The sequence below is a fragment of the Paraburkholderia sp. SECH4 genome (genome assembly GCF_030511745.1).
Lineage (GTDB): Bacteria > Pseudomonadota > Gammaproteobacteria > Burkholderiales > Burkholderiaceae > Paraburkholderia > Paraburkholderia madseniana.
Map to the genome: position 1 here is coordinate 1 of NZ_JALOCP010000047.1, position 57,671 is coordinate 57,671.

Consider the following 57,671-nt stretch of genomic DNA (forward strand, 5'->3'; position numbering starts at 1 on the left):
CGCCGCCGTCAACCTGGCGCCGCCAGATTTGAGCGGATCCCCAGCGCCATCGACAGGTGTTCGCCGAGCATGCGGTTGACGCGCGCAACCGTCCGGGTGCACACCCGAACGTCGACCATCTGCTCGCGATTGTGGCCGGTGGGGAAGCGTTGCGCATCGATGTTGTCGCAGCGGGCTGAGCGCGCCGTCGTTGCACGGCGCGGCGTGGATCGCGTGATATCGGTCCGCGCCGTAACCCATACCGGTTGACCGTGGCGTCCCTGCCTACGGATGACTACCTGAGTCTTCAGCGGCAAGAATAAAGTCGACGAACGCCCTGAGCGGAGCCGGCATATGCGTCCGGCTCGGGTAGTACAGAAACGGTCCAGTGAAGGTTTGACACCACTCGCCGAGCACAGGTACGAGCGCGCCTTGCTCTATTGCCGGCCGCAGAAATTCATCGAACGAGTAGACGATTCCCAGTCCCGCGGTGGCCGCGCCTCGTTCCAGTTCGATCACGGAGGCGATCATCGGTCCGTTTGGCTCGATCCGCACGACGTCGTCGCCTCGCTTGAATTCCCATGTCGCAAGCACGCCGCTGTCGAAGCGGTGTCCGATACACGCGTGGTTCAATAGTTCGCCCGGATGTTGCGGTATGCCGCGGGCCGCGAGGTAGGACGGCGCGGCCGCCGCGACGAAATGTTGAACGCGCGGGCCGATCGGCACGGCGATCATGTCGCGCTCGAGGCGTTCGTCGTAGCGGATACCGGCATCGAAGCCCGCCGCGAGGATATCGATGAACGTGTCGTTGGTGCCGACGTCCACGGTGATACCCGGATGAGCGGCGAGGAAGCGGGAGAGGAGGGCAGGCAGAATTTCTCTTGCCGCGATCGACGGAACGTTTAATCTCAGTGTTCCAGTCGGACTCTCGCGAAAGAGGTTCACCGCATCCAGCGCGATGGTGATTTCCCCGAAGGCCGGCGCGAGCCGTTCGAAAAGGCGCTGCCCGGCTTCCGTTGGCGTGACGCTGCGCGTCGTGCGGTTGAGCAGCCTGACGCCGAGCTGCTGTTCGAGCCTTCGAACCGCTTCGCTAAGCGATGAGGCTGACACGCCGCCCGTCAGTGCGGCATGGCGGAACCCGCGTGCCCGTGTGACGGCGACGAATGCTTTCAAATCGGACAGGTCGGGTTCCTGCATTGTTCGCTTTCCCGCACGGGTCATCCGGATTGAGATGGATTATCGCACGCTGGAAATCGACCGATACTTCAGCGCAAGCACCTAACGAGGAACATCATGAAGCAACTTCAACTGGGTAAGACGGGTCCGCAAAGCTCCGCCATCGGTCTTGGCTGCATGGGGATGTCGGGCATGTACGGTCCGTCCGACCGCGCTGAAAGCATCGCAACGATCCACGCCGCGCTCGAAGCCGGCATCACTTTGCTCGATACCGGCGATTTTTACGGCTCCGGCCACAACGAAATCCTGATCGGCGAGGCCCTGAAAAGCGCGCCGCCGTCACGCCGAGACGCGGCGATCATCAGCGTGAAATTCGGCGCCATGCGCGACCCCGCAGGTGGCTGGTCGCTCTACGATGCGCGTCCCGCGGCGGTCAAAAACTTTCTTGCCTACTCGCTGCAGCGGCTGGGCGTCGATCATATCGACATCTACCGCCCTGCGCGGCTCGATCCCAACGTGCCTATCGAAGACACGGTCGGGGCGATTGCCGACATGATCAAAGCCGGCTATGTGCGGCACGTCGGCTTGTCCGAAGTGGGCGCGACGACCATTCGCCGTGCGGCGGCGGTGCACCCGGTGAGTGACCTGCAGATCGAGTACTCGCTGATTTCACGTGGCATTGAAGACGAGATCCTGCCGACGTGCCGCGAACTCGGGATCGGCGTGACGGCGTACGGCGTGTTATCCCGCGGTTTGATCAGCGGCCACTGGAGCAAGGATGCCGCGGGGAAAGGCGATTTTCGCGCCATGAGTCCGCGCTTTCAGGGGGACAACGTCGATCACAATCTCGCGCTGGTGGATGCGTTGCGCGAGGTGGCCGATGCCAAAGGCGTTTCGGTTGCGCAGATCGCGATTGCATGGGTTGCGGCCCAGGGCAGCGATATCGTGCCGCTCGTTGGCGCGCGCCGGCGCGATCGCCTTGCCGAAGCGCTCGGTGCGGTTGATGTGAAGCTCAGCGCTGAGGATCTGGCAGCGATCGCGCAGGCAGTACCGCACGGGGCCGCCGCAGGTGAACGTTACGCAGCGGCGCAAATGGCGCATCTCGACAGCGAACAGGGGAGTAAGGGCCACGCTGCCTGATGCGTTGACAGGTCGTGCAAACCGGGTGAGCCGGTAAGCCACGCACGGTTGAATGCGCCGCGGCGTGGCTTCACCCTGTTGTCAGTGCGTCAGAAACGGTGGTCCTGATCAGTACCCGGCGTGAACGAGACACCGCGCAATACCTCACCAAAGCCCGCGCTTCGCAACGTGACGAATTTCTCGCGGGCGGCACCCGTCGCACTCGTATTTGCGAGCAGGTCGCGAATTGCAACCAGCTGGTTCGGATCCGCGCCAACATCACTGTTGCCGCTGACGGTCGAGGTCATTGCCCAGAGCGTGACTGTGCCGTCATGTTCGACGCGGCCGGTCAGGTTGCGCAGCCCATCCGTCGCCGGTGCCCACGGGAGGCCAGTTGCCGTATTGGAGCCGGTCGGGTATCCGGACACCGTGTATTGCTGGCCCAGGTTCAGACCCGCCTGCAGGGTGTAGGCGAGCGTCCACTTTTTCGCACCGGCGTTATACACCCACTTCTGCAGACCCGCACCAGTCTGCGCAGCCGCATGCGTGTAAAGATTGGGGCCGCCCGTGTAGCCATCGCCCTCGTCCGCGACATAGAGCGTCGTCGCGTTGGCGAACCAGAGGCCAAACGGATAGGAGAGCGTAGTCGCGGTCTTGTTGGGCGTCGACGGGAAGCCGGCCAGTACGCACATATTGCTTGGCAGTCCGTTGGTTTGGACCGTCGCGGCGTCGTAAGCAAGCGCCTTGCTGGGCAATGCCGCATTGGCGGCCGGCACACCCGTGCCAGACGGGCAGGCGTTTCCAGTGGTATCCACAAAGTACACCGTGTTTACGCCGTTGCTGCCGCTGCCCTTCGTGAAGTAGAGGACATTGTTGAATACGGTCATGCCCCGGAAGTTGTCGTCCTTGCCGATCTTGTCCGCCGGCTTGCCAAGCTCAGTGACCGAAAAGCTGGCGACCGGCGTCGGTGCGCCCGGGTCCTGCTGCGCCTCATGCTTTTTCGTGGCGTCGATGAATTGTGCGCCGGCGCCGAGGATCACCCCGGCCGGTTGCGGATTGGCACCGTTACCCGCGTTGCCGGCCGTGTAGAAAAAATCTTCGCCATCGCGGTTATTCAGAATCGCCGAACGGCCGTTGTTGCCGCTATATGCATTCGTCTCGGTGATGCGGAAGTGCCCATCACGGTCGACGCGTGCGACTGCCCGATAGAAATTCTGCCCCACCGGATTAGTGGGATCGACGACGCCAGGCGTGTTCGAATTGGAGACGTCCAGCGTATTCACCGGCGCGACATAGCCCATAAAGGTCAGGTACTGGCCGTCGAGCGAAAGGTGCAGGCCGAGTTCAGATTTGGAGCTGAAGCTGGTGACGAGTTGGTCACGTCGCGGCGTTTTCTGCAAACTGTTGGGCACTTCGAGCGAGCTGACCCACTCGCCTGACGGCGTGAGCTGATCGAGAAAGATCCGCGACGTGATGCCGAAGCTGCCGTCATAGCCGTCGTTATTCCACACGTACGGATAGGTGCCGTCGCTCGGCGCGCCAGTGGCCGCGCTACAGCCGCCCTGAGTGGCTCCGCAATTCGGCGGTAGGACCGCGCCAACCTGAACGTTGCTTGACTGGTTGTCGTACACGCTTCGACTTACAACCAGTAAGTCTGGCTCAAAGCGACTTTCACCGCGGAAATCTGACTGTTCGGCATGTGCGTTGAGGGCGGCGGCGCAGAGCACCAGCGCTACCGTGGAAGCCGGTCGGGGAAATGACAGGCGGCGTGTCGCGTTGCAGACGGGAGTCGTTTTCATCTGTAGGTTCCGGGTGGGGAGGTGGAAGTTCTTTTCAGACGGACTAGCACGGACAACCCGGTTACCGTAACAACGCATGATGAAGGATTAGTGGCGGCGGCTTCGGTGCAAACCCCCATTGCGTATCGGCCTATCCGCTTCCCATTCCCCAACGCAAATGGGAAGCGGATAGTGTCAGCATTTATTCAGAAAAGTCAGTCGATGCCGACAACGCCTTCCAGGTTTCGGTTTCCTGCGTGACATAGGCATTCTTCTCAGCGATCGCCTTCAGCGTGTCGGTGCCAAGCGGCAGCCGAAGCGGAGGCGTTGGTGCGTCGACCAGATCGACCATGGCGGCCGCGAGTTTCTCCGGGTTGCCCGGCTGGTTGTGGTTCATGCCGGTAGCGAGCCGGCGAACAGCTCCTGACGTCTCGTCATAGTCGGCAATCACGTTCCCGGCAACAACAAGCGATGACGCGTCGAGAAAGTCCGTACGGAAGTATCCAGGCTCCACGACCGTTGCGTGAATGCCGAGCGGCTTCAGTTCGGCGTGCAATGCCTCGGTCAAGCCTTCAACTGCGAACTTGGTCGAACAATAGGCGCCGAACCCGGCGACTGACCGATAGCCGCCGATCGACGACATATTGATGATGTGACCGGCCCGCTGCGTGCGCATCACCGGCAGAACGGCGCGTGTGATATTCAGCAAGCCGAATACGTTCGTGTCGTACATGCGGCGCACGTCGGCGTCGCTCGACTCCTCGATGGCACCAAGCAAACCGAAGCCCGCGTTGTTGACCAGAACGTCGATCCGGCCGAATCGATCAACTGCGGCTTGAACCGCGGCCTTCGCCTGAGCTTCGTCGGTCACGTCAAGCGCGACGGGAAGGAGTGCCGGCGAGTGACCGAAGCGCTCGGCGATCGCTGCGACATTGCGGCCAGTGGCAACGACCGCGTTGCCGTCAGCCAGGGCCGCCCGGGCGATCAGCGCGCCGAGGCCGCGTGTCGCGCCGGTGATGAACCAGACGCGCTTGAAGCCGTTGTTTGTGTTGTTAGTCATGATGTTTCTCCTACGGTTCGGGTGAAAGTGAACGAATAATAGGAGTGTCGATTGGCACAAACTAGACGCTGATTGGTAGACTGATAATCAACTTTTATTTGCTAATTCGGGCGGCCATGAACGAAGTACGCGCGATCACGATATTCGTCCGGGCCGCGGCGCTGGGAAGCCTGCGCAAGGCCGCCGTGGATCAGGGCATCTCGCCGCAGGCCGCGAGCCACGCGGTCATGCAACTGGAAAAGGAGCTGGGGGTTCGGCTTTTCCACCGAACCACACGCAAGTTGAGTTTGACCGAGGAGGGGCAGGGGCTCCTCGACAGTGTGAGACCTGCGTTGGCGATACTGTCGTCGGCACTCGACGACGCGCGGCGATCGAAAGAGGCGATTGCGGGCCCGTTGCGGGTGAGTGCGCCAAGCGCGTTCTGGCGCACGGTGCTATGGCCATATTTCCTGGAATTCGCCGAATTGCATCCGAATGTACAACTGGATGTGCAGTTCGACGATCACTTCACCGACCTCGTCAGCGATCGCGCCGACGTGGGCTTTCGCGGTGGTTCTCCGCCGTCGGGCGGCACAATCGCGAGACGGCTGTTGCCGATCCAGTTGATTGTCTGCGCCTCGCCTGCCTATATCGAGCGTTATGGCGCGCCGCGGACCATCGACGAGCTCGACGGACACCGTTGCACCGGCTATCGACGGGCGAATACCGGCAAGCAGGCTCCGTGGGAGTTTCTAATAGGTGACGAGATCGTCTATCGCGACGTCGCAGCTAGCTTATGCGTCAATGACACGGACGCGGAAACCCAAGCCGTGCTCGCTGGACTCGCAATCGGTCAACTCGGCAGCTTTTCGGCGGCCTTGCCTATCAGGCGTGGCGAACTTGTTCCACTGCTCGTCAGGCATGTCACGCAGCGTGAGGCCGTCTACGTCTACTATCGCCATCGAACCGAGCAACCGCTGCGCGTGAGGACGTTCATCGACTTTATGGTCGAGCGCCTCGCGGGGAACAGGGATTTCTATCTCGAGCCGTCTGAGCTTCGTGCTGCGCGTTGAGCGTGCCGGGTTCGATGAGTCGATAAGCATCTGAACGCAGGTAACGTGCTGCAGCGTTGGCGTTCGGACGTCACGTGATGAGGCGGCCGGCAGCGATACCTTATGTCTTCGGCAACGTGGATTTGCCGCTCCGTTTGCGCGGCTTCGGTTCGACACCTACGCGCGGGTCGCGTGCGAGCACGAGCGCCGTCATGGTTTCGACGGTGGTTTCAAAAGCCGGATCGTCTTGCGGCACATAAAGCCATTTTCCAAGCACCGGATGCGGCCGCAAAGCGGGTACTTCTTCAATGAGCGCGGCGTGGCGTTCGTGCGAGGTGCACACCAGCAAGCCATTCCACGGCTTGTCGCGATCGGCGGCAATCAGACATAGCAGGCCGTCGATATAGGCGGCATCGCTGCCGAACATCCGTTTGCGAATATAGGTGGCGTCGCGCTCGAATGCGTCGAAGATCCAGACGAGCGAGTTGCGGATGGAAGAGGGCATCGGTGTGAAATCCCAGGGACAATGAGCGATGTTAACCAATGTCTGCTTTTGCTGCCTATAACTGATCGTCGAGAGTCGACCTCGGCGCATCTCAGCGCCGTCTCCTCCGGCAATTGCGTTTCATAAGCGTTTCCTATCGTGCAAGAACGAACCCGTCTTGGCGTGATTTGCGAGGGCGATATACCGTTATATCCGTGTTGCAGCGGTGTCGTGCCTACTCGTTCCTGATCTGCATGAGCCGCTCCCCTTATATCCGGAAGCGAAGATCGACCATGTACAAAGCCATCAGGAAGAACCCGTCGGCGGCTCAGGCTGCCGATACGATCCTTAGCGCGTTGCGCGACATCCCCGTCTCTGCGCTCAGCGACAACATGCATCGCAACATCGGCAGCGTGGGCCTGCACCCGTATCAGCGGCCTGGCAAGAAGACGATGGCCGGCACTGCGGTCACCGTGCGCTCGCGTGGCGGGGATAACCTGACTTACCTGCGTGCCCTGGAGTTTTGCCGCCCAGGGGACGTACTGGTCGTGGACGCTGGTGGCGATCTCAACAACGCCGTGGTCGGCGGCATTCTGTCGTTCTACGCGGCCCACATCGGCGTTGTTGGTTTGGTGGTAGACGGCGCGATCCGCGATGTCGCGGAGATCCGCGATCGGGATTTTCCGGTTTACGCCCGTGGGGTCACGCACCGTGGACCGTATAAAGACGGTCCGGGTGAAATCAATGTGCCGGTGTCGGTCGGCGGAATGGTGGTCAATCCGGGGGATATCGTTGTCGGCGATCAGGATGGCTTGCTGGCCATTCCGCAAGACGATGCCGAGCATCTCATTGAAAAGGCGCGAGCCGTTCTCGAAGCGGAAGCCGAGACGATGCGAGCGATGAAGGAAGGCCGCTGGAACCGCGCGTTTATCGATGCGCTCGAAGCACGATGCAATAACTGAGCACCGTGTGGGGAGAAGGAAAAAGCCGACGTCTACATCGCGACGTCGGCTTTTTTTATCGCCCTTTCATTGCCCATTCGCGTGATGGGTGGACGCATGACGACGAGAATGCGGCTTGCCGCGTCATCGTCGCCACACGTGCGGGATCAATTAATCGAAGCTCACCAACACCTTCATCGATTTTGAACGGTCGCCCGCTGTCTGGAACGCCTTGACCGAATCCTGATACGGGAAAATGCCCGAGATCAGGGGCTTCACGTCGATCAATCCCTTGTTCAGCAGTTCGACGGCAATGGCGAATTCTTCGTGAAAGCGGAACGCGCCGCGCAGATCGAATTCCTTGGCGACGATCACATTGATCGGCAACGAGATGTCGCCGCCGAGGCCGACCTGGACGATCACGCCGCGCGGTTTGAGCACGTCGAATGCCCCGCGCAATGCTGCTGCGTTGCCGCTCGCCTCGAACAGAACGTCGAAGCTGCCCTTGTCGACGGCGAACGGCTGGAGCGCGTCCGGCGTCTCCGCGATATTGAGCGCGAGGTCGGCGCCGACCTTTTTCGCGCTGTCGAGCGGAAGCGCATTCACGTCGGTTGTCACGATCATCGCTGCACCGGCCCTGCGCGCGGCCGCCACGATCAACGCGCCGATCGGCCCACATCCTGTGACGAGCACCCGTTTACCGAGCAACGGACCCGCGCGCCGAACGGCGTGAAGGGCGACAGAAAGCGGTTCGGCCATCGCGGCTTCCGCATCGCTCAACGAGTCCGCCACGACGTGCGCCTGTGAACGGTCGATCACGATCTCCTGCCGGAATGCGCCCTGCACGTGCGGCGTGCGCATCGCGCTTCCGTAGTAACGCATATCCAGGCAGTGGTTCTGCAGCCCTTGCTGACAGTATTGGCACAGGCCACACGGCCGGCTCGGGCTGATGGAGATCCGCGTACCGACCGGCATATCCGTCACACCAGGTCCCACACGCGAGACGGCGCCCGAGACTTCATGGCCGAGCACCATGGGCTCCTTGATGCGAATCGTGCCGAAACCGCCATGGTTGAAGTAGTGAAGATCCGAACCGCAGATACCGCCGGCCCGAACCCGTACGAGCAACTGGTTGGCTTCCGGTTCAGGCGTGGGAACGTCCTCGATGCGCAGATCGAGTGGGGCGTGAATGACAAGTGCATGCATGGTGAGGGCCTATAACGGTGAATGCGGGATCAGCACGCTATACGGTAGCGCCTCAAGGCGCAGTCGACAAAGATCAAAGTTGTCTGGGCCGATAGTCGACGCTTATGGATGCTCATTCGAGCGCCCTGGTCATGTTCTCGATGACATTGTTGACGATCGGGACAAGACTTCGCGTCCCGATGCCGTTCGGCCGTAGGAGAGGTCTGCCGGCGTCAGGCGACACCGAACAGACGTGCCACACTGCAAACCTTAGAACTTGTGACGCAAACCGATTGTCGCTTCGAACAGCGAGTTGAAGCCATAGAACGGCTGGTTCGAGCCGGAGGCGGCGGCGAGGGTCGTCCATGCGCCGGTCAGATGGTTGTAGTCCACGCCGACATAGACGTCGGTGCGCTTGCTGAGGAAATAGTCGAACGTCGGACCGGTCGTGATGCGCGTGCCGCTCTGACCTGCGTGATGGACGAAGTCGATGTAGAACGGCAGATCGAGCACGAGTCCCGGCGTGATGAAGTACTGGACCGCGGTGGAGAAGGAGTCGTTGCGATAGTCGGCCGGATAGACGTGGCTGTAGATATACGAGCCGAACACCTTCGCCGCGCCGAACTTATACGTTGCGCCCGCGGTGAAGATCTTTTGCGAGCTGTCCGGGATCGTCACGCCGAAGTACGTGCTGCCATAGGTGCTGGTCGCAGGCGTCAGGCCGCCGATGTCGTTGACGATCTGATAGGCCGCGCCAACGCTCAAGGGGCCGTGGTCGTAAGAAAGGCTGACGGCCGGCGACGAGTTCTGGTGAGTATTTCCCGCTACACCGCCAAACGTATACGAGCCCTTGAGGGTAAAACCTGCAAGCGTCGGCGAGGTATATCGCACGGAATTGTCCAGACGGCCGCCGCCAGTCAGACCGGCACCTTGAAAGCCGACCGTGCCGGTGTAATTGGCGAACGCATAGATATCGTGCGTCCAGCCCATTTCATGCACCAGCGTGTATTGCCGGCCCATCGTCAACGTGCCGTAGTCGGTACTGCGCAGCCCCACCATCGCGGTGCGGCCGAACAGGCGGGCCGCGCCGGACGGCGTGGATTGCTGCGTCACACCGGTATTCGGTGTAAAGCCGCCTTCGAGCTGGAAAATGGCGGCTAATCCGCCGCCGAGATCCTCGGTTCCCTGCAGACCCCAGCGGCTACCCTGAATCTCGCCGCCGCTACCCATCGTGAAAAGCTTCCCGCCGGATTTGTTCTGGTGGGTGTCGTAGCGCACCGCTTCGTCGATGATGCCGTACAGGGTGACGCTCGACTGCGCGTGCGCGATCCCAGAAACTGCTGCCAGTCCTAATCCAGTTAGTATGCCTAATGTATGCTTTTTCACGAGTAGATCCCCTTGCAGATTGACGAAAAATGGAAAATTCCAAACCGACTGCCACGTCCTCGCGGCGCGGCATGTCTTTTTTTCAAAGCGACGACGCGACGTATTCACGTCGTCGCCGTACTCTCAGTTCAGTGCGGCGACCGCGGCGGCAATCTTCCTGCAGCCTTCATCGATGATGTCGATGCTTGTCGCGATCGACATCCGGAAGAAGGGTGAAACGCCATAGGCCGATCCGGCAACCAGCGCGACGCCGGCGTGTTCTAGCAGATACAGAACGACATCCGCGTCGCCCTCGAGGAGCTTGCCTTGCGGCGTGGTGCGGCCGATCATGCCGCCGCAATTGACATACAGATAGAAAGCGCCGCCCGGCGTTTTGCAACTGATGCCGGGAATCGCGTTAAGGGCTTCGAGTGCGTGGTCGCGGCGTTCCTTGTAGGTCCGCACCGATTGCTGCACGAATGTCTGGTCGCCCGTCAGCGCTGCGAGCGCCGCGGCCTGGCTGATCGAACTGGCGTTACTGGTGGATTGGGACTGGAGCGTGTCCATGGCCGCGATCAGGTCGGCGGGACCGGCGGCGTAGCCGATGCGCCAGCCGGTCATCGCGTAGGTCTTGGACACACCGTTGACGACCAGGGTGCGTGAGCTGAGTTCGGGTTCAATCGACAAGAGGTGCTGTGATGCTTCGCCTTCGAACCGGATGTGTTCGTAGATGTCGTCCATCATCACCAGCACCTGCGGGTGACGCAACAGCACATCCGCCAATGCGCGCAGTTCGCCGGCGCTATACGTCGCGCCCGTGGGATTGGTCGGCGAATTGATGATCAGCCAGCGCGTACGGGGCGTAATCGCCGCTTCGAGGGCGGCGGGCGTGAGCTTGAAACTGTCTTCCTCGGTGCAGGGCACGACGACCGGCACGCCGTCGCAGGCAAGCACCATGTCCGGGTAGGACACCCAGTAGGGGGCGGGAATCAGGACTTCATCGTCTGCTTCAACGGTGATGGCGAGCGCGTTGAAAATTGCGTGTTTGGCGCCGCACGTCACGATGATGTGTTTGGGATCGTACGAAAGACCGTTCTCACGTTGCAGTTTCGCCGCGATGGCGGCGCGCAGCGCCGGCGTGCCCGCGGTTTGCGTATAGCGCGTTTCGCCGCGCTCCATCGCGTCGAAAGCGGCCTGGCGAATGTGCGCGGGCGTGTCGAAATCGGGTTCGCCGACCACGAGGTTGACGATGGTTTTCCCCTGCCGCCGCAGTTCCGCGGCCCGGTCGGCCGCTGCGCTGCTCGGCGAAGGTTTGATTCGCTGGACGCGCGCGGCAATTCGCGATGCACTCACACTTGCCTCCTCAACGGCATTTGATGAGGCTTCACCTTAAGCGCGCGAAAAAGTTCAAGCCAAGACGTCTTTCCGCTGGCGCAATAACATCCACTTATGACAGGACGGTACGCGTGCGCGTCCGGCATTTACCCATCGGGGTCCGTGCGGGAATACGCTGACAGGCCACGCTTTTAGCGCTGCAGGGGCGGGAGCGAGGTTTTTTAAGCACTGTGCGCGGGGCGGCGCTTGCCCTATCATTGTTGCCATCACTTAACGTTGAGACGCGACTACCGTGAACCTGCGGCGTTTGAAGTACTTCGTGAAGATCGTCGATATCGGCAGCCTGACGCAGGCCGCCGAAGTGCTTCATATCGCCCAGCCGGCGCTGAGCCAGCAGTTGATCACGCTCGAAGACGAGTTCCAGCAACAACTGCTTGTGCGCACCAAGCGGGGCGTCACGGCCACTGAGGCGGGCGCCACGCTGTATCGCCACGCCCAGTTGATCCTGCGCCAGTACGAACAGGCTCAGGCCGACGTGAAGAGCGCCGGTCAGACGCTGTCAGGCCAGGTTTCGGTCGGGCTCGCGCCCGGCACCGGCGCGTCGGCGCTGTCGCTGCCGCTGCTGCGGACCGTGCGCGCCCGCCATCCGGACATCCTGCTCTATATCAACGAGAATTTCGGCACGACGCTCAGCGAACTGATCATGAACGGGCGTATGGACATGGCCGTGCTGTATGGCGACAAGCCCGTCCACGGCCTGTCGTTCCAGCTTCTGATGAACGAGGAACTGTTCCTCGTGGCGCCGCGCAGCATGGGGATCACGCAGGAGCAGATCGCCGTGACGGAGTTGCGCGACGTGCCTTTGCTGCTGCCGCGTCCGTACAACTATCTGCGCAAGTACGTCGACGAGGGTTTCGCGCGCGTGCAGATGATCCCCAAGGTCGTGGCTGAAATCGAATCCGCGTCGACGTTGTCGGCCGCGGTGAGCGCGGGGATCGGTGCGACCATCCTGCCCGATTCCACCGCACGAGTCGTAGCCGCGGCGGGCGACGTCGTGCAATGCCGGATCGTTTCACCCGTCATCAAGATTCCGCTTTCGGTCTGTCTGTCCGACCATTTGCCGCTTTCCGAGCCCGCCGCGGCCGTCAAGGACATCCTGCTGGAACTGGCCGGCGACCTTGCGCTCGACGTGCGCTTCGAGTCCGGCGCCGATAGCGCCGATACATAAGCGCGCCTTATCGCTACAAAGCCAAACCGTCTTGGCGCATTTTTTATGCGCCGGATACATTGAGTCCATCGTCGATCGCCCCGGTTCGCAGTGAGCCGGCGCGACGAGGCTAGCCGTCACGCGGGCGAGGCAACCGGAGATTGAATCGGGTTGCCGTACTGCCCCAGCGGTGCTTCGCGCACGCCAATCGACCGGCGCGCGTCCAACCGGCTACGGACTCAAAGATGGATCTCCAGAAGATTAAGGCGCTTATCGACCTGTTGGCGGACTCTCCGCTGGCCAAGCTCGAAGTCATCGAGGGCGATGAACGGGTCAAGCTTGTGAAGGCGAAACGGCGCGGCAAGCGGGCTGAGGCGCCTTCGGGCGATGAACGTGCAGCTGTCACGTCCACCTCGGGCACCCAGGGGAGCCAAGGGGCTCAATCACCGCACGCCGAGCCTGCGCAATCCGTCGACACCCCCCAGGCAGCTCCTGCAACCGCCAGTGAGCCGCAACTCGTTCGTGCGCCCATGTTCGGCGTCGTTCATCTGACACCGGCGCCCGGCGAGGCGCCCTTCGTGAATACCGGCGACACGATCAAGGAAGGGCAGGTGCTCTGCACGATCGAGGCAATGAAGATGTTCAACGCGATCGAGTCCGAACTCAGCGGCGCCGTTCTGGAGATTCTTGTAGCTCCGGGCAGCGAAGTGGAATCCGGGCAGCCGCTGTTCCGGATCGGCTGATCGACCATGTTCAACAAAGTACTGATTGCCAACCGCGGCGAGATCGCGCTTCGAATCCAGCGCGCCTGCCGTGAATTAGGTCTGAAAACCGTCGCCGTCCATTCCGAGGCCGACGCCGATGCGCGGTATGTCCGGCTCGCCGATGAAGCGCTGTGCATCGGTCCTGCCGCACCGGGGCAGAGTTATCTCAACCGGGCCGCGATCCTGTTCGCGGCGCACGTGAGCGGCGCACAGGCGATTCATCCCGGCTACGGCTTCCTGTCGGAAAACGCGGATTTTGCGGCGCAGGTCGAGGCCGCCGGCATGGCCTTCATCGGCCCCGAGCCCGACTCCATCCGAACGATGGGTGACAAGGTCGCCGCCAAACGGGCCATGCGTGCGGCCGGCGTGCCTTGTGTGCCTGGCCCGGACGGCGGTCTGCCGGACGACCCCACCGAGATCCTGCGGGTCGCGCAGGAGATCGGCTATCCGGTGATCGTCAAGGCGGCGGGCGGTGGCGGCGGGCGAGGCATGCGCGTCGTGCCGGGCCCCGAGCAGTTGCTCGAGGCGGTGTCGGTGACGCGCGAAGAAGCACGCCGCGCCTTCGGCAAGCCCGAGCTCTATGTCGAAAAGTTTCTCGAGCATCCGCGTCACGTCGAAATTCAAGTCCTGTGCGATACGCACGGCAATGCCCTGTGGCTCGGTTCGCGCGACTGTTCGCTGCAACGGCGTCATCAGAAGGTACTGGAAGAGGCGCCCGCACCCGGCATCGACCCGGAATTGATCCGGCAAGTGGGCGAGCGCTGCGTCGAGGCCTGCCGGCAGACGAATTACCGTGGCGCCGGCACTTTCGAATTCCTGTTCGAGAACGGCCAGTTCTACTTCATCGAAATGAATACGCGGCTGCAGGTCGAGCATCCCGTGACGGAAATGACGTCGGGTGTCGACATCGTGCGGGAACAGATAAGGATCGCCCAGGGACACGCGTTGACGATTCGTCAGTCGGACATTCGCACGCTTGGCCATTCGCTGGAATGCCGGATCAACGCCGAGGACCCGTTCACCTTCGCCCCCTGTCCGGGGAAGATTTCCGTTTGGGAACTGCCGGGTGGCAACGGCGTGCGGGTGGACTCGCATATGAGTGGCGGCGCAGTCGTGCCGCCGTATTACGACTCGCTGATCGCCAAGGTGATCACCCACGGAGCAACCCGTGAAGAGGCGCTGGCGCGCATGCGCATCGCGCTCTCGGAGATGCGCATCGAAGGCATTCGCACCAACGTGCCATTGCATCAGGCCATGCTCGAGGACGAAGGGTTCGATGAGGGTGGCGTCGATATTCATCATCTGGAGCGTTGGCTCGCAAAGAGGAAACAGACATGACGCTGACTGTTGAGCATGCGTCGATTGCGCACGGGGATGTAGTCGAACGGCTGCGTCCGGATTCACAGAGGACTGTCCTTGCAATGAAACAGGATGAATCGGAGCAGGCGCTTTGCATCAGCATGCTGGGTACGACGGCCATGCTGTTCGAAGCGCCCGGCGCGCTCGATCTGCATGCGCAGCGCCGCATCTGGACACTCGCCCGCGAGGTCGAATCATGGCCGGGCGTGCGTGAAGCGGTGCCCGGCGTGACCAATCTGATGTTGACGTTTTCCACGCCGCCCGCAGACCCGGACTCGCTCGGCGCCGCGTTGCGCGACGCGTGGGCCGCGGCGGGCGAATTGCAGATCGAAGGGAGGGTGGTGGACTTGCCGGTGGAATACGGCGGCGAGTTCGGGCCGCATCTGCAGGACGTGGTGAATCACACCGGCTTGTCTATCGACGAGGTCGTGCAATTGCACTGCGCGCCGCTCTACACGGTCTATGCGCTCGGCAGCCATCCCGGGTACTGCTATCTGGGCGGCATGGACCCGCGTATCGCCACGCCACGGCGCAAGGTGCCGGTGCTGGGTTTGCCCGGCGGCGCGGTGTCGATCGGCGGGGTGCAGACCGGAGTCTCGGCATCGACGGGACCGAGCGGCTGGAACACGATCGGTCATACATCGATGTCGTTCTTCGACCCCACGCGCGATAACCCGGCCACACTCGCACCCGGCGACATGATCCGTTTTCGCGTCGAGAGGATTGTTCCATGATCGAGATCTTGTCTTCGTCCGCGCTCGCGACGGTGCAGGACCAGGGGCGTGAAGGCTATCTGCGTTACGGCGTCGGCACGGCCGGCGCGATGGACCGGTTGGCGCTCGCGGTCGGCAATCTGTTGCTCGGCAATCCGGACGACGCGGCCGGCATCGAAATTCCGATGTTTCCCTTCCGTATCCGCTTCCTTGAAGACCTTTCGTTCGCCATCACCGGTGCCGATTGTTCGGCGCGCTTAGGCGACCGGCCGGTGCTGCCGTGGTGGACCGTGCATGCGAAACAGGGCGACGTGCTGACGATCGGCGTGCCGACCAGCGGCACGCGCTGCTACCTGTCGCTTGCGGGTGGCGTGGACGTACCGGTAGTGCTCGGTTCGCGCAGCACGCAGTTGCGCGGCCAGTTCGGCGGCTTCAATGGTCGTCAGTTGCAGAAGGGTGATGTGGTGAAGGCAGTGGGTCTCGCCAAGCGCGTCGTGCCGCAAGATGCTGTGCTCGCCGCGGGTTTCGGCACAGTGCCGCCGGAGTACTCATTGCCGGCGCCGTTATCCCTGCCCGCAGCCGAAGCAGGCGAAACCGTGGTGCGCGTGCTGTCCACCGCGGAATACGACTGCTACGAGCCAGAGTCGCTCGAAGCGTTCTGGCGCGATGGGTGGAAAGTGACGCCGCAGAGCGATCGCTATGGATACCGCCTCGCTGGTCCGACTTTGGTCGCGACGCATTCGATCGAAAAGCGTTCGCACGGCATCGTGCCGGGCGTGATCCAGGTGCCGCATAGCGGCCAACCGATCATTCAGCTTCGGGATGCGCAGCCCTCGGGTGGCTATCCGAAGATCGGCACCGTGATCGAAGCGGATTTGTGGCGGCTCGCGCAGGCGCGTATTGGTACGAAGATTCGCTTTGTTCAGACGACGTACGCGCAAGCCGTTACGGCGCTGGAAGAACTGGACAGTTATCTCGTCAGGGTGCGCAATCTCGTTGCACTGTTTTGCCCTTCCCGACACTGACACATGACACAAAAAATCGAAGTGAATATCGGCGAGCTTCGGCAGATCACGTCGTGGCTGGCAGAAGTCGATATCGAGTTCATCGAAATCAGCAAGCCCGGGGCGACGGTTCGATTGACGATGGAGCAGGCGGCTAGCTCTGCCGGTGCGGATGCGTCGGCACAGGCTCAGTCGGTTTCGACGGTGGTTCCTGGCGGACTCGCGCGCGCAGCGGACACTGCGCAGACGCAGGCCGTCAGCATCACCGCGAAGTCGGCCGGCATCTTTCTGTCGACGCATCCGGCGCGCTCAACGCCTTTGGTCAGCGCGGGCGATCACGTCAAACCGGGCGACATTGTCGGCTTGCTGCAGATCGCGCAATTGTGCGTGCCTGTGGTCGCGTCGGCGGATGGCATGGTCATGCGCTTGTGCGTCTCGCATGGCACAACGGTCGGTTACGGAACGCCCTTGCTCGAACTCTCGCCGTCGGCGTAGACGCATATCGATAGATAGACACTGAGCCGGCGTGGTCCGCTGCGGATAGCCCGGCACAGACCGCTTAAAGAATGGAGAGTGGATAGTGGAAATCGACCTGAACGCGGACCTGGGCGAAGGCTTTGGACCCTATCGAATGGGCGAAGACGAAGCGATGCTCGATATCGTTTCGTCCGCCAACGTCGCATGCGGCTATCACGCGGGCGACCCCGTCATCATGGACAAGACGGTGCGGATGGCTCTCGCGCGCCAGATCGACGTCGGCGCGCATGTCGGCTTTCCCGACCTGATGGGCTTCGGCCGGCGGCAGATTCAGGCGGACCCGCTTGAACTGGCGAATTACGTGGTGTATCAGATGGGCGCGCTTGCGGGCATCGCGAAGCGGGCCGGGCATCGCGTCACGCACATGAGCTTTCACGGCGCGCTGGGCAACATGGCTGCGGCATCGTATGAACTGGCCGAGCCGCTGGTGCGGGCGCTCGCCGAGTTTGATCGCGATCTGATCATCAGCGTTTCGACGAACACCGAAATCGAACGGGCCGCCGATCACATCGGGATACGCACGGCCAACACGTTTCTCGCCGACCGTGCCTACGACGATCAGGGCGCGCTCGTGTCGCGCAAGCTGGAAGGCGCGGTCATCAAGGACCGCGCGGCTGTCCTCGCACGCGTCAAGGAGTTGCTCGAAGATGGCACGATCACGACGATCACGGGCAACAAGCTCAAGATCGCGGTCCAATCGATCCTGCTGCACGGCGATACGCCTGGTGCCGTCGAACTCGCGCGCACGGTGCGCGGCGTGATCGAATCGGCGGGTGGCCGGGTCGTGCCGGTGTCGAAGCTCGTACGCTAGGCGCGCGCCGGCCGACCTGCATCGATCAATCTGCATTGATCAACCATAAGCCAGTCTTATCGCCACAAAGCCAATCCGTCTTTGCCCCACGTTTTCACGGCGTATACATTGGTAACAGGCTTATCGCACGCCTCAAAGGGCGACAGTTCAGAACTACAGATAGAGGTCATTCATGCCGTTTTCAGACTATAAGACCGCGCTGGTGACGGGCGCTTCGACCGGAATGGGCGCTGCGATCGTCGAGCGCTTCTGCCGTGAAGGACTCGAAGTGCATGCGCTCGCACGCAACGCGGATCGTCTGAATGAGCTGGCGGAGCGAACCGGTTGCATCCCGCACGCGATCGACGTGTGCGATCTGGCAGCCGTCACGAAGCTGACGCAGGACGTGCAGTTCGATATCGTCGTTAATAACGCCGGCGTATCGACCAAAGGCTCGATTCTGGATGCCGCTGCGGCAGACATCGACCTTCAGGTGGAAGTCAACCTGCAAGCCGTTCTGCATATCGTGCGGCTCACCATGCCGGGTATGGTTGCCCGCGATCGCGGTCATATCGTCAACATCAGCTCGATCGCAGGGATTTACAACTTCAACGGCAACTCCATTTACGCCGCAACGAAGGCCGGCATCCATGCGTTGTCGCGCCAGTTGCGAGTGGACGCGACCGGCAGACGCGTACGCGTGACGGAGATCTGTCCGGGCCGTGTCGCCACCGATATTTTTGGCCATGTGCATGGCGACATCGAGGCGGCACGCAAGCAGTTCATCGACGGCTTCGAGCTGCCGCTGCCGTCCGACATCGCCGACGCCATCGCCTTTGCGATCGCCGCGCCGCTCGCGGTCAACATCAGCAATATGGAAATTCTGCCCACGCTGCAGGTGCCGGGCGGGCTGACGACGATCAAGCGCGATCCCGCCGACCACAACGAGTAAGTGCAATCCAGAGTCCAACAAGGAGGTTTTCCATGCGTGCATCGGTACTGGTTACCCGTGCGTCATTTCCGGACATCGTCGACCGCCTGCGCGCGAACTTCGACGTGACCGACAATCCGGACGATACGATCTGGACGCAACCAGAGCTGATTACCAGGCTGCAAGGCAAGGTGGGGGCCATGACGGCCGGCAGCGATCGCATCGACGCAACCTTGCTCGACGCTTGCCCGCAACTGAAGGCGGTATGCAACATCGGTGTGGGCTACAACAACGTCGACGTGGAAGCCTGTACCGCGCGTGGCGTGCTGGTTACGAATACGCCGGATGTCCTAACGGATACCACCGCCGACTTCGGCTTCGCGCTGATGATGGCAACGGCGCGGCGCATCACCGAGTCGGAACACTTCCTGCGTGCCGGCGAATGGACCAAAACCGGACGCTACGACATGTTCGTCGGCAACGACGTGCATGGTTCGACGCTCGGCATTCTCGGCATGGGACGTATCGGCCAGGCCATTGCGCGACGTGGCGCATTCGGCTTCGGCATGCGCGTGATCTATCACAATCGCTCGCAACTGGCGCCGGATGTCGAGGAGAGCTGCAAGGCACGCTATGTCGACAAGGAAACGCTGTTGCGCGAGTCGGATCACCTGATCATCGTGGTGCCTTACTCGGCGAGCTCGCATCACGCGATTGGCGCCGCGGAGCTCAAGCAGATGAAATCGTCGGCCACGCTGACCAACATCGCACGCGGCGGTGTAGTGGACGACGCAGCTTTGGCGGTAGCGCTGAACGAAGGCAGCATCGCGGCGGCGGGTCTGGATGTATTCGAAGGTGAACCGGTTATCTGCCCGGCGCTTCTTGCGCAAGAGAATGTGGTGCTTACGCCGCATATCGGCAGCGCGTCTGTCAGCACGCGGCGCGCGATGGCCGCGCTTTGCGCAGACAATTTGATCGCAGCTCTAGGACACGGCGCAGCGGCCGGCAAGCCGCCGACACCGGTGAACCCGCAGGTGCTGACGCGCCCGACAGCCACAGCCTGAACGATGACCGGCGCAGCATGCTGCGCCGGCGCAATACCGCCGTTGTTTCTCAAGCGTGAGCGCTCCGATAAAGGAGCGCGCCACTGACGATGAGGCGCCCGCAGAGGCGCCACATACTGGAGACAAACACCATGCACAACCACGCCTGTCGCACTGCCGGAAGCCGTCCCGATTCATCATTCCCGAAACTTATTGCACCAGAAGAAAGGCCTCTGCAACGGCCTTTTTTCGCGAGCTAGTATCAATTCAACACGGAAGTCAATGACGGCTTCCGGGGGATGACGATGCTGCCGCCGGTCGAGTCAGACCGGGATCATCGCTTCGATCCGAATCATTGGGACGTGCTACATGAAACTTCATTTTGACCTGGTGACAGTGCTGCGAGGCGACTATGGGGCGCTGTTTCTCCATGGGATCGAGCTTACCCTCGCGATGGCCGCGCTGGCGTGGATACTCTCACTGGTCGTGGGCATTCTTCTCACGCTGATCCGCCTGACCAACAATCGCCTCGCGACGGCGTTTGTCGCGTCATTCGTGGCCTACCATCGCAATGTGCCGATGCTGGTCCAGATCCTGTTCTGGTACTTCGGAATTTCGAACATCCTGCCGGAATCGTTGCAGACTCTGCTGAACCACTACAACGGCCAGTTCATTTTTGCGGTCGTGGCGATCGGCCTGTGCAGTGCAGCCTACCTCTCCGAAGACATCCGCAGCGGATTGCGTGCAATTCCCTACGGTCAGTATGAAGCTTCGCGTGCGCTGGGCCTGAACTTCCTGAACGGCATGCGTTTCGTCGTGCTTCCGCAAGCGCTGCGCAATGCAATTCCGCCGATGGTCAATCACGCGGTCCTGCTGTTCAAGAACACGAGTCTCGCGATGGCGATTGGCGCGGCGGAGCTGACCTATGTCACCCGGCAGATCGAGAACGAAACCTTCCTCTCTTTCGAGTCGTATTTCATCGCCACGGCGGTGTATCTCGGCCTCTCCCTCGTCATCATGCTGTGCGGCGCCAAAATCGCGATGCACTACCGCATTCCGGGAGTGAAGTGACATGTTCGATATCCTGCGCGACAACTGGACACTGCTGCTTATCGGACAGTATCCGCATGGCCCGTTAGGCGGCATCGTGCTGACGATATTGCTGTCGCTTTCAGCACTCGTCATCGCATTTCCCCTGGGTATCCTGGTCGCCCTGGCCCGCATCAGCCCTTTCCGGTTTCTGCGGGCGCCGGCCACAGGTCTCGTCTACATGGTGCGGGGCATCCCGCTCCTGATGGTGATCTTCTGGGTCTACTTTCTCGTGCCTGTTCTGACCGGCTATCCGGTCACCGGGTTTGTCACGATGCTGTGCGCGCTCGTCATCTATGACTCGGCCTATCTCGGGGAAATCATCCGCGCGGGCATCGAGGGGCTGCCGAAAGGGCAGACCGAAGCCTCGAGAGCACTCGGCATGAGCTACATGAAGACCATGCGCGCGGTCATCCTGCCGCAGGCGCTTTACAACGTGGTGCCGAGCATGGTCACGCAGTTCGTATCGACGATCAAGGAAACCTCGCTGGGTTACATCATCAACGTCCAGGAAATCTCCTTCGCGGCGGATCAGATCAACAACCGGCTGCTGACGAAACCCTTTCCCGTGTATCTGATTCTCGCCTTGAGTTATTTCGCGCTGTGTTATGCGCTCACACAGCTTGCGCAGTATCTGGAGCGGCGCGTGACGCGCAAGCGGGCCGGCGTCGCATCGAGGACCCAGAAGGCGGCCAACGTTGCGCTGACCGATCCGCTGCCCACCGAGAACTAGGCGCTCAATCACTTCGAGGTATTTCGCATGATCAAGTTTTCCAGCGTCAACAAATGGTACGGCGAATATCACGCTCTCGTGGACGTGAACGCCGAAGTTCGCAAAGGCGAAGTCGTGGTGGTCTGCGGACCATCCGGATCGGGTAAGTCGACTCTGATTCGCACCGTCAACCGGCTCGAGGAGATCAACCGTGGGCAGATCTTCTTCGACGGTCAAAACATTCACGACAAGAAGCTGGGTCTGAATGCTTACCGCAGCCGTGTCGGCTTCGTATTTCAGCAGTTCAACCTGTTTCCGCACTTGTCGGTGCTGGACAACATCACGCTCTCGCCGATGCGTGTGCACGGCCTCAAGCGCGCGGAAGCGGAACGTAAAGCGGCGGATTTGCTCGCGCGCGTCGGTCTGTCGAACAAGGCCGGTGCGTTTCCGCCGCAATTGTCCGGTGGTCAGCAGCAGCGTGTGGCGATTGCGAGAGCGCTGGCGATGGACCCGCCGGCAATGTTGTTCGACGAGCCCACCAGCGCGCTTGATCCGGAGATGGTCGGCGAAGTGTTGAACGTGATGAAGAGCCTCGCGCAGGAAGGCATGACGATGATGTGCGTCACGCATGAGATGGGTTTTGCACGCGAGGTTGCCGATCGCGTCTGGTTTATGGACGCAGGGAAGATTCTCGAAACGGCGGAGCCGGAGGAGTTCTTCTTGCGCCCGAAACACGAGCGGGCGCAGCGATTCCTGTCCGATCTTCGCTCGCATTGAGGCAAGCAAGGCGGGATTGCTTCCGCGGCACAAGTACAGATTCAGATTCGGTTTGACCACCGTTGATCAGCAGTCGATTGCTTTACACATACACTTCAGGAGCATCACGATGCAGGTAAAGAAGATTTTCGCGGGGATGTTGGTCGTTGGCGGCGCGGTTGCATCGATTGCCCCGGCACATGCTGATCAATTGGCCGATATCAAGGGCCGCGGCGAGTTGAGCTGCGGTGTGTATTCGAACGTCGAGCCCTTCTCGTATCCGAACGCGCAGACGCGCCAGCTCGAAGGCATGGACGTGGACCTGTGCAACGCGGTGGCGAAACAGTTGGGCGTGAAGGCGAAGCTCGAACCGTTGGCTGTCGAGGCGCGCATTCCGCAGTTGAAGCTGGGGCGTGTCGACATTGTGGTGGCCAACCTGGCCTACACCAAAACCCGCGCTACGCAGATTGCCTTTAGCGATTCGTACTACTCCACCAAGGAAGTCCTTGTCGTGAAGAAGGCCGATGCCGCCAAGAAACTGACCGATTTCGCGGGTCAGAAAATAAGCGCTGCCGACGGTTCCACGTCCGCGCAGTCGATTCCAATTTCGATCAAGGATGGCCAGGCGGTGACGTTTCACGATACCAGCTCGGCGTTTCTCGCACTTGAGCAGAACAAGGTCAAAGGCTTCGTGACCAATCAGATGACTGCCACGAAGATCGCGAAGCAGGTGGACGGCACGGACGGCGCGGTGGCGATTGCGTCGGAGCCGATGCTGATCGAGCCGATCGCGGTGGGCCTGCGCCAGAACGAGCCGGCCATGCTGAGCGCGGTCAACAAGGCCCTGGCTTCGATGGAGCAGAGCGGTGAGATGAGCGGTATCTTCGACAAGTGGCTCGGACCGAAGACGCCGTATGGCCTGACGCGAACCGACAAGGTCACGCCGATCGACAAGCTCAAGTTCACGCCGGTGTCCTGAGGCGGAAAGCGTGTGATGCAGCGGCGCGCTTTCATCCGCGTTCCGCTGCCAGTTGAATGGCCGGCGCGATTCATTGGATCGGGTGCCGTGACGACGTAGCTGGATTTTGCAACGTGACACATAAAATAGTGGTGATGGGCGTGTCGGGCTCGGGCAAGTCGACACTTGCACGCGAGTTGGCCGTGGCGCTGGAGGGCGTTTTCATCGAAGGAGACGAGCATCACTCGGCGGAAAGCCGTGACAAGATGTGCCGCGGAATCGCGTTGTGCGATAGTGACCGCGAGCCGTGGCTGGACCGCCTCGCCGAGCAGGTGGATGATATGCACAGGACGGCCGTGCTGTCCTGTTCCGCATTGAAACGTCGCTATCGGGAGCGCATGCGCGCGCGTGTCGCCGGGCTGAGATTCGTGTTTCTCGACATCACCTTGGCCGCAGCGGTTGCACGGGTTTCCAGGCGGCTGGATCATGAGTTTCCAGCGACATTGGTGGTGGATCAGTTCGCAACGCTCGAGTCGCCTGTCGGTGAAAACGGTGTGCTCCACCTTTCCGCTTCGCTGCACAGCGCGTGCGGTCTGAGAGAGGTCATGCAATGGCTGGGTACGCCGGACGGTGCTGGATGGAAGTCGGACGAATTAGCGTTGAAGAGGAGTTGAGTTGAACAACAATCTGAAGATGTTCGATCTGTCGGGGCGTCGTGCTCTGGTTACCGGGTCGAGTACGGGTATCGGTTATGCGCTGGCTAAAGGATTGGCAGGTGCCGGCGCTGAAGTGATTCTGAATGGTCGCAATGCGGCCAGGCTGGAGGAAGCTGTCAGCCGTTTGCGCGATGAAGGCGCGACCGTTCATGCCGCGAGTTTCGACGTGACGTCGGCCGCTGAGGTCGATGCGGCGATCGCCGATATCGAACGCGAAATCGGTTCGATCGACATTCTCGTCAATAACGCCGGGATGCAGCGCCGTGCGCCGCTCGAACAGTTTTCCCATGCCCAATGGGAAGAACTGATGAAGACCAATGTCGACAGCGTGTTCCTGGTCGGCCAGGCGGTCGCGCGGCACATGATCGCTCGCAAGCGCGGGAAGATCGTCAACATCTGTTCGGTGCAAAGCGAGCTGGGCCGTCCGAACATCGCGGCCTACACCGCAAGCAAAGGCGCGGTGAAGATGCTGACGAAGGGCATGGCAATCGACTGGGGGCAACATGGCATCCAGGTCAATGGCCTTGGGCCGGGCTACTTCAAGACGGAGCTGACCGAAGCACTCGTCAAGGATGAAACGTTCAGCAACTGGCTGATTGGACGCACGCCGTCGCGACGCTGGGGCGATGTGGAAGATCTCGTCGGCGCTGCGGTGTTTCTGGCGAGCGACGCTTCGAACTTCGTGAACGGTCATATCCTTTACGTGGATGGCGGCGTGACGGCCACGCTGTAGGGGCTGGTTCGTATCGGGCGATCGTGGCTTGTCGAAATACTGCAAGTTGAAGCGCGAGCCGAGCAAGATTGCTATTGCTGCGATGTCACTTCCAGAAGGTCCTTAAGTTGCAACACTGCCGTGTCGGATTCCGCTTGAATCCGCGCGCGCAGAACAAGCCAGTTGAGTATCGCGAACCACAACGACGGCGCGTGATAAGTGAACGTTCGCTCGAAGCGTGTTCCGCTCGCGGTCGATGTCAGTAAATACGTGACAGTGCCAGCCGATCTGCCTTCAATCTTTCCGTCTATTTTCCATTTGCCTGGAGGCTCGCGCGCAGTGACGGTCCACACCACGCTGCCGCGTCGGCCCGCCACACGGAACTCCTCCACGACCTGCTCGCCCAGATCGAGCGAATGGTCAACGGCGCCACTGACCGCGAGTGACGATGGATGCCAGGCTGGCCAGTGAGCGGGTGTCGTGACATAGTCGAACACGACTTTGGAGGGACGTTGAATCGACGCAACCGTAACGATGCGGGTGTCGAGCCCAACCTGCTGCGGTAACGGCAAAAAGAGCAACCCGATAACAACGAGTGCGGCCAATATTGCCGTTACGTACCGGGTACGTTTTTTCATGGCGACTTGTACTCCACATACTCAGGACGACGACACCGTACAGCAGCGTGCCTGATCAAGGGTAATCTGGTTGGGGAGTGTTCATCTCGCGTCAGTGCGTGACAATCGAACGAGCCTGTCAATGCGCCGCGCGCAATGCCTCGTCCGCAACAGCCAGCCGTGACGCCATGACCTTGACGACAAAACGATGAATTTGCTGCGCTGTCTCGGGATCGTCCTGCTCGAGCGCACGCAACGACTCGAGCGTCAAACGCCGGACACGCGCGGGGCCCTCTGCAAGCACATCCGCGCTGCGCACCTGCTGCGTGTACACCGCCATTTCGCCGACGATCGTACCTGGTCCGAACGAGCGCAACCTGAGGGATCTGCCGTCCGCAAGCCGCAGCAAGACGGTGACACGGCCGCGCTCGACGAAGTACATGGCGTCCCCCGGTTCGCCGTGACGGAACACCGGCTGCCCCGCGTCAAGCTCGCGCACATCCAGAAGGGCCAACAGCCTTTCAAGCGCGCGCGGCGTGAAATGCGGCGCGAGCATCGCGTGGAAATCCTCTTCGCCGCGCGGCAGCGCGCGTGGATCCGACGCGAGAAGCGTATCTTCGACCCATTCCAGCCCCGCATCCAGCGTAGCGAACTCGTGGATCCGGAGGTTCAGCGTGCCGGTCTTCAGGAGCAGGTCACGCGAGCGTGCCGGCAGCCCCGTCAACACCAGGTCAGCATCGAGCGTCGCACACAGTTGCCGGAGCTTGACGAAGCTGACCGATACCGACGCGTCCAGGCCGTTGGTCGAAGCGAAGTCGAGCACGACAAAGCGAACGGGTACCGGCCCGTGCCGGGTTAGCCGTTCGCGCACGCGCTGCAAGATCGAATTGGCGGTGCCGAAGAAGAGGAAGCCCTGCAGACACGTTCCGCACACCCGTGCACCTAGTTCGTGAAGCCGTCCGGTTGCCTCGATACTGCGCTCGACATTCGATGTGCGCGTACTGCCATCGAACTCCATGCGAATGCAACTGATACGGCCGTACAGCAGGGCGAACATCACACAGGCGGCGATGACGCCGGCCACCACCCCCGGGACGACGCCGTAGAACGCAATAGCGCCCAGAATAAGCGGTACAAGCAGATACTCATACCAGTTGAGCTGGCGATATGCGCCCACTAGCCATTGGATCAACAGGCGCAGTCCCATGAAGAGCTGCAGCCCGACCAGCACCGGCACCGGAAATAGCGCCACCAGGTCCGGCGAGACGGCCAGCACGAACAGACACGCGAGGGAGGCGAATACGCCCGCCATACGGCTTGTCGCACCCGCGCGTGCGTTGAGCATCGATCGGTTGTACGACTGATAACCGACCATCCCGCCTAACATCCCGCTCGCGATGTTAGCGATGCCGGCCGCTTTCATTTCGCGGTTCAGATCGATGTCTTCGCCCGTGGCCGCGCCAATCGCCGTCGAATTCATCAGGATCGTGATTGCCGAAATCGACGTGACCATGAGTGTCTCCGGCAAGTGCGCAGCGATGGCCGACCAGTCGACGCCTCCGTGCGCCAGCGACGCCGGCAGATGCAGCTCTGGAATCCTTATCGCGTGCAGCGCCACGCGCGGAAGCAATAATCCCGTGTTGCGGGCGTCGTCGATCGACAAGCCTGCAGCAAGCAGAAGCAGGTAAAACAGCGCGACGCCGAATGCAAGCGTGATCGGCAGCGCCGCAGCGTGTTTCCACGTGCGCGACAGGAGCGTGGCTAACGCGCACACCAGCACAGCGGGCGCCCACGTCAGCCAGTTCAGGTGTGTCACCAGCGCCAATGTGTGCCAGTTCAAGGGCTCGCCGGTCACGACCCGAAACGCGCCGGCTAGCAGGAGGTAGCCCGTACCGGCAAGGAAGCCGCCTACGACCGGATAAGGCAGGAATTGCAGGGAACGGCTGCGCTTCGACGAACCGACCGCATAGAGAATGACGCCTGTCACCACGGAACACAGCGCGATGGCGATCAGCACCGTCAGCAGAATTGTCTGCGGCGTACCGCCGTTAGCGCGCACGCTGCTCGCGACGCCGGCCGCCACACCGGCAAGAAACGCCGTCGCGTTGCCGTCGGGGCCGGCGATGTTCATGCGCATCGAACTCGTCAAAGCGATCACCAGCGCCGTCACTACGCAACTGATAAAGGCCGTGGGTACGCCAAGCACCGCGTAACGGGCGAGATCCGCGCTGAAGATCAGGGTGCCCAGGCTCATTGCGTAGCAGAGCATGACCAATGTCGACACCATGCCGGCCGACAGGTCCCCGACGAGGCCCGTGAAGCGTGGCCCGGAGTGGGCTACGGGCGAGGAACCTGTGGTAGCTGGCTTCACGGTGCTTCCCGGTGAGGGCGGATGGAATCTCGCCCGGTGGCCGTTTCCTTCACGCTGGACGTACACTGTATTTTAGGCGGGAAGGACTTGAACACGGAATACGTTGCGCCCGTCGCAGCGCGGCGCCAGGCGGTGCGCCGATTCGTATGATTGTTCGCGCGACGCGGCCCGGTTCGGGCATACGGTCGACGACCCGCGCGGGAACGAGCTGCGACGCAGCATACGTGTTCGTACACGCACCGGATTGGGCGGCGGCGATGGATATCGATCAGTGGCTGCATGCATTGGGGCTTGAACAATACGCACCCGCATTTGCCGGGAACGACATCGATCTCGCGATGCTGGCACAGCTCGACGACGCGGACCTGAAAGAACTCGGTGTCCTCTCGCTCGGCCACCGCAAGCGCCTGCTGGCGGCGATTGCCGATCAGCGCGGCGCTGCATTGTGCGCAGCGCCGCCCGCTGTGAACGCGCCGGCCAACGAGCGTCGGCAAGTCACCATTCTCTTCGCCGATCTGTGTGGTTTTACCGCACTGTCGCAGACGCTCGATCCTGAAGAGTTGCGCGAGTTGACAGGCCGTTACACCGCGCTCGTCGATGGGATCGTCCTCGGTTACGGCGGCACGATCGACAAGCACATTGGCGATGCCGTGATGGCAATCTTCGGTGCGCCGCGCGCGCACGATACCGATCCGCTACGCGCGGCGCGTGCCGCGCTGGAGATTCATGAGGCACTTAACGGACTGGGCGAGCAGGGCGCGCCTCCGCTGAGGGCGCATGTGGGCATCGCCAGCGGCGAGGTGGTCGCGGGGCCGCTCGATCGCGCGGATGTTCAGGACTACACGGTGCTCGGCGACTCCGTGAACCTCGCCGCCCGGCTGGTTGCCGCCGCCGGCCCCGGCGAAACGCTGCTCTCCGATAGCGTGCATCGCGCGCTGGGCGATGGCGTGATGAGCGACGCCGTCGGCGCAATGCGTTTCAAGGGGATCGACTCGCCGGTGCAGGTGTGGCGTCTGCGCGGTCTCGCCTTTGAACCCGTTATGGCAAGCCGCAGCGTGTTTGTCGGCCGCAAGGCTGAACTCGAGCAGTTCAAGGGCGTCGCCCGCACGTGCCTCGAGCAGCAAGCCGGCCACGTTGTTTATGTCCGCGGTGAGGCGGGCATCGGCAAGACGCGGCTCGTCGACGAAATGCGCCGTTTCGTCGAAACACTGGGCTTTGCCAGCCACCGCGGCCTCGTGCTGGATTTCGGCGTGGGCAAAGGCCAGGACCCCATTCTCACCATTGTCGGCAGTCTGCTGGGCCTGCCGCCCGCGGCCGGCTCCGACGAACGACGCGCGGCCGCCGAGCGGTTTGCCGCGTCCGGTGCCGTCGGCCCCGATCAGTTGATGTTCCTCCACGACCTCCTCGATCTTGCGCAGACCGGCGAATGGCGCACGCTGTACAACGCGATGGACAACACGGCCCGGACGCGCGGCAAGCGCACGGTTGCCGCGGCGATCGCGCAGGATGCCTGCCGGCACGGGCCCACCATGATTGTCGTGGAAGACCTTCATTGGGCGGACCCTCAGGTGCTCGGTTACCTGGCCGCCTTCGCCGTAGCGATCGCGAACGGCCCGGGCCTGCTTGTGATGACTTCGCGTGTGGACGGCGATCCGCTCGACGCGGCATGGCGGGCAGGTTGCCGCGGCACGCCCTTCGCCACGATCGACCTTGGCCCATTGCGCAGCGACGAGGCGCTGAACCTTGCCGGCAGCTTTATCGATGCGACCGAACGTATCGCGCGTGCCTGCATCGAGCGAGCCGGCGGCAATCCGCTGTTCCTCGAACAGCTCCTGCATAACGCCGAAGAAGGGAGTGAGGAGGCGGTCCCCGCGACGATCCAGAGCCTCGTGCTGGCGCGCATGGACCGGTTGACTGCGCGCGACCGCGAGGCCTTCCAGGCTGCCGCGGTCATCGGGCAGCGCTTTGGTCTCGCCTTGCTGCGGCGGCTGATCGATGCACCGGAGTACGTCTGTCACGGGCTTGTCGCCAACGCACTCGTCTTACCGGAGGGCGAAGATTTCCTGTTTGCCCATGCGCTCATCCAGGAGAGCGCCTACTCGACACTGCTGCGGGCACGCCGGCGCGAGTTGCATCGCCTTGCCGCAGACTGGTTTGCGGCGACGGACCCCGTACTGCGCGCCCAGCATCTCGATCGCGCCGAGGACGAGCGGGCACCGCGGGCCTACCTCGACGCCGCGCTCGCACAACGCGCAGCCTACTTTGCCGACGCGGCATTGCGGCTCGTCGAGCGAGGTCTGCAAATCGCGCAAACGGATAGGGATCGCCACGCGCTGATCTGTTTCAGGGGAGAACTCCAACGGGATCTCGGCGACATCGCCGCATCGATCGCGACGCACCGTGCGGCGGTGGCCGCCGCTCCGGACGAAGCGAGTCTCTGCCAGTCCCAGCTTGGGCTCGCCGAAGGTCTGCGGGTGAGCGAAGGCCTCGCCGAAGCCCTCGCGCTGCTCGACGCGGCCCAGCAAGTGGCGCAACGTCTGGATCAGGTGCCTGAACTTGCGCGCCTGCATCACCTGCGCGGCAACATCTTCTTTCCGCTTGGCAGGATCGACGATTGTTGCACCGAACATGAGCGCGGGCTCGCCTATGCACGGCGTCTCGGCGCGCCGGAAGCGGAGGCGTGTGCGCTTGGCGGCCTTGCGGATGCTGCCTACGCGCAAGGGCGCATGCGCACTGCTTTCGAGCACTTCAGCCGGTGCGTTGCGCTAAGCCGCGAACACGGCTTCGGCCGCATCGAGGTCGCGAATCGTTCGATGGTGGGCTTCAGCAGGATCTATCTCAACGAGGCACGTCCGGCGCATGAGGACGTCAGCGCCGCTGCACGCGCCGCTGCGCTGGTCGGGCAGCCACGTGCGCAGATGCTGTGCGAAACGCTGGGTGTCTTTGCCAGCTACGAATTGGGCGACATGCAGGCTACGCTCGCCCATATCGAGCGCGAGACGCTGATCATCCGTCAACTGGGTGCTCGCCGCTTCGAGGCACAAAATATGGAAATGCGGGCGCGTGTGCTGCTCGCGAACGGCCATCGGCGTGAGGCCACGGCATTGTTGCGTGAAGCGCTGGCGCTTTGCCGTGAGGTGGGCACGCAGTTCAGCGCACCCAAGGCGGTGGGCGCATTGAGCCGCGCCGTCGAGGACGACGGCGAGCGCGCGCGTCTGCTCGCCGAAGGTGCCGACATGTTGGACCGCGGCGCGGTTGGTCACAATCACCTGTGGTTCTATCGCGACGCCATCGAAGCGATGTTGTCCGCCGGCGACGCGGCTGGCGCACTGCGCTATGCCGCTGCCCTCGAAGACTATACGCGCGCCGAGCCGCTGCCGTGGGCGGAGCTGTTTGTGGCGCGCGGCCGTGCCCTCGCTCGCTCGCAGCAAGACCACGCTGGTGAAGAAATGCAGCGCGAACTCGAGCGTGTGCGTGCGGCCCTCGTGGAAGCCGGCTTCAACAGCTATCTGCCTGCGGTGGACGCTGCGCTCGCGCCATAGGCCGTGGGATTGGTTAGCGGATCGATAATCTTCAACATCTCGATGATCGAACCGGGCCACCCGTGCGTAATGATGTGGCGGAGTGCCTGCCGCGCTGTAACATTGCTTCGGAATCTTCCGAAGTGCATTTCTCATGTTTGGCATTTTCCCGTTGAATTTGTTTGCCTAGACTCCGTTCCAGATAAACCGCTGGCCCGTCATAACGGGCGTTGCTGCCGTGAAGACGGCAGTAGCGCGTGCGCCGCACCTAGCTGAATCCATAACAGGACGGAGATAAGCATGTCTGAAAACAGCTACGAAACAGGTCGGCTGAATTTGCCGTTTGTTGGAATCTGCACGTTCGCGAAGTCTCCGTTGTGTCTTGACTGGGACAAGATCGACGCGGATGTCGCGGTGATGGGCGCTCCCTTCGACTGCGGTACGCAATGGCGGGCAGGCGCCAGGTTCGGCCCGCGCTCGATTCGCGATGCGTCGACCCTGTTTTCGTTCGGTCATGGCGGCGCATACGATTTCGAAGACGACGTCGTCTATTTGCCCAGCAACGAAGTTCGGATCGTCGATATCGGCGACGCGGACATGGTGCACACCAACACGGAGAAGAGCCACGCAAATATCGAGTACGGCGTGCGCAAGATCCTGGCGGCGGGCGCGTTGCCGGTGGTGATGGGCGGCGATCATTCGATCAACATTCCCTGCATCAATGCGTTCGAAGGTCAGGAGCCGTTTCATATCGTCCATATCGACGCCCACCTCGATTTCGTCGACGAGCGTCACGGCGTGCGTCACGGCCATGGGAATCCGTTGCGTCGTGCAGCGGAGAAGAGCGTGGTGTCGGGCATGACGCAGATCGGCATCCGCAACGTGTCGTCCACCGCACGCGAAGGATACGCACAGGCGCGCGAGATGGGTTCGGACATCATCTCGGTGCGCGACCTGCGGCGCCTCGGCATCCAGGGCGTTCTGGACCGTATTCCCAAGGGCGTGCGTTATTACCTGACGATCGATATCGACGGTTTCGATCCGTCGATCGCGCCGGGCACGGGCACGCCGAGCCACGGTGGCCTGCTCTATTACGAAGGACTCGAATTGTTCGCAGGACTCGCCGAGCAGGGTGACGTGATCGGTATCGATCTCGTTGAAGTCGCGCCGGACTACGACCATTCCGGTTCGACTTCGATTCTGGCGGCGCAATTGCTGCTGAACACGATCGGCCGCGTGATGCATCAACGCAAGGTCAAGCAAAACCTCGCCTGCTAAACGGGATTCTCTTACGCCATGCGAACGCGATTGCCGGTCACGCTCATCGTGGACCGCAATCGCATAACGCGGCGCGCGCTATTTGCTGCTCCGCGTGGCGCGGCTCACCTGTTTGGCCGCAACCCGCAACTGGTTGCAAAAGGCCAGCACTACCCGCGCCGATTCGCCGCCCTTGCGCGTGATGATCTGAAAGTCCAGATGTGTCACATAGTGCTCGGGATCGATGCGGCTCAACAGACCGCCGTCTACCCAAGGCTGCGCGTAGTGGGGCGGTAGAAAGCCGATGTAGTTGCCCGACAGGATCAGCATGGCTCGGCCTTCGACGTTGTCGACCGAGGCTGCGGCCTGCGGCATGCGCAGCAGCTTGAGCTCCTGGTTGCCGAGATACGCGCGGGCAGCGAGCCGCTGTTTGCTGAGCACCGCAACGGGCACGCGTCCGCTTGCCCGCTCATACAGCGGATGGGTGGACGCGCAGTAAAGCCCCTGTTCCTCGCGATAGAGCGGCACGTAGTCGAGGCCGGGGATACGCGCGGGAAACGGCCCCACGGCGAGATGCAGGCGGCCGTCCAGCACGTGCTGCTCCATGCTCCCCGGTGTGTCGATCTGCACGTGCAGGCGGACTTCGGGCGCCATCTGGCCAAACTCGCGAATCGCGGCCGGCAGCGGCGAGTATTTGTCGGTCAAGGTTGCTTCGATCATGCCAAAGCGCAGCACGCCGGAAAGCTGATTGCGCAACGCGCCAGCTTCCATATGAAACGTATCGACGGCACCGAGCAGACGTTGCGCGGCGGCGTGCAACTCCGCGCCTTCTTCCGTGAGGCGAAAACCCGCGCGTCCGCGTTCACACAAGCGCAGCCCGAGGCGGGTCTCCAGTTGCGACATGTATTCGCTGATGCTCGATGCGCCAATGTTGAGAATCGGTTGCGCCGCGGCGAAACCGCCGCATCGCACGATGGTTTCGAAGATCCGCAACAGCTTGAGATCCGTGTCCTGAACTTGCATCGTGCCGCCCCTCGATTACTTCGGGAATTACCGAAATGTGTTTCACTAATGGTGCATTTTATTGAGGAATTTGGCTACACAGAATTGCTGTCAACCCCACTGCCCAACGTTCGGCGAAGGCATACGGACAGTGCGGCCCCAAAGCGATGTTTTTCTGTGCCGAAGCGCCACGCGTTCGCCACTTCCGGCGGCAAGGCGGTCAGGCACGTCATGATGTGAGGAGAGCACGATGAAAAAGCCGTACGCAGGTGCAAGCTGGTTGGCAGCAGTCGCTTTGAGCATGGTGTCGGTGGGCGCGACGGCGGCAGAGCAGGTGGTCAAAATCGGATTGACCGGACCCTTGACCGGTCCGCAGGCCGCCATCGGCAAGGACGACGAAAACGGCGTCAGGATGGCGATCGAGCGTCTGAATGCCCAGGGGCTTGTGATCGGTGGCCAGAAAACCCGTTTCGAACTGGTTTCGCAGGATGACGCCGCCGATCCGCGTACCGGCATGACGGTTGCGCAAAGCCTGGTCGACGCCAACGTGAAGGTCATCTTCGGGCCGTTCAATTCGGGGGTCGCGATTCCGATTTCAAACCTGGTGAACGTGTCCGGAATCGTGATGGCGACCGTCGCGTCGAATCCGTCGATCACGCAACACGGCTATCCGTTCGTGTTTCGCATCTCCGCCAGCGATACGCAACTGGGCAGCCGGATGGGTGAATTTGCGGCAAAGGAACTGAAGATCAAGCGCATCGCGGTGATTGACGATCGCACCGCATATGGGCAGGGCCTCGCCGATGAATTCGTCAATGCCGCTAAAGCCAACGGCATCGAGATTGTCGATCGGGAATATACGACCGACAAGGCGACCGACTTCGTCTCGATCCTCACACACGTCAAGGGCGCGAACGCGGAAGGGGTTTTCTACGGCGGTTATTACGCGCAAGCCGGTGCGCTGCGCAAACAGATGAAGCGCCTTGCGATGAACGGTTATCTCCTCGGCGGCGATGCCATGTGCAACGCCGAACTGGCGAAACTCGGCGGCGATGCGGTCGATACACGCGTGTATTGCCCACAAGGCGGCCCGGTGCTCGATCAGACACCCGAGGGTCGTCAGTTCAAGGCGGACTACAAGCAACGCTTTCATACTGATCCGTTGACCTACAGCGCGGCCTTGTACGATGGCGTGAATATCGTGGCGCAGGCAATGCAGAAAGCCAATTCGATCGAACCGGCTCAGTATCGTGCCGCGCTCGCCGGCATCGATTCTCATGGTGTTTCCGGGCACTACCGGTTTGACAGAAACCGCGACCTGACGGACTCGCCAATCACGATTTATACCTATCGAAATGGTGAGCCTACGCCGCTGGCGTCGACGCAGCCGTAGGTTCATGTCGCCCAACCATGGCGAAGGGTCGTGCCGCACGACGCTGCGGTAGCCCTATGCCATGGGTGCCGTCCGCTGAACCATACGGTAGCTTTCCATCAGGTCGATCATGAAGACCTGCAGGATGGTAGGCGGCGCGGCGGCCCGCCGCGTGATCGCGCAAAATGGCCAATGCGAGCCGAGCTGCGCCGGGCAGATCTGATGCATCTCGCCGCGCGCGACCCAACGGGCAGCGTAGTGAATCGGCAGAAATCCGATGTAGGCGCCCGATAAAATAAGGATGGCCTGCGCCTCGATATTGTCGACGGTTGCTGCGGCTTTGCTCACTTTCAGCATTCGCAGGTCGTGCTGCTGAAGATACCCTCGCGCTACCACACGGCTGGATGCGATGGCCTCGTCGAGCGCGGCGTCGCCAGGCAATCGGCCTGCGAGTGCGTGACCCTTCCCGCAATACAGACCGTCCGGTTCGCAATACAGATCGGTGTAGGTCAGCCCCGGCACGTGAAGCGGAAAATGCCCGACTGCGATATGCAGCCGGCCGTCCAGCACACGTTCTTCCAGTTCGGCGGGCGTGCCGACGTAGACATCCAGATGCACGTCGTGCCCTCTCGATACAAACGCTTGCAGCGCCTGCGGCAGCGGCGAGGCCGAGTCGGTCACCGTGTTGTCAATGATGCCGAGGTACAGCTTTCCTGAGACGTGTTTTTTTAGCGCGTCGGTATCCACACAGAAGCTCTCTACCGCCACCTGCAGCCGTTGCGCTGCCTCGAAAGTGGCCACGCCGTGTTCGGTGAGGCGAAATCCGCTCCGGCCCCGCTCGCAAAGCTTGAGCCCGAGGCGCGTTTCGAGCGTTGTCATTTGCTCGCTGATTGTCGACTGGCTAACGTTCAGGGTCGCCTGGGCAGCGGAAAATCCGCCGCACCGTACCACCGTCATGAAAACCCTCAGTAGCTTGAGGTCCACGTCCTGCAACTGGATCACGGTCGTTGCTCTCCTTGCGCCACTTGCTTCGGTATTCCCGATATGAACATCTGATTCACGTTATTTTTACCCCCGGCCTTGTCGTCCATAGTCTCTCAAAACACCGCGCTGCCACAAGCCGCGTTTATATCGATGGACCCCGGTCGCTTTTGAACGACCGAACCTGTCGGCTACAACGCAGGATCCACGAACAAACGTGCCAGGAACAGGCGGACCTTTCTGCACGAAACCGGCCCATGAGAGGCCGAATAGCAGTCAATCCGTAAGACAGGAGACAATGATGGACAGGGTCGTACAAAACTATCTGGAGACGTTCGGCATCCGGGAAGAGACACAACGCTTTCTCACCCGGCCGCAGAAGATGTTAATTGGCGGTGCCTGGGTGCCACAAGGCGATCGCGAATCCTGCACAGTGCTCGAACCGTCTACCGCGGGCGTGATCACGCACATTCCCCTGGGTACGACCACCGATCTGGATCGTGCGGTCGACGCTGCCCGCAAGCAGTTCGACGGTGGACCGTGGAGAAAGCTCAAGCCCCTTGAGCGCGAACGACTGCTGCATCGCCTCGCCGATCTGATCGAAGCGAATGCAACAGAGTTGGCCGAGATCGAATCGATCGACGTAGGCAAGTCTGTTGCCAATGCGCGTGACGTCGACGTACAAGGCACGATCGACACCTTCCGCTATTTCGCCGGTTGGGCATCGAAGCTCCACGGCCGTACGGTAGAACCCTCCCTGCCTGGTGAATACGTTGCTTACACGCGCAAGGAGCCCGTCGGCGTGGTCGGCGTTATCGTGCCGTGGAACTTCCCGCTGCAAACCATGGCGTGGAAGGTTGCGGCGGCGCTCGCTGCCGGTTGTACGACCGTGATCAAACCCGCCGAACTCACGTCGCTGTCCACACTTCGCTTCGCAGAGTTGGTGCAGGAGGCTGGAATTCCGGATGGCGTCGTGAATGTCATAACGGGGCGAGGGCGCGAAATTGGTGCCGCTATGGCCGCTCATCCGGGCATAGACAAGATCACGTTCACCGGTTCCACCGAGGTGGGCCGAACTGTCGGGCAAGCGGCTGTGGGCGGCATCAAACGTATGACACTCGAACTGGGCGGCAAATCGCCGGTACTCGTGCTCGAGGACGCAGACATCGAAGCGGCGGCCCAGGCCGTAGCAAACGGCGTCTTCTTCAATTCTGGACAGGTCTGCGACGCGGGTACGCGGGTTTACATCCAGCGCGGCATTCACGACAGATTCATTGGCGCGCTAGTCGAGCACACGCGTAAGTTGAAGATCGCACCGGGCCTCGATCGCGATTGCTTCATCAGCCCGCTCGTTTCCGCGCTGCAGAAGGATCGCGTCGCTTCCTATATCGAAGCCGGGCGCCGCGAAGGCGCGGAAATCGTGCATGGTGGCCGCGTGTTGGACCGGGCAGGCTACTTCGTCGAACCGACCATCTTTACGCATTGCCGCAGCGACATGAAGATCGTCCGTGAAGAAATCTTCGGACCTGTGCTGGTGACCACGCCCTTTGACGATCTGGGCGATGCGTTGTCGCAGGCGAATGACTCGCCATACGGTCTTGCTGCCGCGATCTACTCCAATGACCTGAATCGCGTTCACAAACTGATCCCGCAACTGCGCGCGGGTACCGTCTACGTCAATGCCCATAGCACGATCGATCCTTCGATGCCGTTCGGCGGATTCAAGGAATCCGGCTTTGGCAAAGACCTCGGCCCCGAGCAACTCGATCATCTGATGGAGAGCAAGGCGGTCTGGATCACGCTGCACTGAACCGTCAATGCGCCGGAGGCGTCTCCAGACGAGCGTGGCGCCGCGGCCAGCATGCATGCCGGATCAAATCTATTCCATCAACCTCTCATTGCTGTCAGGGGTACATGATGCAAGCAACAGACGAAGTAGTTAAAAGCACGGTAGTTGGCGTCGAGCATGGCGCGATCGAAGGTCATTCGATCGATTTCATTCCGGATAGCGAAAGAACCGACAGATTGTCCAGGCAGGGGCCATTCTGGTTTCTGGGTAACTTCACATTCTTCACCATGACCATCGGTTTTGTTGGTCCCAGTATTGGTCTGAGCGCGCTGTGGACCACGATAGCCGGTACGCTTGGCATCATGTTCGGCACCTTGTTCATGGCCTTTCACGGCTCGCAAGGCCCGCATCTCGGCTTGCCGCAGATGATCCAGTCGAGAGCGCAATTCGGTTATCGCGGGGTCATCGTCGTCCTGTTGGCGACGCTATTCGTGTTTGCAGGATTCAACATCGTCAACCTGGTGCTGATGATGCAAGGTCTCAAAGCCTTGTTCAATTGGGACCCCGTCAAGGTGGCGTTGGCCGTGACCGTGCCGGCTTCGGTTCTGGCGATTCTCGGCCACGACTGGATGCACCGCAGTTTCAAATGGGCGTTGTACCTGTCGCTTCCCCTCTATGGTCTGGTCACGGTGGCCGTCCTGATGCATTGGGTGCCTGACGTGCCCCTCGCCGCTGTCGCACCGGGCGCGACACCGACGCCACCGCTGGGCTTCAACTGGATTGCGTTCATTGCGCAATTCGCGGCCGCCGCCAGCTACAACATCGCTTACGCGCCGTATGTATCCGACTATTCGCGCTACCTGCCGAAAAACACGCCGAGCGGCAAGCTGATCGCGGCTGTGTTTCTCGGCGCATCCCTGTCGGGTGCGTGGATGATCGCGATTGGCGGCTGGCTCGCGGACCATCTGCACGCGACCGATGTGCTGGTCGCATTGAGTCAGGTGGGTAACGACCTGGCGCCGGGGATGGGAAGTGTTGTGGTCGGCGTCACGATTCTGGCGTTTCTGCCGGTGATCGCAATGAACATCTATAGCGCCAAATTGACGGCCATCACAGCACTCGATTCGTTCCATAAAGTCCAGCCGACGCCCAAGGCTCGTATTCTGGCGATTCTCTTTGTGGTGATCCTTCAGCTGGGTGTTGCGCTCAGCATCTATACCTCGGGTAAGGGACTCTCCGTCCTGAATATTTACCTCGTCGTCATGCTGTATTTTCTCGTGCCCTGGACCGCTGTCAATCTGACGGACTACTTCTTCGTCCGCAAGGGTCGCTATGCCATTCCGCACTTTTTCATGCCTCACAACAATCTGTACGGGACATGGGGTGCACGCGGTTTGATCGCATACGCAATCGGCTTTGTCGCGATGATTCCGTTCTTCTGTGTTCTCGACGGCTCAAACGAGGTGTATGTCGGCCCGCTTGCGCGTGCCATGGGTAGCGTCGATCTGGCGTGGCTGGTCGGTCTGTTCGTCTCGGGCATCGCCTACTACGCCTTGTCGCGCTCGCTCGATCTGAAGTATGAGGAATCGGTGATCGCTCATATCGAGAAGACATCACCGCAATACACCACCGGCGACAAGGGTTGCTACTGAAATACGGACGACCCCGTCAAGATCTGGAAATCAGGAAAATATCATGGTTACCGAGCAATTCGATTACATCATTGTGGGTGCCGGATCGGCCGGATGTGTGTTGGCCAACCGGCTTACCGAGGACCCGGCGGTCCGCGTTCTTGTGCTGGAATACGGCGGCAGCGATCGCAGCGTCATCATTCAGATGCCGAGCGCGTTTTCGATGCCGATGAATACGGCCAAGTACAACTGGCGTTATCAGACCGCGCCCGAGGCTCATTTGAATGGCCGCCAGTTGCATTGTCCGCGCGGCAAAGTGCTGGGAGGTTCGTCGTCGATCAATGGCCTCGTCTATATTCGCGGCCACGCTTGCGACTTCGACGAATGGGAGGAACTGGGCGCGCGAGGTTGGGGTTATCGCAACTGTTTGCCCTATTTTCGCCGGGCCGAGAGTTACAAGTTCGGGGGGGATGAGTACCGGGGTGCGGAGGGGCCGCTGTGCACCAACAATGGCAACAACATGGAGAATCCGCTGTACGGTGCGTGGATCGCGGCAGGGGCAGAAGCCGGATACATCAAGACGGAGGACTGCAACGGCCATATGCAGGAGGGTTTCGGGGCAATGCACATGACCGTCAAGGATGGTGTGCGCTGGTCGACCGCGAACGCCTACTTGCGCCCTGCAATGAAGCGCCCGAATTTGACCGTAGTGACGAATGCGATGACACGTCACGTGATTCTCGAGGGCAAGCGCGCCGTTGGGGTCGCATACGATCAAGGTGGACGCACGCATGTCGCGCGGTGCCGTTCTGAGGTATTGATCGCCTCCGGTCCTATCGGTTCGCCGCACTTGCTGCAACGTTCTGGAATCGGCCCGGCCGACGTACTGCGGAAAGCGGGGATCGAGGTTCGGCACCACCTGCCCGGAGTCGGCGAAAACCTTCAGGATCACGCGGAAATCTATATCCAGTACGCGTGCAAGGAGCCTGTCACGCTCAACGCGAAAATGGACCCGTTTAGCAAATTCATGATTGGATTGCGCTGGCTGCTTTTCAAGGATGGTCTGGGCGCCAGCAACCATTTCGAGGCGGGCGGATTCATCCGCTCCGAAGCCGGGTTGCGCTGGCCCGACATTCAATTCCATTTCTTGCCGGCCGCCATGCGCTATGACGGCGACAAGCTGTTCAAAGGACACGGATTCATGGTGCTGACCGGGCCGAACAAGCCGAAGAGCCGGGGCCACGTGCGAGCGGTGTCGGCCGATCCCTATACGCATCCGGAGATCCGCTTCAACTACCTGGATCGGGAAGAGGACCGGGAAGGTTTTCGACGCTGCGTGCGCTTGACCCGGGAGATCATCGGGCAACCGGCGATGGACCGCTTTCGTGATGTTGAACTCGCTCCTGGACCGGACGTGCAAACGGATGAACAGATCGATGCCTTCGTCAGGGCGAACCTTGAAAGTACGATGCATCCTTGCGGTTCATGTCGCATGGGAGAGGATGACATGGCTGTGGTCGATTCCGAGTTACGGGTTCGCGGCTTCGAAGGCTTGCGAGTCATCGATTCATCTGTTTTCCCGACCGAACCCAATGGCAATCTGAACGCGCCGACGATCATGCTCGCTGAACGCGCTTCGGACCTGGTTCGCGCGGTGTCCATGTTGCCCGCGTCCGACGCCGATGTGGGTTTGGCAGAGGGGTGGGAGACGCGGCAACGCACGCATGCGCCGACTCGTGATTTGCATGTCGGATAGGTCGATTGACGGCGACAACGTCGAGCGGCATCGACGCGCGCTGCCTGATTAGCGGCGCACGCCGCTAATCAGAGCTTGCCGGACCACGGTCAAAAGGTAGCCGAAAAGGCCTGCTGAACCTTGCCAGGGTTAGTGATGCCGTTTGCGACGAGTAGCTGGGTGAGCAAGCGCGCCTTTTGCGGATTCAGATCGAACGAGACGACGAAGCCGCGCTTGTCGTCTTCGACCTCCACATTTCTGTTGACGAATCCAGACATCACACGCGTCGAGCGGACGACGACAATACCCTTCTTCGCCGCCCGGTCGAGGGCAGCCAGTGCTTCCTTGGACGCGTCGCCATCGCCTTCGCCGGCCAATACGATCCCCTTCGCACCATCGGCAATAGCGTGGTCGATCTGGGCGCCGTCCATATTGCTGTGCGCATAAACGATTTCTACACGCGGCAGGTGGCCATTCGCCGGCAAGCTAAGCACGTCGCGTGTTGACGCAAGCACAGGCACCGGTGCAGGCGCGACGAAACGAATGCTCGCCGGGTCGACATAGCCGATCACACCTGCGTTCGGCGAAGCAAAAGTCTGCACGGCAGTCGTGTTGGTCTTGGTGATCCAGCGCGGCGCGTGAATCTGGTCATTCATGACCACCATCACACCTCTGCCTCGGGATTTCGGACTCGCTGCGACTTCCACCGCTTCGTAGAGATTGCCGGGGCCGTCCGCGCTCGTCGATCCACCTGGCCGCATTGACCCAACAAGCACCACCGGTTTGTCCGAGCGCACCACGTTTTGCAGGAAGAACGCCGTTTCTTCCATCGTATCCGTGCCGTGGGTGATCACGATCCCATCTGCCTCGTTTCGATCGAAGGCCTCCTGGATACGGCGCGCAAGCCGGAACCAGATCTCGTCGTTCATATCCTGCGACCCGACATTGGAAATCTGCTCGGAGTTGATGCTCGCGAGTTTTTCAATGCCCGGAACCGCCCGAACCAGTTCCTGGCCTTTGACGTTTCCCGAGTTGTAGCCAATGGCTGAACGCGGGTCAGTTGTGCCGGCAATCGTGCCGCCGGTTGCGAGAACAAGAATCCGGGGCGACCCGGCTGCCGGACTCGTCGCCTCGGTAGCTGCCGCACTATCGGAAGTGGCATCTGCAGCCGACACGCTCGTGCCGCATAAGCAGCTAGCGCAGACGAGAAGCGCAGCGGTGAGCGTTGTGCTCGGATTGCGCAGGCAGGCGACCCGTTGAAGGGTAGTGTTGATGTTCATATCCAGACTCCTACAAGGATTTAACAGCGCAAAGAAACGGGGCGCTCCGCGGCCGCTATCGCGAGAGCCACGCATTGTTGTGCAAGGACATCGGTTGGATCGACGAGACTGACGCGTGCGCCGGTCGTCCCCACGAAACTCGTCTGTGGCAATAAAAGCGGTAACTCTGTACATCCGAGGACGATGACTTCGACGCCTTCCGCTATGAGCCCGTCAATGGCAGCGGCGATGTCGTCGAGGCATTGCCCGGTGGTGAATCCCGCTTTTACCCCTTCCTTGCCGTAGATCGCATCCATCACGCAGGCCTGCAATTCCGCGGTTGGAACGATTTGCCGCAAACCCTGCGATTCGAGGGCTTTCTCGTAGACGCCGCTTGCGATCGTGCCGGAGGTGGCCAGCACGCCAACGGAGCGCAGCAGCGGAAACGTTTCGCGCAGATGGCGGACCGTAACCGTCAGCATGTTGACGATCGGTATGCCGAGATACGGCTGAATCCGTTCAACAAATGCGTGAGCGGTGTTGCACGGAATAGCGATGAGGTCCGCGTCGCCCGACTCGAGCTTCTTGCAGGTCGCGTAAAGCGAAATCGTCGGGTCGGGCCCGTCACCAATCAGGTTTTCGGTGCGGTCGGGAATCTGCGGATTCTGTTCAATCAGAAGCCTGATATGGTCCTGATCCCGATTCGCCGGTGTATTGCGTACGATCTTCTGCATGAAGTCCACCGTCGCTGCAGGCCCAACTCCGCCGACCACGCCCACTTTGAAAATGGATTCGGGCAAACCGTATTCGCCTGCAATCACGTACTGCGCATACGCAAGATTCGAATCGATCAGTGGCACTCGAAACGAGCCCATTTCCTCCGCCACGAGCGCAATCTCCGTCAGACCCGGCACGATGATTTGTGCACCTTGCGCGATGAGGTCCTCGCAGGCCTCGCGCAGAAGCGCGACGGGCCGGCCAGACAGATTTCCGCTCTTGATGCCGTTCGCGCCATAGACGGCTTCGGTGATGAGATCGACACTGTCGCGCGGCCAGGGATGAATGACTTCAAATTCCGGCTCCGCGAAATACTTTTCGAATAATCCCTTTCGACGGGTGTAGTCCGAGGTCAGCACGCCGATTCGCCGCGCAGCCGGAAATTTTCTTCGAACATGGCTGCGGACGGCTTCCACCATATCGACGATCTGCAAGGGCGAGTTAGCCTTTAGCTCGTCGATAAACGTGTGGCTGAGAAAACAGGGGAGTACGACGGTCGTCACACCCCTCTTCTCGAAGCCGCTAATCATGTCGAAAATGTACAGTTTCCGTTGAGTCGTCGCCTCACTCCCTATGGCCGCGCTTCGGAAGGGATGCTGCTCGAAAATAACATCGACGTGTTCGGCATCGCTCGAGGCGGGCGTCGATTTGACGAGCTTGAAAAAGACGTCCGCGCTTGCCAGTGGACCGAGACCGCCCACCACGCCGAACCTCTTCCCGCTCAGCACGTTTGCGCTGATCATTTTGTTTCGCCTTGCAGTTGGCCCAGGACAACGTTGTTCTCTGCGTCGTTCTGCCTGGCAACCCGCTTGGCCTCCCACTTTGCGATAACGGCCGTCGCGATGCTGTTACCGATGACGTTCGTGGCGGTTCGCCCCATGTCGAGAATCTGATCGATGGCGAGGATCAACACCACGCCGGACGGGGGCAAATGAAACATCGGGGCAACGGCCGCCACCACCACCACGGAGCCTCTTGCGACGCCGGCCATCCCCTTGCTGCTCAACATAAGCACCAGCAACATCATGATTTGAGCGCTGAGCGGCATGTCGATGCCGAAAGCTTGCGCGATAAAGATCGCAGCAAACGCCTGGTACATCATCGATCCGTCGAGGTTGAACGCGTAGCCGAGCGGCAACGTGAAGCCGACGACCTTCTTGTCGATACCGAACTGTTCAAGCTTTTCGGTCAGGCGCGGATAAGCGGCTTCACTGCTCGCGGTAGAGAAGGCGAGCATCGCGGGCTCACGGACCGTTTTTAGCAACTTCCAGATCGATTTGCCCAGAAAGACGTGGCCAACGAGGATAAGCACAGCCCACAGCAGGACGAGACCGAGGTAGAAGCTTCCAACGAGCTTGCCGTAGGTAGTCAACACGTCCAGGCCGTGCACCGTAATCGCGGAGGCGAGAGCGCCGAAGACACCAATCGGAGCAAGCCGCATCACATAGTCGGTCAGTTTCAGCATCGCGGGGACGAGCGCATCGATGCCTGCGATCAACGGTGTGACGCGCGGGTCCGTCTTGATGGCACTCAGGACCACGCCAAACAGCACAGAAAAGACGAGGATTTGCAGAATGTCATTCCGAGCCATCGCATCGATGATGCTGGAAGGGAACGCGTGCGTGACGAAGTCCTTGAAGTTCAGACCCGCGGTGTTGAGACCGGTGGCAACATCGGAACTGGTCTGCGTCATATGCAAGCCGGCGCCGGGTTGCAACGCATTCGCCAGGACGAGGCCAAGCGCGAGCGAGAAAAGCGAGGCGCACACGAACCAACCCACCGACCTGAAGCCGATTCTGCGTACGTCGCTCGTCCCTTCCATTCCGGCGAGCCCGGACACGAGCGTGGCGAAGACGAGCGGCGCGATAATCATCTTCACGAGACGCAAGAAGATGTCGGTAATGATCGAGAAGTAACCGGCGATTGTCTTGGCTTCCGCAGCATCAGCTACGGTCCGATGGCACACGTAACCGACAATCACGCCGAGCACCATGCCGACCACAATATAGAACGTTAGGCGGTTTTTCATTTCCATCAGTCCGAGAAGGCGCACTGAGGTCTGACGTGACCACCGTACGCAGGCAGGAGGCAAAAACGCCGCTAGAGGAGCGACGTTTCTGTGTATGGACGGATGATAGAGATGATCAAAAAAGACTCAATGCGGGTCCTGCATGGGGATATGCGAGATTCGCATAACGCGGGATTACCCTTAATCGACAGCCTGCGATTCGGCGCGGAGGTGGCGCCAGAGCGTGTCCAGAAACTCGCTGCGATTGGATGCATCCCGGTAGACGCGAAGTTCAACTTCGAGATGCCACGCATCCCGGCCGGCCGGGACGAGTTCGCCCGCTTCGAGCTCGGCGACGATCGAGCTTTTTGGCAGCCAGGCAACGCCTTCGCCTTCCAGGACCAGTTTCTTGAGGACCTCGGCCATGTCGGACTCGTAGTGAGGCCGCAAAGCCGGGGTGGCGTCGACCCGGCTGAGGAGGAGTGCGAGGCAGCGGCCGAAATAGCTGGTTTCCGTGTACGTAATCAACGGCAATGGACGCGCCGCCGTTCCCGGCAACCGGAAGATGGGAGCGCCACGCGGGTTTGGCCGGCAGACAGGCATCAGTACATCGACGCCTACGGTGAGATGCTCGTACCTGATCGGGTCGAGATGGAGAGGCAGCTCCGGGTGATGATAGGCAAACATCAATTCGCAGTTGCCGTTCACGAGCATCAGGATGGAGTCGTGGACATTGGTGGGTATCACCCGGGCACGTACCTCGCCGAAACGGGCAGTGAGTGCCTTCAACCAGGCCGGCAGAAAACTTAGCGCGATCGTATGGCCCGCTGCAATCTGCAAGCCTTTGCCCGCCATGCGTTGGTCGATGCGAATGATGGCTCGCGTATCGAACAGCTTCCCAAGAATATCTACCGCTGCTTCCCGAAACAGTTGTCCGGCAGGCGTCAGTGTTGGAGGGAAGCTGCTTCTGTCGATGAGGTCCGCGCCTACCCACTGCTCAAGCGACTGAATGCGCCTGCTGAACCCCGACTGGGTGACATTACGAAATTCCGCCGCCCGCGAGAAGCTCTGATACTGGGAGAGCGCGATGAAGTCCTCGATCCACTTGATTTCCATGTCGGGTCCGATGTGTGCGGAGAGTGTGCGTGGCTGGAAACGAGTGGGTGATTCTACGCGGGCTCGACACTCGCTTAGCCTCCTCTGCAATCCATTGCGATGCGAATCAGGGTTTTTCCGCCAGCAATTCACCGGGAGCCTTGCCTGCTAACAGGCAAATTTTTGCCGTTTAGATTCATTTTTTCCAGTTAACCGGCCAAAAAGTGAAGGTTACTTGAAGCCGTCGCGGTGGGTCGATGCACATGGTGCGCAGCAGCGGCGCTCAGTGCGGCCATCCAGGTCGGTCCAAGGCGGGGAATGATCCGCTATTTGCGCAGCGGCCTCAAACCGGCGCGAACCTCTTCGGCAAATAATTGCGGCTGTTCCCATGCCGCAAAGTGTCCGCCTTTATCGAGCCTGTTGTAATAGATGAGGTTGTGATACGCGCGCTCCGTCCAGCTTCGCGGGGCCTGATAGTTCTCGCGAGGAAAGACGCTTACGGCAGCCGGGACGGACACATCGGCAGCGGCGAGGAAGTTGAAGTGAGACTCCCAATAGAAGCGCGCCGCGGAAATCCCCGTGTTTGTCAGCCAGTAGAGCGTGATGTCGTCGAGGAGATCGTTCCGTGTCAGGTCGCCTGCGGATTCTCCATTGCCGGGTCGCCCGAACACGGCCGAAGTCAGCGCCGCCGCCGGCTGAACATACCCGTCGCCGTGATCGAGCAGCCAGCTTGCCAGTCCAACCGGCGAGTCCGCCAATCCGTAAAGCGTTTGCGGGCGTGTTCCCATCTCCAACGCATAGGCACGCCGTTTCTTGGCCGCACTGCTTAGCTGCTCGTAAGCGTGCTTTTCATCGTCCGAGAGACCGGATGGCGGCGGATCGCCGGCTGCGAGCGCCTTTGCAATCTCGGGCGGAACAGTCGCGGGGAAGTTGACGTGGATGCCCAGCAATTCCGGAGGCGCCTGCTTACCCATCACATTTGCGACGACGCCACCCAGATCGCCGCCTTGCGCCGCGAATTTCTCGTATCCAAGGCGCTTCATGAGTACGACCCAGGCACGCGCAGTACGCTCAGGACCCCAACCGGTCGTGGTAGGTTTGCCTGAAAATCCGTAGCCCGGCAAAGACGGAATGACCAGATGAAAAGCATCCGACGCGCTCGCCCCGTATGCCGTGGGATTGGTCAGCGGATAGACAATCTTCAACATCTCGATGACCGAACCGGGCCACCCGTGCGTGACAATGAGCGGCATCGCATTTTCATGTTTCGAGCGAACGTGGATGAAATGAATGTCCAGCCCGTCGATCTCGGTCACGAAATTCGGCAGCGAATTCAGCTTTGCCTCGCACTTGCGCCAATCGTAATCGGTCGCCCAATGGCGCGCGAATTCCTGAATCATCGCGAGCGGCACGCCTTGCGAGTCATCCGTAACGGTTTCGCGGTCAGGCCACCTCGTGGCTTTGATGCGCCTGCGCAAGTCGATCAGTTGCGATTCCGGCACATGCACGCGAAGTGGACGAATAGCGGTCTTGTCGCCGCCGGCCGGCTGGGTAACTTCAGTAATCGCTGGATTCGTTTCTGCAAAAGCGAGCTGACTCAGCGAGCCAGCGGCAACGGCCGCCGCTGCCACACTAACAAAACGACGGCGAGAGGGTGATTGGGGAAGGATGGTGTCTGACATGGCATTTCCGATGGGCGATAAAGCGAGGTTCCCGATCAATCGCAGCGTGATCTCACGAGCGATTGAACGCACTACGCCCACACCGAGCGCGCTCGGTGTGGGCGTAGTGGAACGTGTGAAGCATCTTGAACCAAGAGGATTGTTTACCGTATTGGAAGCATAGTTCAATCTTGCGGCGCTCAGATAATCAGCTACCGCGATACAAGCTGCTGAGCTGCGCGAGTTGGCCATCCTGCTGGGCTTGAACCAGTTCGTGGCGGACCTCTGCGCGCGTCTTCTGCGTTGCGCCAGTTTGGCTCGGGTTCCATTGCTGCACTTGCGCGGCGGCCGATTGAGCAGCGGTTGTTGCGGACGCTTCAGAGGCGTGAGCGAAGCCAACCGTAGCGAATGCAGCGAATGCCAAAGCGATCATTGAGGTTTTCATGTCGTTCTCCGTGAACCAATAAATTAAAAGGAAGGCGCCGGGGTATCAGGAGCAAGGGCAGCAATTCGGTCAGTCATCTGCGATTTGCTTGCGTCTTGCATCCGGCGTTGATGCATTAAAACGTGCGGACGTATCTGGCTTGTGTCGAGAAACCGGGGCAATTGCAATGTTCTGTATCACCTCGGGGCCCAGATACATTGCGATACGAATCACGGGTTTTCCGCCAGCAACGCCTTGATCTTCGCTTCGGTCTGTTCGTAGTCGCCTTCGCCGAAGTGCGTGTAGGCCACGTGCCCTTTCTTGTCGACCAGATAAAACGCGGGCCAATACTGGTTGTCGTAGGCGCGCCATGTTGCGTAGTTGTTGTCCTGCGCGACCGGGAACGTAATGCCGAAGCGCTTGATCGCCGTCTTGACGTTGTCCGTGCTGCGCTCGAACGGATACTCGGGTGTGTGGACACCAACCACCGCCAGGCCCCGGTCCTTGTATTTCTGATTCCAGGTCTTGACGTAGGGCAGCACGTGGATGCAATTGATGCAGGTATAGGTCCAGAAATCGACCAGCACAACCTTGCCGCGCAACTGCTGCATGGTCAGGGGATCGCTATTGAGCCATTTATCGATGCCGGTAAATTCCGGCGCGGTAGTGTTGTTGTCGAGCTGGTTTGCAACGGGACCGGCGGCAGCGCTGGCCGCGGGACTTGCAACGAGCGTTGCGATTGCGGCGGCGCCGGCTGCCACGGTTGCGGCGAACAGGGCGACGGTTGCGGTGGATTTGAGTCGGGAGAGCATGTCAGCGTCCTTTTCAGAGAGGGAAACAGAGCGGCGATCCGGGCGTGGACCTGGACGTCGCATCGGGCATTCCAGTGGTTGGCATGGGTGCATTTGAACGCTCGTTCGTATCTGGCTTGTGTCGCCGAAGCTGCGCGGGTGCAATGTTTTGTGTCAGGAGAACGCCCAGATACATTGGGATACAAAGCGTCGCGCGTACCAGGCTATAAAGCAGCCATTCCTACCGTGGAGAAGCCACATGAGTACCGAACTGCTGCAAGGATCCTGTCATTGCGGGACCGTGAAATTTGAAGTCCGTACCGATGTCCTGCCCGCTGGGCGTTGCAATTGCAGCCTGTGCCGGCGCAAGGGCGCGCTGATGACGCCGCCGTTTGCCGCGGGTGAACTGAAAATCCTGAAGGGTGAGGAAGCGCTGACGCTTTATCAGTTCAATACACGCACGGCGAAGCACTATTTCTGCAAGCACTGCGGTATTTATCCATTCCATCAGACGCGTAGAGATCCGCAGCTGTGGCGGGTCAACATCGGTTGCCTGGAGGGTGTCGATCCGTATACGCTGGAGGCGAGCGTAGCCAATGGCGCCAGCCTGTCCGTCGTGGAGGATGCATGAGACGGCTCATGACAATTCTCGCCTTCCTCGCGGGCGGATTGGCGGCGGAACTGGCACACCCCGTGCACTGTTCGCTGATCAACGTGAACCGGGTGCGTGTCAATCGTCGAAAGGATTGATCCATTGATGGAAAACACCGACCACGTCCTGATCGTCGACGACGATCGCGGCATCCGCGAATTGCTCGCCACCTACCTGGAGAAGAATGGCATGCGCGTTTCGCTGGCCGCCAACGGCCGGCAGATGCGCACCGTCCTCGAACAGGGCGCGCCTGATCTGATCGTGCTCGATCTGATGATGCCTGGCGAAGACGGTCTCGTGCTGTGCCGGGAATTGCGTGCCGGCAAGTTTCGCGCGGTGCCGGTCTTGATGCTGACCGCCCGCAGCGAGGAGACGGATCGCATCGTCGGGTTGGAAATGGGCGCGGACGATTACCTGTCCAAACCGTTTGCGGTGCGCGAACTGCTGGCGCGCATCCGCTCCGTGCTGCGCCGCGCGCGGATGCTGCCACCCGGCATGCAGGTGACGGAAACCGCGCCGATGATCGCCTTCGGCGACTGGCGCCTCGACACCACGGCGCGTCATCTGCTCGACGCCGAGGGCACCATGGTGGCCTTAAGCGGCGCGGAGTATCGCTTGCTGCGCGTGTTCCTCGATCATCCCCAGCGCGTGCTCACGCGCGATCAGTTGCTGAATCTGACTCAAGGCCGCCAGGCCGATGCGTTCGATCGCTCGATCGATCTGCTGGTCAGCCGTTTGCGACAACGCCTGCAGGACACCGCGCGTGAGCCTCGTTACATCAAGACGCTGCGCAGCGAGGGTTATGTATTTTCGGCGGCGGTGACCATGATCGAAGGCACGCCATGAAGCTGAATACATTGCTGCGTTGGCCGCGCACGCTGTTCGCGCGGCTTGCCCTGATTCTCTTTGTCAGCCTTGCGCTGGTGCAAACGCTGTCGGTCTGGCTCACCATGACGGAGCGGGACCAGACCATGACGAACGTGATGATGGGTTACATCGAGCGCGAGGTCACCAGCTCCGTCGCGCTGCTCGATCATTTGCCCGCTAACGAACGGGCCGAATGGCTACCGAGGCTGGCGCGGCGCACTTATACCTTCAACCTGGGGCCCGGGGTCGCCGGCGCGCCGCCGGATGAGAAGCTCTCAGCGAGGGTCGCTCAATCTATCGCAGACGGCATTGGCAAGCGCTATCCGCTCACGGCCAACGCCGTCCCCGGTGATCCGGACCGCCTGCAGGTCCATCTGCAGTTGAGTGACGGCATGCCGCTGACGATCGACTATCGTCCCATGCCGGGAGCGCCGCTGTCGCCGTGGCTGTCGTGGTTGCTGGTGCTGCAACTGGTGGTGCTGGCCGCGTGCTGCTGGCTGGCGGTACGGCTGGCAACGCGCCCGTTGAGCCACTTGGCGCGAGCGGCCGATGCCCTGGGCCCCGACCTGAAGGTGGAGCGTCTGCCCGAAGACGGCCCGGACGAAGTGGCGCGCGCGGCGCGGGCGTTCAACGCCATGCAGGACCGCATCAGGCTGTACATGACCGAGCGCTTGCAGATCCTCGCGGCGATTTCGCACGATCTGCAAACGCCGATTACCCGCATGCGTTTGCGCGTCGACGTGATGGACGAGAGCCCACAGGGCGCCAAGCTGCAGCAGGATCTGCAGGAAATGGAAACGATGGTCAAGGAAGGCGTCACCTACGCGCGCACCATGCACGGCGCCAGCGAGGCACCCCTGCGTATCGATCCGGACGCGCTGTTCGACAGCCTCGTGTTCGACTATGTCGATGCCGGCAAGGACGTTTCGCTGCACGGTCGAATCGATACTGCGCTGGTGACGCGTCCTCAGGCGTTGCGCCGGATCGTGGGCAATCTCGTCGATAACGCGTTGAAGTTCGGTGGGGCGGCCGAGATCAGGGTCGCCTCGCAGGACGGGCACGTGAGGGTCTCCGTGCTCGATCGTGGGCCGGGTATTCCGGCCGAGTCGCTGGAAGCGGTGTTCGAACCGTTCTATCGGCTGGAAGGATCGCGCAACCGCGGAACCGGCGGTACCGGGTTGGGCCTCGCGATTGCGCGGCAACTCGCTTTGGCGATGGACGCGACGCTGTCGTTGCATAACCGGCCCGATGGCGGCCTAGAAGCCACACTGGTGTTGAAAGGCGTCGGCTAAATTCCGATCGCTCGCCGATCGCGTTGTATGCCGTACTTTTTCGTCGATGAATGCCAACTCCCCCGTTTTGTATCTCAACGTATCTGCACCTTCGGTAAATACATAACGTTTCACTGGTGCTTTTCGCAGACACACGCCAGATACGTCCACGGGCTTTAATGATTCCAGGCCAGATCGTCTGGCTTCGCAGGCCGGACATGTCTTGCGCCCGTTTAGCTAACCTTTGAGGAGAATCCGCGATGCCGGATCAGATCAATACTCGACGTCGTCGTCTGCTTGGGACGGCAGTTGCTGGTATCAGCTTGGTGGAGTTGGGTTTGAGCGGGCTAGCCAAGGCGCAGTCGACCGGCACGCCATCCAATGCGAACACCGCAACGCGTGTTGCTTCGTTCAACAACATTCGCCAGGTCAATGCCGGAACCCTCAGCATGGGCTATGCGGAAGCGGGTCCGCAGAATGGACCGGTTGTGATCCTGCTGCATGGCTGGCCCTACGATATCTACAGCTTTGCTGAAGTCACGCCGTTGCTGGCAGCCGCGGGCTACCGGGTCATCGTGCCGTATCTGCGGGGTTATGGTTCGACACGGTTCCTGTCCGCGGATACGCCGCGCAACGGTCAGCAGGCCGTGGTGGCCGTCGACATCATTGCGTTGATGGATGCATTGAAGATCGACAAAGCCATCTTTGGCGCCTTCGATTGGGGCGCGCGTACGGCGAATATTATCGCCGCGCTGTGGCCGCAGCGATGCCAGGCGATGGTGTCGGTGAGCGGTTATCTGATCGGCAGCCAGGAAGCCAACCGGGCGCCGCTGCCGCCGAAGGCTGAACTGGCCTGGTGGTATCAGTTCTATTTCGCCACGGAGCGTGGCCATGCAGGTTACGAAGCGAACCGCCACGACTTCAACAAGCTGATCTGGCGTCTCGCGTCGCCGAAATGGAATTTCGACGATGCGACGTACGACCGCTCGGCTGAGTCCTTCAACAATCCCGATCACGTCGCGGTGGTGATTCACAACTACCGCTGGCGTCTGGGTCTGGTTAAGGGCGAGCCGCAATACGACGAGCTCGAAGCGCGACTGGCGAAGGGGCCGACCATCTCTGTCCCGACCATCACGATGGAGGGCGACGCCAACGGCGCACCGCATCCCGAGCCGGCCGCCTACGCGAAGAAATTCACCGGCAAGTATCAGCACCGGAACATCGACGGCGGCATCGGACATAACCTGCCGCAGGAAGCGCCGAAGGCATTTGCCGATGCCATCGTCGACGTCGTTCGGCTTTAAGCGGAGGGGAGGAGCGGGGGCCTGGCGCGCTCACGTGCTGCACCATGCGGCGCATCGGTCGCTTATGAGCGTTTCTTGAAGCGCGCCTTGGCATCGCCATACGATGACTGCGTCTTGCCGATGACCTGCTCGACGCGCCCCTTCCACGCGACCGTGCGGTTTCCGATGGTCTTGCCGAGGCCGGTACGCAGCTTACCCGTGATCTCTCTTATCCATCCCTGCATCTGGTCTTTGTTCATTACCTCGCTCCTTGAGCGCTGCTTCCATCGCCACAGCATGACCTCAATGGACGAAGCAGTCGGTACGGCACCGGACAGACGCCGGTCGCATACGGCCGGATCGAGACGACCCGCTAGTACCGCTGCACAGAGGTTATGACAGTTTGGCTGGGTTGTAGGACAGGCAAGCAATTATGGTCAACGAGCAGTTTGATGCTGCGAGCGATGCCTGCTTGCCGGCTGATCAATCCATTGCGTTCGAGGTTGAGCACCATTTGATGGACGGAAGGAGCCGTGACGGCGAAAAAACGCTGCATGTCGTGCTCGGCCGGAGCGCGGCCGTTTATCAAGCTGTAGGCCCAGATGAAAGCGAGATACTGACCTTGCTTGTCGGTGAAGCTCGGGCAGGCTGAGCGCTCGCCTGGCAATGGAAGCGACTTCTGATTCATTCGGAACCCCGGCAGTCGAAGGAGGCTCCCCCGAAGGAAGCCATCCGGATGAATCTACGCTATCGAGTCGAACTCGACCAATCTGAACGTGAGGCGCTTGCTGCCATGCTAAGCGGCGGCAAGCACGCGGCACGCAAGCTCAAGCGTGCGCAGATCCTGCTTGCAGCGCACGCTGGCAAGGATGACGCGAGCATTGCCGCCACCGTGGCGGTTGGCGAATCCACGGTGTACCGCACCAAGCGTCGCTTCGTGGAGATGGGGCTGGAAGCGGCGCTGAACGAACAGGCTCGGCCTGGGGCGCAGCGCAAGCTCAGCGGCAAGGAAGAGGCCCTGCTGATCGCCACCGCCTGCACCAACCCGCCACCGGGACGTGCGCGCTGGACGCTGGAATTGCTCGCTGACACGTTCGTCAAGCTGACCGAGCATGAAGCGCTATCGCGCGAGACGGTACGCCGGCGTCTGGCCGAGAACGATCTGAAGCCATGGCGAAAGGACATGTGGTGCATTCCCAAGATCGACGCGGAATACGTTGCACGCATGGAAGACGTGCTCGACCTGTACGCCGAAACCCCGGACCCGCAGCACCCGGTGGTGTGCTTCGATGAAAGCCCGACCCAGCTCATCGGCGAAGTACGCCAACCGATTCCGGCGGAGCCCGGCAAACCCTTGCGCTACGACTGCGAATACAAGCGCAACGGCACCGCCAATCTGTTCGTCTTCCTCGATGCACATCGTAGCTGGCGCAAGGTGAAAGTCACCGAACGGAGAACGGCGGATGACTTCGCCCAGTGCATGCGCGATCTCGTCGATATCCACTACCCCCATGCATCGCGCATCCGTGTCGTGCTGGACAATCTGTCGACCCACACGCCTGCCGCGCTCTACCAAGCCTTGCCACCAGCAGAGGCACGCCGCATCCTGCAGCGGATCGAATTCCACTACACCCCCAAGCATGCCAGTTGGCTCAACATGGTCGAGATCGAAATCGGTGTGCTGCGAAGCCAATGTCTGGATCGCCGCATCGACTGCCGCGACCGGTTGATCAGCGAGGTCGCGGCTTGGGAGCAACTGCGAAACGCCCGCGGCGCTCGCATCAACTGGATGTTCTCTACCGAAAGGGCCCAGGAAAAATTGGCCAAAGCCTACCCAGTACCGACCTCTGACAAACCGTCATAACCTCTGTGCAAAGGTACTAGTTGGGCACGGTTCCCGGGTTTTCCAGCCATCGTGAGACCGCCGACAGCACCTGCGCCTCGATGCCAAGAAAGCCATGCGGCGACTTCGCCCCGCATTCACTAGCGCCAGTTCCGCCGCGCTCGCTGCTTGATACCGCCAGGAACTGCAAGCGGTTGTCCTTAGCGAGCGTGCGGGCCGCGCTAAACGGTGAAACCCGACATCCGTCATTTTCGTTCGACACCACCAGGACCGGTGTAGCGCCGACGTCCCAATGCATGCCCGAAAGCCCGGTCTCGCCACGCATGCCGATCGTGACGGGCGACGTCAGTACATACGCGTCGGCCAGCCGTGGTTCCCGATGGAGCACATTGCCAACCGAAATCGTGCCCCGGCTGGTACCCACGAGGGCGATTTTTGCGGCTGGAAAGCGTTGCCTGAGCGCTGCGACAATGACGTGCAAGTCCTGAGCGTGAGCTTCGCTCAGACGGAACGCGTCATTCATGCCGGATGATCGATCGGATGGCGCGTCGACGATAGCGATCGCATCGCCCGCGGAAGTCCAGTATGTGGCAGTCCGGAGGAGGAAATTTGCCCTCATTGTTGTCGGGCCGGTGCCGTCGAGGGCGATCACGCCTTCATCTCCGGCAAACAATACGATGACCCATGGCGGCGCGCTGGTTGGCTGTTCGATGAAGACGGCCTGGGTCTGCGGTCCCCGTACTAGGACTTGCATCAGTTCACCTGAATACGCCGGCATTGCGGTTATGACCGTGCACGCGAACGCGCAGACTGGGATGGCGAGTCTAAGGAACGGTTTCCAAAGCCTGTCGGCGAAACAGGTTACGGGCCTCGTTCGGGTTGATTTCTGATCGCGCATTTTGAATGAAGACCGCATTATTGTTCCATTCACAGCATACGTGAGTTGGATACGGGATCGGCAAGATCGTCTGGATTGATCAACGAGGTAAGTACGTGATCGGCCCAGGAACCATTGATCTTCAAGTACGACCTAGCCAGGCCCTCCTTCTCGAAACCAAGGCTAGCCAGTAGGTGCTCGCTGCGGGTGTTCTCCGGTCGATAGTTGGCCATGATGCGATGCAAGCCGATATCTCTGAACACATGCTGGATGGCCACCGTTAGACTCTCTCGCATTAGGCCTTTCCCTTCGGCCGCTTTTGCAAGAGAGAATCCAAGATGACACGCTTGGAACGGTCCCCTAACGATATTGGTGAAGTTGCATTCTCCGATCAACTGACCGCCTTCACGTTCAAACAGCACGAGATGAAGAGCGTTTCCTGTTGCGGTTTGATGAGCCATTGCGCGCAGCCTGTCAGCGATGGCATCCAGGTTAAAAAAACTTTCCTGTCGCGCAGGCTCCCAAGGCTGAAGATGTATTCGATTGGCTGCGTAGTACGCTTGCAGCGCGCTCGCGTCATCTTCGCTGACGGCTCGCAATATCACGCGTTCGGTGGTCAGTCCTTCATCTGGATGGTCTGCCGCATTTGCCATTGGTCTATCGCCCTTGATATGCAATATTGCGCGTGATTGTACCGAAGCCAAAAACTACGCTCGGCACCTCCGGCACCGGCGAGTCACGAGCTACTTTGGCAAAGACGAGCGCACTTAAGATCAGCGGGCAAGTGGTGAGAGCGGCATGCCGATTGCATGAGGCGGTACCCGTCCGGTTTTGATTGTTCCACACAGAGACGTGGATCGTTGACTATTTTTCGCCGGGTATTTTTTGAATCTTCTATTATGTGCTGCGTCTTGCGAGACTCGTTCATGGAGCATTCGATGCGAATCAGAACCACTTATTTGAAAGTGAAGGACATGGAGCGGGCTGCGACGTTCTGGGAAAACCTATTAGAACGCTCGCCGAACCGCAAGTCGGAGAGGTGGACGGAGTTTTCACTAGGCGAAGTCCGCTTTGGACTGCTGCTGAATGATTTTGGCGATGAGTTCGTCGGTAGCGGATGCGTACCGGTGTTCGAATTCGACGTATCAGCCTTGCATACTTTTCTAAACCGAGCCAAGGCCCTCGGGGCAACAGTCGTTCTTGATGGGTTAAATGACGAGACCATGAAGAGCATTGTCCTGGCCAGCCCCGATGGCCACGAGCTCGAACTTTGCACTTGCCACGACTAGTCGGTTGTTTTAGAACCCCCCGCCGCCCAGTCATTCATTTGCTACACTCGATCAAGGAGCAGACCTGTTTGGTGCTCGGTTTGACCCGGATGGCGGCTGCCGAGTAGCGACTCGAGTATGTTGACATTTTCTGTTCATACACCTGGCACCACAATTGCAAGCCTGAGCGTCGGTCCTTCGTCGCAGGGCATGAAATAGTGCGGAGGTGTCGCCGTGATTGAGTCTTCCGATTTTCGGAGCAAAAAGTTAGTGCTCAATCACGGGGGCGGTCGTATGCCCGCGCTCGGATTTGGCACGCTGATTCCCGATGCAGCTACGACGACCAGTGCTACCAGAGACGCGCTGGAAGCCGGCTATCGACACTTCGACTGTGCCGAGCGATATCGAAACGAGCGCGAGGTCGGCGAGGCTCTGCGGATAGGGCTGGCTGCCGGAGGGATCGCACGCGAAGACATCTTCGTGACCACAAAATTGTGGAACTCCAATCATCGGCCCGAGCGTGTTGGACCGGCTTTCGATGCAAGTCTTGAAAGGTTGGGGCTCGACTATCTTGA

General features: G+C 60.8%; 53 protein-coding genes and 1 pseudogene (1 of these 54 running past the window's edge). 32 read left to right on the plus strand and 22 right to left on the minus strand.

Features of this window, described 5'->3' with window-relative positions:
* Positions 1-56: 56 nt before the first annotated feature.
* Positions 57-179: pseudogene (locus tag M0D67_RS36685) on the plus strand (DUF2322 family protein); the annotation flags it as partial.
* An 85-nt stretch (positions 180-264) separates the two neighbouring features.
* Here the strand turns inward: M0D67_RS36685 and M0D67_RS36690 are convergent.
* Entirely contained in the window at positions 265-1,176 is a 912-nt protein-coding gene (locus M0D67_RS36690; protein WP_266242042.1) for a LysR substrate-binding domain-containing protein, read from the minus strand.
* Positions 1,177-1,272: 96 nt separating this feature from the next.
* On the opposite strand from M0D67_RS36690, the gene M0D67_RS36695 reads away from it, so the two are divergent.
* The gene (locus M0D67_RS36695) at positions 1,273-2,295 is read left to right on the plus strand and encodes an aldo/keto reductase (protein WP_266242044.1); all 1,023 of its coding nucleotides are present in this window, start codon (positions 1,273-1,275) and stop codon (positions 2,293-2,295) included.
* 89 nt (positions 2,296-2,384) lie between these two features.
* Here the strand turns inward: M0D67_RS36695 and M0D67_RS36700 are convergent, their stop codons facing one another.
* Positions 2,385-4,073 (minus strand): hypothetical protein, encoded by a 1,689-nt coding sequence (locus M0D67_RS36700; RefSeq protein ID WP_266242046.1) that lies wholly within the window; start codon positions 4,071-4,073, stop codon positions 2,385-2,387.
* A 181-nt stretch (positions 4,074-4,254) separates the two neighbouring features.
* Positions 4,255-5,112: an oxidoreductase gene (locus M0D67_RS36705; RefSeq protein ID WP_266242047.1), complete on the minus strand. Its 858-nt coding sequence runs from the start codon at positions 5,110-5,112 to the stop codon at positions 4,255-4,257.
* A 116-nt stretch (positions 5,113-5,228) separates the two neighbouring features.
* Between M0D67_RS36705 and M0D67_RS36710 the strand changes: the two genes are divergently transcribed.
* Positions 5,229-6,164, plus strand: coding sequence for a LysR family transcriptional regulator (locus tag M0D67_RS36710; protein WP_266242048.1), 936 nt, complete (start codon positions 5,229-5,231; stop codon positions 6,162-6,164).
* A gap of 100 nt (positions 6,165-6,264) precedes the next feature.
* Here M0D67_RS36710 and M0D67_RS36715 read toward each other — a convergent pair whose 3' ends face one another.
* Complete coding sequence (locus tag M0D67_RS36715) at positions 6,265-6,648, minus strand: hypothetical protein (RefSeq protein WP_154559415.1); 384 nt, start codon at positions 6,646-6,648, stop codon at positions 6,265-6,267.
* 272 nt (positions 6,649-6,920) lie between these two features.
* Here M0D67_RS36715 and M0D67_RS36720 point away from each other — a divergent pair, with 272 nt between their 5' ends.
* Positions 6,921-7,589, plus strand: coding sequence for an RraA family protein (locus tag M0D67_RS36720; RefSeq protein ID WP_266242049.1), 669 nt, complete (start codon positions 6,921-6,923; stop codon positions 7,587-7,589).
* Positions 7,590-7,739: 150 nt separating this feature from the next.
* Here M0D67_RS36720 and M0D67_RS36725 read toward each other — a convergent pair whose 3' ends face one another.
* The 3 genes from M0D67_RS36725 to M0D67_RS36735 form a co-directional block, all read right to left on the minus strand.
* Positions 7,740-8,774 carry an L-idonate 5-dehydrogenase gene (locus M0D67_RS36725; RefSeq protein WP_266242050.1) on the minus strand — a complete coding sequence of 345 codons (1,035 nt, stop codon included), beginning with the start codon at positions 8,772-8,774 and terminating at the stop codon, positions 7,740-7,742.
* Between the two features lie 249 nt (positions 8,775-9,023).
* Entirely contained in the window at positions 9,024-10,139 is a 1,116-nt protein-coding gene (locus tag M0D67_RS36730) for a porin (RefSeq protein ID WP_233464787.1), read from the minus strand.
* Between the two features lie 123 nt (positions 10,140-10,262).
* Positions 10,263-11,471, minus strand: a complete 1,209-nt coding sequence (locus M0D67_RS36735) for an aspartate transaminase (protein ID WP_266242051.1) — start codon at positions 11,469-11,471, stop codon at positions 10,263-10,265.
* Between the two features lie 274 nt (positions 11,472-11,745).
* Between M0D67_RS36735 and nac the strand changes: the two genes are divergently transcribed.
* The 15 genes from nac to M0D67_RS36810 all read left to right on the plus strand — a co-directional run bounded on the left by nac (position 11,746) and on the right by M0D67_RS36810 (position 24,765).
* Positions 11,746-12,681, plus strand: coding sequence for a nitrogen assimilation transcriptional regulator NAC (nac, locus tag M0D67_RS36740; RefSeq protein ID WP_073430279.1), 936 nt, complete (start codon positions 11,746-11,748; stop codon positions 12,679-12,681).
* Between the two features lie 224 nt (positions 12,682-12,905).
* Positions 12,906-13,403 (plus strand): acetyl-CoA carboxylase biotin carboxyl carrier protein, encoded by a 498-nt coding sequence (gene accB, locus M0D67_RS36745; RefSeq protein WP_266242055.1) that lies wholly within the window; start codon positions 12,906-12,908, stop codon positions 13,401-13,403.
* A gap of 6 nt (positions 13,404-13,409) precedes the next feature.
* Positions 13,410-14,762: an acetyl-CoA carboxylase biotin carboxylase subunit gene (accC, locus tag M0D67_RS36750; protein WP_266242057.1), complete on the plus strand. Its 1,353-nt coding sequence runs from the start codon at positions 13,410-13,412 to the stop codon at positions 14,760-14,762.
* Between the two features lie 83 nt (positions 14,763-14,845).
* Positions 14,846-15,517, plus strand: a complete 672-nt coding sequence (pxpB, locus tag M0D67_RS36755) for a 5-oxoprolinase subunit PxpB (protein WP_233464789.1) — start codon at positions 14,846-14,848, stop codon at positions 15,515-15,517.
* A complete protein-coding gene (locus tag M0D67_RS36760; RefSeq protein WP_266242058.1) occupies positions 15,514-16,521 on the plus strand; it encodes a biotin-dependent carboxyltransferase family protein in 1,008 nt (335 codons plus the stop codon). Before pxpB ends, M0D67_RS36760 begins: the two co-directional genes overlap by 4 nt.
* A 3-nt stretch (positions 16,522-16,524) precedes the next feature.
* A complete protein-coding gene (locus M0D67_RS36765; protein ID WP_266242059.1) occupies positions 16,525-16,995 on the plus strand; it encodes an acetyl-CoA carboxylase biotin carboxyl carrier protein subunit in 471 nt (156 codons plus the stop codon).
* 85 nt (positions 16,996-17,080) lie between these two features.
* Positions 17,081-17,848 (plus strand): LamB/YcsF family protein, encoded by a 768-nt coding sequence (locus tag M0D67_RS36770; RefSeq protein WP_266242061.1) that lies wholly within the window; start codon positions 17,081-17,083, stop codon positions 17,846-17,848.
* A gap of 172 nt (positions 17,849-18,020) precedes the next feature.
* Positions 18,021-18,779 carry an SDR family oxidoreductase gene (locus M0D67_RS36775; RefSeq protein WP_154559407.1) on the plus strand — a complete coding sequence of 253 codons (759 nt, stop codon included), beginning with the start codon at positions 18,021-18,023 and terminating at the stop codon, positions 18,777-18,779.
* 32 nt (positions 18,780-18,811) lie between these two features.
* Positions 18,812-19,822 carry a D-glycerate dehydrogenase gene (locus M0D67_RS36780; protein ID WP_266242063.1) on the plus strand — a complete coding sequence of 337 codons (1,011 nt, stop codon included), beginning with the start codon at positions 18,812-18,814 and terminating at the stop codon, positions 19,820-19,822.
* Positions 19,823-20,170: 348 nt separating this feature from the next.
* Entirely contained in the window at positions 20,171-20,872 is a 702-nt protein-coding gene (locus tag M0D67_RS36785) for an amino acid ABC transporter permease (protein ID WP_154559405.1), read from the plus strand.
* Position 20,873: 1 nt separating this feature from the next.
* On the plus strand, positions 20,874-21,623 hold the full coding sequence (locus M0D67_RS36790; protein WP_154559404.1) for an amino acid ABC transporter permease: 750 nt from the start codon (positions 20,874-20,876) through the stop codon (positions 21,621-21,623).
* 27 nt (positions 21,624-21,650) lie between these two features.
* Complete coding sequence (locus M0D67_RS36795) at positions 21,651-22,379, plus strand: amino acid ABC transporter ATP-binding protein (protein ID WP_266242065.1); 729 nt, start codon at positions 21,651-21,653, stop codon at positions 22,377-22,379.
* A 109-nt stretch (positions 22,380-22,488) separates the two neighbouring features.
* On the plus strand, positions 22,489-23,337 hold the full coding sequence (locus M0D67_RS36800; RefSeq protein WP_266242066.1) for a transporter substrate-binding domain-containing protein: 849 nt from the start codon (positions 22,489-22,491) through the stop codon (positions 23,335-23,337).
* Between the two features lie 56 nt (positions 23,338-23,393).
* Positions 23,394-23,990 (plus strand): gluconokinase, encoded by a 597-nt coding sequence (locus M0D67_RS36805; RefSeq protein WP_266242067.1) that lies wholly within the window; start codon positions 23,394-23,396, stop codon positions 23,988-23,990.
* Positions 23,991-24,009: 19 nt separating this feature from the next.
* Positions 24,010-24,765: a glucose 1-dehydrogenase gene (locus M0D67_RS36810; RefSeq protein WP_266242124.1), complete on the plus strand. Its 756-nt coding sequence runs from the start codon at positions 24,010-24,012 to the stop codon at positions 24,763-24,765.
* 71 nt (positions 24,766-24,836) lie between these two features.
* Here M0D67_RS36810 and M0D67_RS36815 read toward each other — a convergent pair whose 3' ends face one another.
* Both M0D67_RS36815 and M0D67_RS36820 read right to left on the minus strand, forming a co-directional pair.
* Positions 24,837-25,382 (minus strand): SRPBCC family protein, encoded by a 546-nt coding sequence (locus M0D67_RS36815; RefSeq protein ID WP_266242069.1) that lies wholly within the window; start codon positions 25,380-25,382, stop codon positions 24,837-24,839.
* Between the two features lie 118 nt (positions 25,383-25,500).
* Complete coding sequence (locus M0D67_RS36820; protein WP_266242071.1) at positions 25,501-27,732, minus strand: SulP family inorganic anion transporter; 2,232 nt, start codon at positions 27,730-27,732, stop codon at positions 25,501-25,503.
* A 224-nt stretch (positions 27,733-27,956) separates the two neighbouring features.
* Between M0D67_RS36820 and M0D67_RS36825 the strand changes: the two genes are divergently transcribed.
* Together M0D67_RS36825 and speB are read left to right on the plus strand one after the other, a co-directional pair.
* A complete protein-coding gene (locus M0D67_RS36825) occupies positions 27,957-31,274 on the plus strand; it encodes an adenylate/guanylate cyclase domain-containing protein (protein ID WP_266242073.1) in 3,318 nt (1,105 codons plus the stop codon).
* Positions 31,275-31,553: 279 nt separating this feature from the next.
* Positions 31,554-32,531, plus strand: a complete 978-nt coding sequence (speB, locus tag M0D67_RS36830) for an agmatinase (protein WP_266242075.1) — start codon at positions 31,554-31,556, stop codon at positions 32,529-32,531.
* A gap of 78 nt (positions 32,532-32,609) precedes the next feature.
* Here speB and M0D67_RS36835 read toward each other — a convergent pair whose 3' ends face one another.
* Positions 32,610-33,533 (minus strand): LysR family transcriptional regulator, encoded by a 924-nt coding sequence (locus M0D67_RS36835; protein ID WP_154559397.1) that lies wholly within the window; start codon positions 33,531-33,533, stop codon positions 32,610-32,612.
* Between the two features lie 229 nt (positions 33,534-33,762).
* On the opposite strand from M0D67_RS36835, the gene M0D67_RS36840 reads away from it, so the two are divergent.
* Positions 33,763-34,905: a branched-chain amino acid ABC transporter substrate-binding protein gene (locus M0D67_RS36840; RefSeq protein WP_266242077.1), complete on the plus strand. Its 1,143-nt coding sequence runs from the start codon at positions 33,763-33,765 to the stop codon at positions 34,903-34,905.
* Positions 34,906-34,959: 54 nt separating this feature from the next.
* Here the strand turns inward: M0D67_RS36840 and M0D67_RS36845 are convergent, their stop codons facing one another.
* A complete protein-coding gene (locus M0D67_RS36845; RefSeq protein WP_266242079.1) occupies positions 34,960-35,886 on the minus strand; it encodes a LysR family transcriptional regulator in 927 nt (308 codons plus the stop codon).
* 280 nt (positions 35,887-36,166) lie between these two features.
* Between M0D67_RS36845 and M0D67_RS36850 the strand changes: the two genes are divergently transcribed.
* The 3 genes from M0D67_RS36850 to betA all read left to right on the plus strand — a co-directional run bounded on the left by M0D67_RS36850 (position 36,167) and on the right by betA (position 41,041).
* Positions 36,167-37,675: an aldehyde dehydrogenase family protein gene (locus tag M0D67_RS36850; protein ID WP_266242081.1), complete on the plus strand. Its 1,509-nt coding sequence runs from the start codon at positions 36,167-36,169 to the stop codon at positions 37,673-37,675.
* Positions 37,676-37,779: 104 nt separating this feature from the next.
* A complete protein-coding gene (locus tag M0D67_RS36855) occupies positions 37,780-39,306 on the plus strand; it encodes a cytosine permease (RefSeq protein ID WP_266242083.1) in 1,527 nt (508 codons plus the stop codon).
* 43 nt (positions 39,307-39,349) lie between these two features.
* The gene (betA, locus tag M0D67_RS36860) at positions 39,350-41,041 is read left to right on the plus strand and encodes a choline dehydrogenase (protein ID WP_266242085.1); all 1,692 of its coding nucleotides are present in this window, start codon (positions 39,350-39,352) and stop codon (positions 41,039-41,041) included.
* An 89-nt stretch (positions 41,042-41,130) separates the two neighbouring features.
* Here betA and M0D67_RS36865 read toward each other — a convergent pair whose 3' ends face one another.
* The 7 genes from M0D67_RS36865 to M0D67_RS36895 form a co-directional block, all read right to left on the minus strand.
* Positions 41,131-42,300 (minus strand): asparaginase, encoded by a 1,170-nt coding sequence (locus M0D67_RS36865; protein WP_266242087.1) that lies wholly within the window; start codon positions 42,298-42,300, stop codon positions 41,131-41,133.
* A gap of 20 nt (positions 42,301-42,320) precedes the next feature.
* Positions 42,321-43,799, minus strand: a complete 1,479-nt coding sequence (locus M0D67_RS36870) for an aspartate/glutamate racemase family protein (protein ID WP_266242089.1) — start codon at positions 43,797-43,799, stop codon at positions 42,321-42,323.
* Complete coding sequence (locus tag M0D67_RS36875; RefSeq protein WP_266242091.1) at positions 43,796-45,085, minus strand: dicarboxylate/amino acid:cation symporter; 1,290 nt, start codon at positions 45,083-45,085, stop codon at positions 43,796-43,798. Before M0D67_RS36875 ends, M0D67_RS36870 begins: the two co-directional genes overlap by 4 nt.
* Before the next feature lie 180 nt (positions 45,086-45,265).
* Entirely contained in the window at positions 45,266-46,180 is a 915-nt protein-coding gene (locus tag M0D67_RS36880) for a LysR substrate-binding domain-containing protein (RefSeq protein WP_266242093.1), read from the minus strand.
* A 305-nt stretch (positions 46,181-46,485) separates the two neighbouring features.
* Positions 46,486-47,841, minus strand: coding sequence for an epoxide hydrolase family protein (locus M0D67_RS36885; RefSeq protein WP_266242095.1), 1,356 nt, complete (start codon positions 47,839-47,841; stop codon positions 46,486-46,488).
* A 187-nt stretch (positions 47,842-48,028) separates the two neighbouring features.
* Entirely contained in the window at positions 48,029-48,265 is a 237-nt protein-coding gene (locus M0D67_RS36890) for a DUF4148 domain-containing protein (protein WP_266242097.1), read from the minus strand.
* A 209-nt stretch (positions 48,266-48,474) separates the two neighbouring features.
* The gene (locus tag M0D67_RS36895; RefSeq protein WP_266242099.1) at positions 48,475-49,056 is read right to left on the minus strand and encodes a thioredoxin family protein; all 582 of its coding nucleotides are present in this window, start codon (positions 49,054-49,056) and stop codon (positions 48,475-48,477) included.
* 238 nt (positions 49,057-49,294) lie between these two features.
* On the opposite strand from M0D67_RS36895, the gene M0D67_RS36900 reads away from it, so the two are divergent.
* From M0D67_RS36900 to M0D67_RS36915, 4 genes are all read left to right on the plus strand, one after another.
* On the plus strand, positions 49,295-49,666 hold the full coding sequence (locus tag M0D67_RS36900; RefSeq protein ID WP_154559383.1) for a GFA family protein: 372 nt from the start codon (positions 49,295-49,297) through the stop codon (positions 49,664-49,666).
* A gap of 126 nt (positions 49,667-49,792) precedes the next feature.
* The gene (locus M0D67_RS36905) at positions 49,793-50,533 is read left to right on the plus strand and encodes a response regulator (RefSeq protein WP_266242102.1); all 741 of its coding nucleotides are present in this window, start codon (positions 49,793-49,795) and stop codon (positions 50,531-50,533) included.
* Positions 50,530-51,846, plus strand: a complete 1,317-nt coding sequence (locus tag M0D67_RS36910; protein ID WP_266242104.1) for a HAMP domain-containing sensor histidine kinase — start codon at positions 50,530-50,532, stop codon at positions 51,844-51,846. The genes M0D67_RS36905 and M0D67_RS36910 overlap by 4 nt, the downstream gene beginning before the upstream one ends.
* 239 nt (positions 51,847-52,085) lie before the next feature.
* Positions 52,086-53,129: an alpha/beta fold hydrolase gene (locus M0D67_RS36915; protein ID WP_266242106.1), complete on the plus strand. Its 1,044-nt coding sequence runs from the start codon at positions 52,086-52,088 to the stop codon at positions 53,127-53,129.
* A 62-nt stretch (positions 53,130-53,191) separates the two neighbouring features.
* Here M0D67_RS36915 and M0D67_RS36920 read toward each other — a convergent pair whose 3' ends face one another.
* Both M0D67_RS36920 and M0D67_RS36925 read right to left on the minus strand, forming a co-directional pair.
* Positions 53,192-53,368 (minus strand): CsbD family protein, encoded by a 177-nt coding sequence (locus tag M0D67_RS36920; protein WP_266242108.1) that lies wholly within the window; start codon positions 53,366-53,368, stop codon positions 53,192-53,194.
* 113 nt (positions 53,369-53,481) lie between these two features.
* Positions 53,482-53,796 (minus strand): LexA family transcriptional regulator, encoded by a 315-nt coding sequence (locus M0D67_RS36925; RefSeq protein ID WP_200568033.1) that lies wholly within the window; start codon positions 53,794-53,796, stop codon positions 53,482-53,484.
* A gap of 48 nt (positions 53,797-53,844) precedes the next feature.
* On the opposite strand from M0D67_RS36925, the gene M0D67_RS36930 reads away from it, so the two are divergent.
* Complete coding sequence (locus tag M0D67_RS36930) at positions 53,845-54,972, plus strand: IS630 family transposase (protein WP_266242111.1); 1,128 nt, start codon at positions 53,845-53,847, stop codon at positions 54,970-54,972.
* 16 nt (positions 54,973-54,988) lie between these two features.
* Here M0D67_RS36930 and M0D67_RS36935 read toward each other — a convergent pair whose 3' ends face one another.
* Positions 54,989-55,849: a S9 family peptidase gene (locus tag M0D67_RS36935; RefSeq protein WP_266242113.1), complete on the minus strand. Its 861-nt coding sequence runs from the start codon at positions 55,847-55,849 to the stop codon at positions 54,989-54,991.
* 29 nt (positions 55,850-55,878) lie between these two features.
* Positions 55,879-56,481 (minus strand): ribosomal protein S5-alanine N-acetyltransferase, encoded by a 603-nt coding sequence (gene rimJ / locus M0D67_RS36940; protein WP_266242115.1) that lies wholly within the window; start codon positions 56,479-56,481, stop codon positions 55,879-55,881.
* Positions 56,482-56,766: 285 nt separating this feature from the next.
* Between rimJ and M0D67_RS36945 the strand changes: the two genes are divergently transcribed.
* Together M0D67_RS36945 and M0D67_RS36950 are read left to right on the plus strand one after the other, a co-directional pair.
* Complete coding sequence (locus M0D67_RS36945; protein WP_266242117.1) at positions 56,767-57,117, plus strand: VOC family protein; 351 nt, start codon at positions 56,767-56,769, stop codon at positions 57,115-57,117.
* A gap of 213 nt (positions 57,118-57,330) precedes the next feature.
* On the plus strand, positions 57,331-57,671 hold the beginning of the coding sequence (locus tag M0D67_RS36950; RefSeq protein WP_266242119.1) for an aldo/keto reductase. The gene runs 601 nt beyond the window's last position; 341 of the gene's 942 nt are visible here — the first part of the coding sequence; its start codon is at positions 57,331-57,333; the stop codon falls past the right edge of the window.

Bases quoted from the DNA above. Each gene is read 5' to 3' on its own strand.
- pxpB (WP_233464789.1), top strand. From the start codon at position 14,846: ATGAAACAGGATGAATCGGAGCAGGCGCTTTGCATCAGCATGCTGGGT.
- rimJ (WP_266242115.1), bottom strand. From the start codon at position 56,481: ATGGCAAATGCGGCAGACCATCCAGATGAAGGACTGACCACCGAACGC.
- M0D67_RS36775 (WP_154559407.1), top strand. From the start codon at position 18,021: ATGCCGTTTTCAGACTATAAGACCGCGCTGGTGACGGGCGCTTCGACC.
- M0D67_RS36800 (WP_266242066.1), top strand. From the start codon at position 22,489: ATGCAGGTAAAGAAGATTTTCGCGGGGATGTTGGTCGTTGGCGGCGCG.
- M0D67_RS36915 (WP_266242106.1), top strand. From the start codon at position 52,086: ATGCCGGATCAGATCAATACTCGACGTCGTCGTCTGCTTGGGACGGCA.
- M0D67_RS36920 (WP_266242108.1), bottom strand. From the start codon at position 53,368: ATGAACAAAGACCAGATGCAGGGATGGATAAGAGAGATCACGGGTAAG.
- M0D67_RS36885 (WP_266242095.1), bottom strand. From the start codon at position 47,841: ATGTCAGACACCATCCTTCCCCAATCACCCTCTCGCCGTCGTTTTGTT.
- M0D67_RS36865 (WP_266242087.1), bottom strand. From the start codon at position 42,300: ATGAACATCAACACTACCCTTCAACGGGTCGCCTGCCTGCGCAATCCG.
- M0D67_RS36880 (WP_266242093.1), bottom strand. From the start codon at position 46,180: ATGGAAATCAAGTGGATCGAGGACTTCATCGCGCTCTCCCAGTATCAG.
- M0D67_RS36765 (WP_266242059.1), top strand. From the start codon at position 16,525: ATGACACAAAAAATCGAAGTGAATATCGGCGAGCTTCGGCAGATCACG.
- M0D67_RS36945 (WP_266242117.1), top strand. From the start codon at position 56,767: ATGCGAATCAGAACCACTTATTTGAAAGTGAAGGACATGGAGCGGGCT.
- M0D67_RS36715 (WP_154559415.1), bottom strand. From the start codon at position 6,648: ATGCCCTCTTCCATCCGCAACTCGCTCGTCTGGATCTTCGACGCATTC.
- M0D67_RS36690 (WP_266242042.1), bottom strand. From the start codon at position 1,176: ATGCAGGAACCCGACCTGTCCGATTTGAAAGCATTCGTCGCCGTCACA.
- M0D67_RS36905 (WP_266242102.1), top strand. From the start codon at position 49,793: ATGGAAAACACCGACCACGTCCTGATCGTCGACGACGATCGCGGCATC.
- M0D67_RS36790 (WP_154559404.1), top strand. From the start codon at position 20,874: ATGTTCGATATCCTGCGCGACAACTGGACACTGCTGCTTATCGGACAG.
- M0D67_RS36725 (WP_266242050.1), bottom strand. From the start codon at position 8,774: ATGCATGCACTTGTCATTCACGCCCCACTCGATCTGCGCATCGAGGAC.
- accC (WP_266242057.1), top strand. From the start codon at position 13,410: ATGTTCAACAAAGTACTGATTGCCAACCGCGGCGAGATCGCGCTTCGA.
- M0D67_RS36700 (WP_266242046.1), bottom strand. From the start codon at position 4,073: ATGAAAACGACTCCCGTCTGCAACGCGACACGCCGCCTGTCATTTCCC.
- M0D67_RS36925 (WP_200568033.1), bottom strand. From the start codon at position 53,796: ATGAATCAGAAGTCGCTTCCATTGCCAGGCGAGCGCTCAGCCTGCCCG.
- M0D67_RS36840 (WP_266242077.1), top strand. From the start codon at position 33,763: ATGAAAAAGCCGTACGCAGGTGCAAGCTGGTTGGCAGCAGTCGCTTTG.
- M0D67_RS36870 (WP_266242089.1), bottom strand. From the start codon at position 43,799: ATGATCAGCGCAAACGTGCTGAGCGGGAAGAGGTTCGGCGTGGTGGGC.
- M0D67_RS36795 (WP_266242065.1), top strand. From the start codon at position 21,651: ATGATCAAGTTTTCCAGCGTCAACAAATGGTACGGCGAATATCACGCT.
- M0D67_RS36705 (WP_266242047.1), bottom strand. From the start codon at position 5,112: ATGACTAACAACACAAACAACGGCTTCAAGCGCGTCTGGTTCATCACC.
- M0D67_RS36760 (WP_266242058.1), top strand. From the start codon at position 15,514: ATGATCGAGATCTTGTCTTCGTCCGCGCTCGCGACGGTGCAGGACCAG.
- M0D67_RS36935 (WP_266242113.1), bottom strand. From the start codon at position 55,849: ATGCGCGATCAGAAATCAACCCGAACGAGGCCCGTAACCTGTTTCGCC.
- M0D67_RS36875 (WP_266242091.1), bottom strand. From the start codon at position 45,085: ATGAAAAACCGCCTAACGTTCTATATTGTGGTCGGCATGGTGCTCGGC.
- M0D67_RS36850 (WP_266242081.1), top strand. From the start codon at position 36,167: ATGGACAGGGTCGTACAAAACTATCTGGAGACGTTCGGCATCCGGGAA.
- M0D67_RS36780 (WP_266242063.1), top strand. From the start codon at position 18,812: ATGCGTGCATCGGTACTGGTTACCCGTGCGTCATTTCCGGACATCGTC.
- M0D67_RS36805 (WP_266242067.1), top strand. From the start codon at position 23,394: ATGGCCGGCGCGATTCATTGGATCGGGTGCCGTGACGACGTAGCTGGA.
- M0D67_RS36930 (WP_266242111.1), top strand. From the start codon at position 53,845: ATGAATCTACGCTATCGAGTCGAACTCGACCAATCTGAACGTGAGGCG.
- M0D67_RS36900 (WP_154559383.1), top strand. From the start codon at position 49,295: ATGAGTACCGAACTGCTGCAAGGATCCTGTCATTGCGGGACCGTGAAA.
- M0D67_RS36720 (WP_266242049.1), top strand. From the start codon at position 6,921: ATGTACAAAGCCATCAGGAAGAACCCGTCGGCGGCTCAGGCTGCCGAT.
- M0D67_RS36785 (WP_154559405.1), top strand. From the start codon at position 20,171: ATGAAACTTCATTTTGACCTGGTGACAGTGCTGCGAGGCGACTATGGG.
- M0D67_RS36890 (WP_266242097.1), bottom strand. From the start codon at position 48,265: ATGAAAACCTCAATGATCGCTTTGGCATTCGCTGCATTCGCTACGGTT.
- M0D67_RS36895 (WP_266242099.1), bottom strand. From the start codon at position 49,056: ATGCTCTCCCGACTCAAATCCACCGCAACCGTCGCCCTGTTCGCCGCA.
- M0D67_RS36810 (WP_266242124.1), top strand. From the start codon at position 24,010: ATGTTCGATCTGTCGGGGCGTCGTGCTCTGGTTACCGGGTCGAGTACG.
- M0D67_RS36695 (WP_266242044.1), top strand. From the start codon at position 1,273: ATGAAGCAACTTCAACTGGGTAAGACGGGTCCGCAAAGCTCCGCCATC.
- M0D67_RS36855 (WP_266242083.1), top strand. From the start codon at position 37,780: ATGATGCAAGCAACAGACGAAGTAGTTAAAAGCACGGTAGTTGGCGTC.
- M0D67_RS36815 (WP_266242069.1), bottom strand. From the start codon at position 25,382: ATGAAAAAACGTACCCGGTACGTAACGGCAATATTGGCCGCACTCGTT.
- speB (WP_266242075.1), top strand. From the start codon at position 31,554: ATGTCTGAAAACAGCTACGAAACAGGTCGGCTGAATTTGCCGTTTGTT.
- betA (WP_266242085.1), top strand. From the start codon at position 39,350: ATGGTTACCGAGCAATTCGATTACATCATTGTGGGTGCCGGATCGGCC.
- accB (WP_266242055.1), top strand. From the start codon at position 12,906: ATGGATCTCCAGAAGATTAAGGCGCTTATCGACCTGTTGGCGGACTCT.
- M0D67_RS36910 (WP_266242104.1), top strand. From the start codon at position 50,530: ATGAAGCTGAATACATTGCTGCGTTGGCCGCGCACGCTGTTCGCGCGG.
- M0D67_RS36835 (WP_154559397.1), bottom strand. From the start codon at position 33,533: ATGCAAGTTCAGGACACGGATCTCAAGCTGTTGCGGATCTTCGAAACC.
- M0D67_RS36710 (WP_266242048.1), top strand. From the start codon at position 5,229: ATGAACGAAGTACGCGCGATCACGATATTCGTCCGGGCCGCGGCGCTG.